The sequence below is a fragment of the Bradyrhizobium lablabi genome (assembly GCF_001440475.1).
GTDB classification, from domain to species: Bacteria; Pseudomonadota; Alphaproteobacteria; order Rhizobiales; family Xanthobacteraceae; genus Bradyrhizobium; species Bradyrhizobium lablabi.
The window spans coordinates 1-44,975 of record NZ_LLYB01000039.1; the positions used below are offsets into that span (position 1 = coordinate 1).

Annotated in this window: 40 protein-coding genes and 1 pseudogene; 24 read left to right on the top strand and 17 right to left on the bottom strand. The window is 63.8% G+C overall.

What is annotated here, in order from left to right:
• Window positions 1-85: 85 nt before the first annotated feature.
• Window positions 86-730, bottom strand: coding sequence for a tetratricopeptide repeat protein (locus CQ14_RS47505; protein WP_347337112.1), 645 nt, complete (start codon window positions 728-730; stop codon window positions 86-88).
• 31 nt (window positions 731-761) lie between these two features.
• Window positions 762-3,440 (bottom strand): ATP-binding protein, encoded by a 2,679-nt coding sequence (locus tag CQ14_RS03815; RefSeq protein WP_057856611.1) that lies wholly within the window; start codon window positions 3,438-3,440, stop codon window positions 762-764.
• 210 nt (window positions 3,441-3,650) lie between these two features.
• Between CQ14_RS03815 and CQ14_RS03820 the strand changes: the two genes are divergently transcribed.
• A complete protein-coding gene (locus tag CQ14_RS03820) occupies window positions 3,651-4,487 on the top strand; it encodes a PhzF family phenazine biosynthesis protein (protein ID WP_057856644.1) in 837 nt (278 codons plus the stop codon).
• Between the two features lie 188 nt (window positions 4,488-4,675).
• Here CQ14_RS03820 and CQ14_RS03825 read toward each other — a convergent pair whose 3' ends face one another.
• The 6 genes and pseudogenes from CQ14_RS03825 to CQ14_RS45650 all read right to left on the bottom strand — a co-directional run.
• Window positions 4,676-5,230, bottom strand: a complete 555-nt coding sequence (locus tag CQ14_RS03825; RefSeq protein WP_057856612.1) for a GNAT family N-acetyltransferase — start codon at window positions 5,228-5,230, stop codon at window positions 4,676-4,678.
• Window positions 5,218-5,427 carry a hypothetical protein gene (locus CQ14_RS03830; protein WP_057856613.1) on the bottom strand — a complete coding sequence of 70 codons (210 nt, stop codon included), beginning with the start codon at window positions 5,425-5,427 and terminating at the stop codon, window positions 5,218-5,220. Before CQ14_RS03830 ends, CQ14_RS03825 begins: the two co-directional genes overlap by 13 nt.
• Complete coding sequence (locus CQ14_RS03835) at window positions 5,424-7,115, bottom strand: FAD-dependent monooxygenase (RefSeq protein ID WP_057856614.1); 1,692 nt, start codon at window positions 7,113-7,115, stop codon at window positions 5,424-5,426. The genes CQ14_RS03830 and CQ14_RS03835 overlap by 4 nt, the downstream gene beginning before the upstream one ends.
• Before the next feature lie 12 nt (window positions 7,116-7,127).
• Entirely contained in the window at window positions 7,128-7,898 is a 771-nt protein-coding gene (locus tag CQ14_RS03840; RefSeq protein WP_057856615.1) for an enoyl-CoA hydratase, read from the bottom strand.
• Between the two features lie 102 nt (window positions 7,899-8,000).
• On the bottom strand, window positions 8,001-9,166 hold a 1,166-nt coding region (locus tag CQ14_RS45645; RefSeq protein WP_245320179.1), incomplete at its 5' end, for a molybdopterin dinucleotide binding domain-containing protein.
• 1 nt (window position 9,167) lies between these two features.
• Window positions 9,168-10,328, bottom strand: a pseudogene (locus CQ14_RS45650) (molybdopterin-dependent oxidoreductase); the annotation flags it as partial.
• Window positions 10,329-10,406: 78 nt separating this feature from the next.
• Here CQ14_RS45650 and CQ14_RS03850 point away from each other — a divergent pair.
• Both CQ14_RS03850 and CQ14_RS03855 read left to right on the top strand, forming a co-directional pair.
• Window positions 10,407-10,961 carry a PaaI family thioesterase gene (locus tag CQ14_RS03850; RefSeq protein ID WP_057856616.1) on the top strand — a complete coding sequence of 185 codons (555 nt, stop codon included), beginning with the start codon at window positions 10,407-10,409 and terminating at the stop codon, window positions 10,959-10,961.
• Between the two features lie 62 nt (window positions 10,962-11,023).
• A complete protein-coding gene (locus CQ14_RS03855) occupies window positions 11,024-11,644 on the top strand; it encodes a TetR/AcrR family transcriptional regulator (protein WP_057856617.1) in 621 nt (206 codons plus the stop codon).
• A gap of 147 nt (window positions 11,645-11,791) precedes the next feature.
• On the opposite strand, the gene CQ14_RS03860 is transcribed toward CQ14_RS03855, so the two are convergent.
• On the bottom strand, window positions 11,792-12,706 hold the full coding sequence (locus CQ14_RS03860; protein WP_057856618.1) for a LysR family transcriptional regulator: 915 nt from the start codon (window positions 12,704-12,706) through the stop codon (window positions 11,792-11,794).
• A gap of 103 nt (window positions 12,707-12,809) precedes the next feature.
• Here CQ14_RS03860 and CQ14_RS03865 point away from each other — a divergent pair, with 103 nt between their 5' ends.
• The 9 genes from CQ14_RS03865 to CQ14_RS03905 all read left to right on the top strand — a co-directional run bounded on the left by CQ14_RS03865 (window position 12,810) and on the right by CQ14_RS03905 (window position 22,961).
• Window positions 12,810-14,306, top strand: a complete 1,497-nt coding sequence (locus CQ14_RS03865; protein ID WP_057856619.1) for a CoA-acylating methylmalonate-semialdehyde dehydrogenase — start codon at window positions 12,810-12,812, stop codon at window positions 14,304-14,306.
• Between the two features lie 155 nt (window positions 14,307-14,461).
• The gene (locus CQ14_RS03870) at window positions 14,462-15,607 is read left to right on the top strand and encodes an acyl-CoA dehydrogenase family protein (protein ID WP_057856620.1); all 1,146 of its coding nucleotides are present in this window, start codon (window positions 14,462-14,464) and stop codon (window positions 15,605-15,607) included.
• Window positions 15,604-16,677, top strand: a complete 1,074-nt coding sequence (locus CQ14_RS03875) for an enoyl-CoA hydratase/isomerase family protein (RefSeq protein ID WP_057856621.1) — start codon at window positions 15,604-15,606, stop codon at window positions 16,675-16,677. The genes CQ14_RS03870 and CQ14_RS03875 overlap by 4 nt, the downstream gene beginning before the upstream one ends.
• A gap of 32 nt (window positions 16,678-16,709) precedes the next feature.
• A complete protein-coding gene (gene mmsB / locus CQ14_RS03880) occupies window positions 16,710-17,597 on the top strand; it encodes a 3-hydroxyisobutyrate dehydrogenase (RefSeq protein WP_057856622.1) in 888 nt (295 codons plus the stop codon).
• 11 nt (window positions 17,598-17,608) lie between these two features.
• A complete protein-coding gene (locus CQ14_RS03885; RefSeq protein WP_057856623.1) occupies window positions 17,609-19,339 on the top strand; it encodes an AMP-binding protein in 1,731 nt (576 codons plus the stop codon).
• 3 nt (window positions 19,340-19,342) lie between these two features.
• The gene (locus CQ14_RS03890) at window positions 19,343-19,822 is read left to right on the top strand and encodes a MaoC family dehydratase (RefSeq protein WP_057856624.1); all 480 of its coding nucleotides are present in this window, start codon (window positions 19,343-19,345) and stop codon (window positions 19,820-19,822) included.
• A 308-nt stretch (window positions 19,823-20,130) separates the two neighbouring features.
• On the top strand, window positions 20,131-21,048 hold the full coding sequence (locus CQ14_RS03895; RefSeq protein ID WP_057856625.1) for an SDR family NAD(P)-dependent oxidoreductase: 918 nt from the start codon (window positions 20,131-20,133) through the stop codon (window positions 21,046-21,048).
• Window positions 21,049-21,182: 134 nt separating this feature from the next.
• Complete coding sequence (locus tag CQ14_RS03900; protein WP_082649696.1) at window positions 21,183-22,412, top strand: TIGR03862 family flavoprotein; 1,230 nt, start codon at window positions 21,183-21,185, stop codon at window positions 22,410-22,412.
• 150 nt (window positions 22,413-22,562) lie between these two features.
• Window positions 22,563-22,961, top strand: coding sequence for a hypothetical protein (locus tag CQ14_RS03905; RefSeq protein ID WP_156434666.1), 399 nt, complete (start codon window positions 22,563-22,565; stop codon window positions 22,959-22,961).
• A gap of 136 nt (window positions 22,962-23,097) precedes the next feature.
• Here CQ14_RS03905 and CQ14_RS03910 read toward each other — a convergent pair whose 3' ends face one another.
• From CQ14_RS03910 to CQ14_RS03920, 3 genes are all read right to left on the bottom strand, one after another.
• Window positions 23,098-24,180 carry a D-TA family PLP-dependent enzyme gene (locus CQ14_RS03910; protein WP_057856647.1) on the bottom strand — a complete coding sequence of 361 codons (1,083 nt, stop codon included), beginning with the start codon at window positions 24,178-24,180 and terminating at the stop codon, window positions 23,098-23,100.
• Between the two features lie 116 nt (window positions 24,181-24,296).
• Entirely contained in the window at window positions 24,297-26,108 is a 1,812-nt protein-coding gene (locus tag CQ14_RS03915; RefSeq protein WP_057856627.1) for an ABC-F family ATP-binding cassette domain-containing protein, read from the bottom strand.
• 3 nt (window positions 26,109-26,111) lie between these two features.
• Window positions 26,112-26,600: a YaiI/YqxD family protein gene (locus CQ14_RS03920; protein WP_057856628.1), complete on the bottom strand. Its 489-nt coding sequence runs from the start codon at window positions 26,598-26,600 to the stop codon at window positions 26,112-26,114.
• Between the two features lie 148 nt (window positions 26,601-26,748).
• Here CQ14_RS03920 and CQ14_RS03925 point away from each other — a divergent pair, with 148 nt between their 5' ends.
• From CQ14_RS03925 to CQ14_RS03935, 3 genes are all read left to right on the top strand, one after another.
• A complete protein-coding gene (locus CQ14_RS03925; protein WP_057856629.1) occupies window positions 26,749-27,543 on the top strand; it encodes a hypothetical protein in 795 nt (264 codons plus the stop codon).
• 2 nt (window positions 27,544-27,545) lie between these two features.
• On the top strand, window positions 27,546-28,154 hold the full coding sequence (locus tag CQ14_RS03930) for a 2-hydroxychromene-2-carboxylate isomerase (protein WP_057856630.1): 609 nt from the start codon (window positions 27,546-27,548) through the stop codon (window positions 28,152-28,154).
• 108 nt (window positions 28,155-28,262) lie between these two features.
• Window positions 28,263-28,643 (top strand): rhodanese-like domain-containing protein, encoded by a 381-nt coding sequence (locus CQ14_RS03935; RefSeq protein WP_057856631.1) that lies wholly within the window; start codon window positions 28,263-28,265, stop codon window positions 28,641-28,643.
• A 154-nt stretch (window positions 28,644-28,797) separates the two neighbouring features.
• Here CQ14_RS03935 and CQ14_RS03940 read toward each other — a convergent pair whose 3' ends face one another.
• Window positions 28,798-31,173 carry a xanthine dehydrogenase family protein molybdopterin-binding subunit gene (locus CQ14_RS03940; RefSeq protein WP_057856632.1) on the bottom strand — a complete coding sequence of 792 codons (2,376 nt, stop codon included), beginning with the start codon at window positions 31,171-31,173 and terminating at the stop codon, window positions 28,798-28,800.
• A 201-nt stretch (window positions 31,174-31,374) separates the two neighbouring features.
• Between CQ14_RS03940 and CQ14_RS03945 the strand changes: the two genes are divergently transcribed.
• The 4 genes from CQ14_RS03945 (at window position 31,375) to CQ14_RS43225 (ending at window position 34,514) form a co-directional block, all read left to right on the top strand.
• Complete coding sequence (locus CQ14_RS03945; protein ID WP_057856633.1) at window positions 31,375-32,418, top strand: Ppx/GppA phosphatase family protein; 1,044 nt, start codon at window positions 31,375-31,377, stop codon at window positions 32,416-32,418.
• Window positions 32,419-32,455: 37 nt separating this feature from the next.
• On the top strand, window positions 32,456-33,145 hold the full coding sequence (locus tag CQ14_RS03950) for an RlmE family RNA methyltransferase (RefSeq protein WP_057856634.1): 690 nt from the start codon (window positions 32,456-32,458) through the stop codon (window positions 33,143-33,145).
• A gap of 281 nt (window positions 33,146-33,426) precedes the next feature.
• Window positions 33,427-34,164, top strand: a complete 738-nt coding sequence (locus tag CQ14_RS03955; RefSeq protein WP_347337113.1) for a Crp/Fnr family transcriptional regulator — start codon at window positions 33,427-33,429, stop codon at window positions 34,162-34,164.
• Window positions 34,165-34,373: 209 nt separating this feature from the next.
• Complete coding sequence (locus CQ14_RS43225; RefSeq protein WP_156434668.1) at window positions 34,374-34,514, top strand: hypothetical protein; 141 nt, start codon at window positions 34,374-34,376, stop codon at window positions 34,512-34,514.
• Here the strand turns inward: CQ14_RS43225 and CQ14_RS03965 are convergent.
• Window positions 34,511-35,041, bottom strand: a complete 531-nt coding sequence (locus CQ14_RS03965; protein WP_156434669.1) for a phasin family protein — start codon at window positions 35,039-35,041, stop codon at window positions 34,511-34,513. The genes CQ14_RS43225 and CQ14_RS03965 overlap by 4 nt on opposite strands.
• Window positions 35,042-35,240: 199 nt before the next feature.
• Window positions 35,241-36,716 (bottom strand): DHA2 family efflux MFS transporter permease subunit, encoded by a 1,476-nt coding sequence (locus CQ14_RS03970; RefSeq protein WP_057856637.1) that lies wholly within the window; start codon window positions 36,714-36,716, stop codon window positions 35,241-35,243.
• 141 nt (window positions 36,717-36,857) lie between these two features.
• Here CQ14_RS03970 and CQ14_RS03975 point away from each other — a divergent pair, with 141 nt between their 5' ends.
• Together CQ14_RS03975 and guaB are read left to right on the top strand one after the other, a co-directional pair.
• On the top strand, window positions 36,858-37,106 hold the full coding sequence (locus CQ14_RS03975) for a hypothetical protein (RefSeq protein ID WP_028346604.1): 249 nt from the start codon (window positions 36,858-36,860) through the stop codon (window positions 37,104-37,106).
• Between the two features lie 224 nt (window positions 37,107-37,330).
• Entirely contained in the window at window positions 37,331-38,821 is a 1,491-nt protein-coding gene (guaB, locus tag CQ14_RS03980) for an IMP dehydrogenase (protein ID WP_057856638.1), read from the top strand.
• Window positions 38,822-38,900: 79 nt separating this feature from the next.
• On the opposite strand, the gene CQ14_RS03985 is transcribed toward guaB, so the two are convergent.
• Window positions 38,901-40,919, bottom strand: a complete 2,019-nt coding sequence (locus CQ14_RS03985; RefSeq protein ID WP_245320180.1) for a methyl-accepting chemotaxis protein — start codon at window positions 40,917-40,919, stop codon at window positions 38,901-38,903.
• 505 nt (window positions 40,920-41,424) lie between these two features.
• Here CQ14_RS03985 and CQ14_RS03990 point away from each other — a divergent pair.
• The 3 genes from CQ14_RS03990 (at window position 41,425) to CQ14_RS04000 (ending at window position 43,752) form a co-directional block, all read left to right on the top strand.
• Window positions 41,425-42,447, top strand: coding sequence for an NADP-dependent oxidoreductase (locus CQ14_RS03990; RefSeq protein WP_057856640.1), 1,023 nt, complete (start codon window positions 41,425-41,427; stop codon window positions 42,445-42,447).
• Between the two features lie 30 nt (window positions 42,448-42,477).
• On the top strand, window positions 42,478-43,248 hold the full coding sequence (locus tag CQ14_RS03995) for an SDR family NAD(P)-dependent oxidoreductase (RefSeq protein ID WP_057856641.1): 771 nt from the start codon (window positions 42,478-42,480) through the stop codon (window positions 43,246-43,248).
• 171 nt (window positions 43,249-43,419) lie between these two features.
• Window positions 43,420-43,752: a hypothetical protein gene (locus tag CQ14_RS04000; RefSeq protein ID WP_057856642.1), complete on the top strand. Its 333-nt coding sequence runs from the start codon at window positions 43,420-43,422 to the stop codon at window positions 43,750-43,752.
• A 104-nt stretch (window positions 43,753-43,856) separates the two neighbouring features.
• On the opposite strand, the gene CQ14_RS04005 is transcribed toward CQ14_RS04000, so the two are convergent.
• Window positions 43,857-44,693 (bottom strand): metallophosphoesterase family protein, encoded by an 837-nt coding sequence (locus CQ14_RS04005; RefSeq protein ID WP_057856643.1) that lies wholly within the window; start codon window positions 44,691-44,693, stop codon window positions 43,857-43,859.
• Window positions 44,694-44,975 lie beyond the last annotated feature (282 nt).

Below are 44,975 nucleotides of genomic sequence, written 5' to 3' on the forward strand. Positions count from 1 at the left end.
GAATCACCGTTCGAGGTCTTACTCAACCGACTTTTGCAACAAAATCGGCCCACGAGCCGATATTCCATGACAATAATGTGCGCCATCATGCCGCCAGTTCGTCGAGCAGGGCCTTCGCCTGCTTCAGGTCCACCGTGTCAAAGCCCTCGGTGAACCAGCTGTAGATCGGAGCGAGAAGTTCTCGGGCCTCGTCCCGCTTTCCTTGCTCGCGCCACAGCCGCGCCATGCTGATAGCCGCCCGCAGCTCCCAGGATTTCGCCTGCTGTTGACGCGCGACCGCGAGCGCCTGTTCGAAACAGGCTTCGGCTTTTGTCAAATCCCGCTCTGGCGATATCAGGGCGATTTCGCCGGCGGTGCGATGAACCTCGGCCTCGCACCATTTTTCCTTTGTCGTTTCGACCGCCGTGATTGCTTCGCCAATGTGGCTCCAGGCCTCTTCGAACTGGCCGAGCTCCCCACACGCCCTTGCCAAATGGCATAGATGCCAAGGCAATCTTATTGTTGTTCCCATTGAGTGGCATGCGGGCAGCGTCGAGGTAAAGATGCTGACTGCGTCCGAAGCGTTGCCAGTTGAGGCCAAAAGACTGGCCCGCCTTAACAATCCTTGTGTCTTCCAGTAGATGGCGCCTTTTTCCTCGGCCAACGCGATAAGCTCATCCGATAACGCCTTCGTTGTCGCGTAGTTTGCGCTGATAAGTTGGCAATCGCATGCCAGATCTATCACGGGCATCAATGAGGCGGCATGACCAGTCTCACGCGCCTCATTGAGCGCGTGTTCTGTGCTTGCGAGCCCGGCTTCTGGATAGCCAAGGAACCACAGCGCCAGCGACCGAAGATCGTTGGCAAACCGCGTCGCCAGCAGCCGATGTTCGACAGGATCGTAAAGCGCAATCGCCCGATCGTAGTGCGCGAGGGCTTCCGCGAAGTTGCCCGTGAGCACCAATACAAAGGCCACGCAGCGCTGCCATCATGAGCATGACCTTGTCACTCTGTTTCTCGGCAAGCGCCAGGATCTGCGCAGCGCTCTCGCGCGCCAGGTCGCCGTTGAATGCGGTCGTGTTCGTTACCCATATACTGCGGAGAGCCCGAAACAGAGGCAGTGGATCCTTGGGAGGCTCCCCTAGCGCTTCAGCCTGTTCGATCAGCAAAAGTGCCCGCTCCGTAGCCGCCTTGGTTTCCGGCGCCGCGAGCCCTTTGACGTGCATGAGTGGGGGCAGCAGTGCAACTTGAAACCTGATTTCTTCGTCTCGGAGCGCCGGAGTGCCGGGCAAGGTCGCGATCAATCCGAGTGCCCGCCTGAGCTGCTCGATGGCCTCAACCGGCGCCGAGCGCTTCAGTGACCGCAATCCTGCTTTGCCCCACAGCGCCGCCGCCTTGTCGATCAGCCCGGCCTCGGTGCAATGCCGCGCCAGCTGATCCGGCTGGCCTTCGGCGATGTCAGCAAACTGCCTTTCGAAAGCATCTGCAATACGAGCGTGGAGTGCGCGTCGCGGCTTCCGCAGCAACGTGCCATAGGCCGCGTCCTGCACCAGGGTGTGCTTGAACAAATAGGTCGCATGCGGCGGCACGCCCCTGCGGAACAGCAAACCGGCTCCGATAAGACGGTCGAGTGATGCGCGGAGTTCTGCCTCTGGCTTGCGCATCACCGCGGCCAACAGCGCATGTGAAAACTCACGACCGATTGCCGCCCCGACTTGGGCCAACTCCCTGGCCGAACCGAGCCGGTCAAGCCGCGCCATCAGGGAGGCATGCAAACTCGCGGGCACCGCCAGCACCGAAGAGGGAATGGCGGCCGCAATCGGTATCACTTCCGGCTCGCTGCCGGCCTCCAACACCGCCTTTGTCATCTCCTCGACAAATAGTGGGATGCCGTCGGTCCGCTCGATAATGTCTTGTCTGATGTTTGCTGGCAGCAGCTTGTTGCCGATGACGTGGTCAATCAAACTGCAGGCGTCGCGATGTCCCAGCCGGTTGAGCGCAAGCGCTGTTACGTGCGGTTGTCCGACCCAGAGCGCCTCGAACTCCGGCCGAAACGTCACGATCAGTAGCGCCGGAAGGGTTGCGATCTGGTCCACCGTGCGACCGAACGCTTCCAGGCTCGTGGGGTCGCCCCAGTGTGCATCCTCGACGATCATCAGCACGGGGCTGGAGTGCGCCAGGGTCTCCAATTGCAGGTCAAGTGCCTCCAGCGTCTTCTGGCGGCGCTGTTCGGGAGCAAGCTCCAACGCGGGGTAGCGTCCGTCATCTGGAAGCGACAACAGCTCGGCAAAAAGCGTAGCGTCCTGCCTGGACGTCGCGCTCTGCGCCAGTAGCGCGTCGAGCTTGTCGAGCCTTGTTTGCGGTGTGTCGCCATATGCAAATCCGGCGGCACGTTCGAACTGCCCGATAATCGGATGAAAGGCGCTGTCCGTGTGCTGTGGCGAGCAGAAATAACGAAGCCGCGTGTGTGGCTCGGCCGCGATTTCCTCCATGAGTGCGGCGGCAAGCCTGGATTTGCCGATGCCGGCCTCACCGGATAGCAGCACCACCTGGCCTTCGCCGGTCTTCGCTTTCGCCCAGCGCCGCAACAGCAGTTGAAGCTCTTCTTCGCGTCCGACCAGTGCAGTCAGGATGCCGGGGTGCATTGCCTCGAAGCGGCTCTCGACGGAACTTGCCCGCAGCACTGCGAAGGTCTTCACCGGCCCGGCGATCCCCTTGAGGTCCTTTGGCCCGAGGTCTCGCAGCTCGAAGAGATTGCCCAGCAGCCTGCGCGTTGCCTCGGCAATGATGACCGTGTGCGGCTCGGCGATGGCCTGAAGGCGTGCCGCGAGGTTCGGCGTCTCGCCGACAATATCGTGCTCCTGCGCTTCGCCGGACCCCACAAGATCCCCGACCACTACCAATCCGGTGGCAGCCGCTATCCGTACTTGCAGGGGCTCAGGAGCCGGCAGCATGGCCACCGCATCGATCAGCGCGAGCCCGGACCGAACGGCACGCTCGGCGTCATCCTCATGCGCTGCCGGATAGCCGAAGTAAATCAGCACACCATCGCCCAAATATCTGGCGACGAAGCCCCCGAAGCGGCGCACGGTCTCGGCGACGCACCTCTGGTAGGCCGAAATGACCTCGCGAAGGTCTTCCGGGTCCAGACGAGCGGAGAGCGCCGTCGAACCGACAAGGTCCGAGAACATCACGGTAACCTGGCGACGCTCGGCGGTGTCCTTGGCGGGCTCGTCGGCTTCCAGAGCAGCGTCGGACGGCGGAGTTGGTGCGCTCGCTTCAGCGCGCAAGGCGGCGATGGCGTCGAGCAGCTTGCGGCGATGCCCGACAAGTCCAACACCAAGCTCTTTCAAGTCCTCCGCGGTCAAATTCGGCAGGACCGTGTCGTCGATTTCATTGTCGCGGAAAGCAGCCCCATATTGTTCGAGGCCAAGCCTCCGCAGCCAACCTCCGACGTCCATGGCGTCGCCCTCGTGCCGACCGCGGCATGATCCCCCAGCGGAGACTGTCTGTCTAGGGAATGCCGATGACCGGCTTGGGTCATTGGCGGATATGCCCAGTTCCGGCCTTCCGCTTTGCCCCCGAAAGGGACGTCAGACTGGCCGGCATGTCCGCCTTGTGTCAGAAAAGGACTCAGGAGCCGCAGGTGAAGAAAACGCAGGATCATGAGCATGCCAGTTCTTAGAATCGCTGCTTTTTCGGACGGCAATACAGGAGGCAATCCCGCCGGCGTTTGGATCGGCGACGATTTACCCGCCGCATCGAAGATGCAGGCGATGGCAGCGGATGTTGGGTTCTCCGAAACGGCTTTCGCGGCTCCCGAGGGTAGCGCATGGCGAGTGCGGTATTTTTCGCCACTATGTGAAGTGCCGTTTTGTGGACACGCCACCATCGCGCTAGGGGCAGCTCTTGCACTTCAACACGGCGATCGGACCTTTGAACTGAAGCTCGCTCGCGCAGATATTTCGGTCGCTGGCCGACGAGGCGGCGAGACGATTGCGGCGGCGCTACAATCGCCGCCGACGCGAAGTGCCCCCATTGATCGCTTGCTGCAAGCGGACTTGTTGCAACTTCTCGACTACTCGATCGACGATCTCGACTTGAATATCCCGCCAGCGAGGATTCACGGCGGCGCCGACCATGTCGTCTTGGCTCTGAAAACGCGTAGCGCGCTTGCTCGCATGAGCTATGACCTCAAGCTCGGGCGAGAGCTGATGGAAAAAGCAGGATTGGTTACGGTCGCGCTCGTTACGGTAGAGAGCCCGCAGTTGTTCCATGTCCGCAATGCGTTTGCGGTCGGAGGCGTCCTTGAAGACCCGGCAACGGGTGCAGCCGCCGCTGCGTTCGCGGGATATTTGCGCGATCTAGGCTGGCCGCACGGGGGTGTCATCAATATTGTTCAAGGGGAAGACATGGGAATGCGATCGCTTATCCGCGCGGAGATTGGCGAGATTTCGGGCAGTTCAATAAGGGTGTCGGGAACGGCGCGCATCATGAGCGAGGCATGATGTCCGGTTCGGTCGGTCAATAACAGACATGCCCAGTCCCGGCCTTTGAGATCCGCTTTAGCCCCAACAGCGGAAGCAGGCTATCGCGGCCAGTGGCTTACTTTTCAGTCGGCTTGATGAGTACGCGTCCTAACCCGCACCCGCCGCTGAATCTGTCACGCCTTCCGGTGATCTGTCGCATGGTGGCATCACGAGCATTGAGCCGCCCACGCGGCTCGCGTCAGCCGGCAAAGAACTTGCCGCTTCAATGAGTCAGTTTCCGCGATACGTGGGTGGTCAAAATCGTCCGCGCTATCGTGAGACATCCCGAGCCTCGCCATCACGCGTCTGGATCGAACGTTTCGGATGCTCGCATGCGCCACGACTTCGTTAAGACGAATCTGTTCGAAGCCAAATTGAAGCGACGCTCGCGCTGCCTCAACCGCAAACCCTTGTCCCCAGAACGGCCTTGCCAGTCGCCAACCGACTTCGACAGCAGGCGCGAAGTGGGCGACGAAGCCGACACACAACAGTCCGACAGCACCCATGAATATGCCGGACGCTCTCGATTCAACGGCCCACAAGCAGAAGCCGTGAGAGGATTGATGGCTAATCTGGAAGTCGACCCAGGCGTCGGATGCGTCCCGTGTTGCAAGCGGGCGCAGATATTCCATGACGTCAGCATCTTCAGACATCTCTGCAAAGGGCAGCTTATCTGAAGCCATCCATGATCGGAGGATGAGCCGTGGTGTCAAGAGCTGCATCCGGCTCCGCCTTGGTCCAGGCCCTCGAGTGCCGTCTTGATCGCCTTTCTGAAGACCGCGATGTCGCCGAGTTCGTGTCCGAGCACCAGCGCCAGTCGGGTGAGGAACAGCGCCTCACGGTCGGGCCCGGCCATATCGATCGCTGTCGCCAGCGTCTCATAGGCAGTCTCAAATTCCTCGAACGGCATCGCGCTCATGGCGTCTCGCCTCCCAGGCAAACTTCCGCGGTTTTCAGGATCTCGGAGGGGACAGCCGCCTTCCATCGCCCGGCGATATGCAGGTCCGGCCGCAGCAGATAGAGCGTGCCGGGCGCTGCGGCGAACAGGCGGGCGATTTCGCCGTCATGGTCCGCAATGATTTTTGCGCTGGATATGGAAGTCTGGGTGCCGACGACAATGGCAGCGAACCGCTTGTCGATCCGGCCGAGATGTTCGAGCGATGTAGCCTGTTCGGCGGTGGGTTGCGCCTCGCAGAACAGGATCGCCGTCAGGCCGTGGCCGGCGTAATCGAGCAGATGGCTTCCGTCGGCCAGCTTGGCGTTTGGCGCGACGCTGCCGCAGACCGGCCCGCCGGCAAAGGCGGCATCGCTGATAGCATAGGGTGTCAGCACGCTGTCCGAATAGGTGTAGGGCTGCATCTGGCGCGGATTGGCCAGTCCCCGCGGAAACTCGTGCTTCAAGCTCAGCGACAATGCCGCCTCGCGCGCGAGCCGCCAGCCCCGCGTCGGCGGCGTCATGAAGCGCGTGCTCTTGGTGGCGTTGGCGAACACATCGAGCGTGGCGCCGCGCCGCTCCGGCGAATAGCTGTCGAGCAGCCGGTCGTCGGCCTCGCCATGGAGCACAAGCGCAAGCTTCCAGCCGATGTTTTCGGCATCCGCGAGGCCGTTGTTCAGCCCGCGCACGCCGAAAATCGGCACGATATGCGCGGCGTCGCCGATGAAGAACACCCGCTCGTGCCGGTAATCATCGAGGCACAAGGTATTGGCGGAATAGACACTCCACCATTCCAACTCCCACGGTTTGATGTGGCCGATATCGGCAAGGATCGCACTGACGCGTGCGCGGATATTCTCCTCCTTCAGGGCCTCGGCCTCGCTCTCACCTTCGCGAAGCTGGTAGTCCACGCGCCAGATATCGTCCGGCTGCTTGTGGATCAGCACCGTGCCCCCGGGGTTGCCGCTCGGTTCGAAGAACGCTCGCCGCTCGGTCGGAAAGTCGTGATCCATGCGGATGTCGGCGATGACGTACCGGCCTTCGTAATTGTCGCCTTTCAGGCGAAGGCCGAGCATCGACCGGATTGGCGAACGCGCACCGTCGGCGGCGAGGAGATAGAGCGCGTCGAGAAAGTAATCCCCCTCCGGTGACGATACGCGGGCAGAAACGCCGTCTACATGGCGTTCGAGACCGGACAGTTCGCTCTGCCAGCGCATGTCGATGAGGTCGCTGGCGGCGACCGCATCGTGCAGGAATTTCTCGATGTATTGCTGCTGCAGATTGTACATCGGCAGATATTTTTCGCCCGGCGGCTGCGGCATCTCCAGCCGGAAAATCTGCTCGCCGCGGTAGTAGCTGCGGCCGTACCGCCAGCCGAGCGCCTTTTCGACGAACGGCGCGACGGCGCCGATCCGTTCCAGGATATGCATGCTGGGACGCGCGATGCAGATCGCGCGGCTGCCGTCGTTGAAAGTGTCCTTGCGATCGATCAGCACGCTTCTGATGCCGTAGCGCGCCAGCACCAGCGCGGCCGTCATGCCGATCGGGCCGGCGCCCACGATCAGGACAGGGTGCCGCGCCGTAGCGCCGTCAAGCTCGGGAACGCGCCGCGCCGCAAAGCGCGGATAGTCGAAGTAGAGCGAATCCAGCGGTCCCTTGCCGGCAGGTCTCATGCCTCCCTCCGTCTATTTCTTCCGAGCGAGAAAATCCCCCATCAGCCGCTGCGGCTCCCCGGTCAGGAACGATTGCCCGAACACGCCGACGCTCAAATTCACGGATTCGGTCAACGGCAGTTCCTCCCATTGCCGCAGCAGCGCCTTCTGGATGCGCAGCGCCTCAGGGCCGCATTCGAGCAGCGCCTTCACCGTGTGCTCGACCGCGGCATCGAGCCCGCCTTCCTTGGCCACCACGTCGACCAGGCCCCAGGCGAGCGCGGTGGGCGCGTCGATATTTTCGGCCGTCATCACCAGCCAGCGGGCGCGGCCCCAGCCGATCAGCCGTGGCAATAGCGCAGCATGGATCACCGAGGGGATGCCGACGCGCACTTCCGGCATGCCGAATTTGGCGTCGTGGGCCGCGATCCGGAAATCGCAGGCGGCGGCGACTTCGAGGCCACCGCCGAGGCACCAGCCCGGCAGCCGCGCGATGACAGGCGCCGGAAACTGGCGCACGGCCTCGCAGAGGTCGCGCAAGCGCGTGATGAAGGCTTCCGCGGATTTCTGATCGAGCTTCGCCATCTCCTTGATGTCGGCGCCGCCGATCATGCTCTTCTCGCTCTGGCCGGCCAGGATTACCGCGCGAATGTCCTTGTCGCCGGCGAGCTTCTCGAAGCCCTCGCGGACGCCGTCGGTTACAGCCGAGCTGAGGATGTTGAGCGAACCTGCATTGCAGACTGCAAGACGCACGACGCCTCTGGTATCGCGGGTGATGCCGCAATGGGGATTGAGCATTTCCATGGTTTTTGTTGTGGCTCCCTTGGGCGCGCATGCGCCGAGAGTGCCACTTCCTTGGCAAGGGCTGGTCTTGTCAAGGGTCGCGGGCGCGGAGCGGCCTGTTCCTCAAGCCGGCGCGGGATGGATGCGCCGGGAGGCCGCCTCATAGGCCGCGGCTTCCGCTGCCGCCAGCCGCTCCAGCCGCACCGGAACATGCTTGTGGTAGGGCGTGCCGGCGATGGGATCGCGGTTGCCGCTCTCCGTCAGCACGTTGACGCGAGGGCCGTTGTTCAGCCGCTCGCCGTCGGCGGCCGGATAGTCCTGGCCATAGCCGTGCGGCAGCGCAAGCTGGCCGCTGCGCATGCTGTCGTCGCGCTTGCAGCGCGCGACCACGCGGCCAGCTGCAGATTGCACCGCGATCCATTCGCCATCCTCCGCGCCGAGCGATGCCAGATCGGCGGCGCTGATGAGCAGTGCGCCATCGGGATCGTCGCGGCGCCAGGCGGGATCGCGAAAGATCTGGTTGGCGTTGAACATGCGCCGCTGTCCGGCGGCGAGCACGAAGGGATAGTCGCCGCGAGGCGCGGCGTTCGCCGGATCGAGCTTGCCGAGCCATTCCCGCAGCGGCGCGATCGCAAGGCGGACCTTGCGGTCGGAATGCGAGACCAGCGACCATGCCTCGTCGTAATCGTGCTCGGTGAAGGCTGCGCCGTTGCGCGATCCGACGATGGCGTCGAACAGCGCTTCGCCGAGCATCTCGTCCGGAACGTCGCGGCCCGCATTGAGCGCGCGGCGCACAGCCTGCGGCGAGCGTTTTGCGCAGAGATGCGCGGCCTGCCACAGGGGTGCGGCGGCAGCCGTGCCGTCGGGCAGGGTGGCGCCCAGCGTGTTGTAGAGCACGAGCGCGCCGAGCGCCGCCAGCTGTGGGTTGGCGCCCATAAAGGCGCGCAGTTCCGCGGCGAAGGCGGGCCGGGAACGCAACGCGGCGTCGCGCAACGGCGCCAGCGCGTTGTCGCCGGGCAGGAGGCCCAGCGCGCGGCTGAGCCGCGTATAGATTTCCGGCTCGGGTAGGGTGCCCGCCAGAGGCGCCACCACGCCCGCGCGCACATGGAAATAGTTTCTGGGGAATTCGAAGTTGAAGAGCGTGAATTCCGTCTTCTCATATTGCGAAGAGGCCGGCAGCACGTAATGCGCTAGCTGCGCGGTCTCGGTCATGGCTACGTCGACCACGACGACGAGGTCGAGTGCGCGTAACGCCTTCTCGACCTGCACAGTATTCGAGGCGGGATTGGNACTGTCGATCCATACCGCGTGAAGGCGGTCGGGGTGATCGGACAGCACCGCATCAGGAAACAGATTGGGCGGCAATAGTCCGCCGATCACCTCGATATCGGCAGCGGCAAAGCGCTGGTTCGGCGAGTTACCCCATAGCGGCACCAGCCAGCTGTGCAACTGGTTGGTGCCTTTGCGGCCAAAACTGCCGGTCAGCATGATCAGCAGTTTTTCGAGATACGAATTGAGCGTCGAGTTGACGCCTTGCTGGATGCCGAGCTCGACGCGGACGGTCATCGCGTTCGCCGCAACAATCATGTCGACGCACTGCTCGATCTGCTCGAGCGGGATGTCGGCGGCCTCAGCCCATTGTTCGACCGGAATCCGCTTTAGCGCGTCCCTGACCTCGGCATAGCCTGTGGTGTGCTGCTCGATGAATGCCTGGTCCACCGCGTCGCGCTGGATCAGCCGCGCGAGGATCGCGCCCAGCAAAAAGGCGTCGGCGCCGGGACGGACCGCGAGATGCAGATCGGCGCGCTCGGCGGTCTCGGAGCGGCGGGGATCAATCACGATCATCTTGCGGCCGGGATCCTTGCGGATGTCGTTGAGATGGTCGCGCGCATTGGGAAAGCCGTGGGCGATCCAGGGATTGGCGCCGATCACGAACAGCAAGTCGCAATGGTGCACGTCCTCGGCGGTGTGGCAGGTCTGGCTGCCGAACATATGGCCGTTGACCCAGAAATCACCGGTCTTCTCCTGCGACAGCGCGTTGAAGACATGGCGCGAGCCGAGCGCGCGCAGCAGCGCCGTGGCATAGGCGCCGCCGGCATGATTGCCCTGACCACCGCCGCCATAGAGCGCGAGGCTCTTGCCGCCATGGCGATCGACGACGTCGCGCAATCTTGCGGCGATCTCGGTAATCGCGGTGTCCCAGTCGATCGCGTCAAAACCGCCATCGGCGCGCCGGCGCAGCGGCGTGGTCAGGCGATCGCGGTGATGCGCATAGAAGGGAATGCGCGCGGCCTTGTTGCAGAGATAACCTTTGGATTTGGGGTTGTCGCGGTCGCCGCGCACTTTTGTGATGCGGTCATTGTCGACCAGCAGCTCGAGGCCGCAATTGACATAGCAGAGATTGCAGGCGGTCTTCCGCCAGTCGGGGCTCGGCATGGCCATCTCTTCCATTGTTGAACCAGGTCAGTATATATGATGATCGTAATTCAATCAATCGGCCCTCGCTGGCCGTCATCAAGGAGAGCGATCATGACCGCGGGTAGCGCCCAACGAGCCCTGGAAATTCCCGACCTGTTCGCACCGCAATTGCGACGGGAGCGGGTGGTGGACTGGCAGGCGCCCGGACCGGTGGCGAAGGCAGCCTCGGGCATGTCCGGGCTGGAGACGATGCGCGCGATTCGCGACGGCATCCTGCCACCGCCGCCGATGGCCCGGCTGATCGGCTTCCGGATGGCCGTCGTAGAAGGCGGCCGTATCGTGATGGAACTCGATCCGCACGAGAGCCTCGAAAATACCATTGGGCTGCTCCATGGCGCGACCGCGGCGGCGTTACTGGATACCACCATGGGTTGTGTCATTGCCACTATGCAGCCGGCCGGGCAGACTTCGGTCACGCTGGACCTCAAGCTGACCTTTCTGCGGCCGCTGTCGGTGCGATCGGGCACGATCGCGGCGGAAGGCAAGGTGGTAAAACTCGGCCGTCAGACCAGCTATGCCGAAGGCTTCGTCCGCGACGGCGCGGGCAATCTTGCAGTGCACGCGACCGCGACCTTCTCGATGATAACAGGTGGAAACGCGAAATAGATGCAGCATTTCGCGCGCGCAACTGCTATTATATGACTGCAGACATTTAATGGGACGCGTCAATGCGCTATTCGAAAGAGCACAAGCAGGAGACCCACGCCCGGATCGTGAAGAAGGCCTCGGTGCGGCTTCGCGAGAAGGGCGCGCATGGTATCGGCGTTGCCGACCTCATGAAGGAGGCGGGCCTGACCCATGGCGGTTTCTATGCGCATTTCGATTCCCGCGAGGCGCTGGTGATCGAGGCCTTTGCTTACGCGATGGACCGCTCGGTCGAGCATTGGCGCAAGATCGCCGCTGAAACGCCGGTCGAGAAACGGCTGTCGACCATCGTCGATTCCTACATCTCCACTGTGCATCGCGACGATCCCGGTCGCGGTTGCGCGGTGCCCACGCTCGGCGCCGAGATCGCCCGCGAAAGCGCAAAGACCCGAAAAGCCTTTTCCGCCAAGCTGGAACAGTTGATCGACGTGATGGCCGACCAGATTCTGGACGTGCCGCGCAAGACGGCGCGCAAGCAGGCGATGGGTACGCTGGCGACCATGATGGGCGCGCTGGTGATGTCGCGCGTCGCCGGCAGCGGCGAGCTTTCCGACGAGATCCTTCTCGCCGGCCGCGAGGCGGCGGTCGGACGGAAGGCTGCGACGAAGCCGCCTGCGAAGAAGGCGCGGGTGAAGGCGAATTAGACTAGTGCGCGATTGCGCATCAGGCGCCGGGACTCATACGCCGCGGCCCATGGAAGGGCACAAGGGGAGATAGCTTTTGTCGCCATTCAAATCGGTGATTATGGGTCCCGGCGTTCGCCGGGACGACGATGGATTTGTGCCAGGTCATTACCTTCCGCCAAACAGCGCCCGCTCGCGCTCCACCGTCTCGCAGATGTAATCGGCCACCGCGCGAATCCGCGCTAGGTCCTTGCTGTCGGCATGCATCAGCATCCAGAACGTGCGCGAGATCCTGACTTCGTCAGGCAATACCGGCCGCAATTCCGGATGCGCTGTCGCCATGAAGTGCGGCAGCACCGCGATCCCAAACCCTGCGATGGTCGCGTTGAGCTGCGCGATCAGATTGGCGCTGCGGAATTTGGCTGAGATTTTCGGCGAGACCTGCGGCAGGTAATCGAGTTCCGGCGTGAACAGCAGTTCCTCGATATAGCCGACGAAGCGATGCCCCGGCAGGTCGCTGCGCGAGACGATTTTCGGCGTGCGGTCGAGATAGGCGGGAGCGGCGTAGAGGCCGAGGCTGTAGTCGAGCAGCTTGCGCCCGACGATCCGGCCTTCCTTGGGCATGGTCAGGCTGATCGCGATATCGGCCTCGCGCTTCGACAGGCTGAACAGCCGCGCGGTGGCGACGAGCTGCAGATCGAGATCGGGATACCGCTCGGTGAATTTCAAAAGCCGCGCGGCCAGGAAGTGGCTGCCGAACCCGTCGGGGGCGCCGATCCGCACCGTGCCGGTGAGCTGGGCGCGCGAGCCGCCGACGGCCTCCTGGTTGGCGACGATGGTGGATTCCATCGCCTCCGCGCTGTCGGCGACACGCTGGCCGGCTTCGGTCAGCAGGTAGCCGGTCTTGCGGCGATCAAACAGTTTGGCGGAGAGGTGCCGCTCCAGCCGGTCGACGCGGCGGATCACCGTGGCATGGTCAACCGATAGCTGCTTGGCGGCAGCGGAAACCGAGCCGCCGCGCACGATGGCGAGGACGAAACGGAAGTCATCCCAGTCGATAGTCCCGGAGCCTTGATCCAGCATTTCCGCACATCTATGGTGCAATATATCGGACTTGTATCCCAAGAAATGCAGGTCAAAAAGGGGTTCGAAAACGATCCCACGCGGGACCCTAGGGAGATCATTCATGCGCTCAATCGGACATTTCATCGGCGGCAAAGAGGTCAAGGGAACGTCCGGTCGGACGGCCGACGTTTTCGAGCCGATGACCGGCGACGTTCAGGCCAAGGTGGCACTGGCTTCCAAGGCGGAGGTTCGCGCCGCCGTCGAGAACGCCGCACTCGCCCAGCCTGAATGGGCCAACACCAATCCGCAGCGTCGCGCGCGCGTGATGATGAAGTTTGTCGAGCTGGTGCAGCGCGACTACGACAAGCTCGCCGAACTCCTCGCGCGCGAGCACGGCAAGACCGTCCCCGACGCCAAGGGCGACATCCAGCGCGGCCTCGAAGTCGCGGAATTCGCCTGCGGCATTCCGCACCTGATGAAGGGCGAATACACCGAAGGCGCCGGCCCCGGCATCGACATCTACTCGCTGCGGCAACCACTCGGCGTCGTCGCCGGCATCACGCCGTTCAACTTTCCGGCGATGATCCCGATGTGGAAGTTCGCGCCGGCGATCGCCTGCGGCAACGCCTTTATCCTGAAACCCTCCGAGCGCGATCCCGGCGTGCCGATGCTGCTGGCCGAACTGATGATGGAGGCGGGGCTGCCGCCCGGCATCCTCAACGTCGTCAACGGCGACAAGGAAGCCGTCGATGCGATCCTCGACGATCCCGATATCAAGGCGATTGGCTTCGTCGGCTCGACGCCGATTGCGCAATATATCTATGAGCGCGCCGCGCAGACCGGCAAGCGCTGCCAGTGTTTTGGCGGCGCGAAGAACCACGCCATCGTGATGCCCGACGCCGACATGGACCAGGCCGTCGACGCGCTGATCGGCGCCGGCTACGGCTCGGCCGGCGAGCGCTGCATGGCGGTGTCGGTTGCGGTCCCCGTCGGCAAGACCACCGCCGACCGGCTGATGGAAAAGCTGATCCCGCGCGTGGAGAGCTTGAAGATCGGCACCTCGGTCGATCCGTCCGCCGATTACGGTCCGCTGGTGACCCGCGAGGCGGTCGAGAAGGTGAAGAACTACATCGATATCGGCATCAAGGAAGGTGCCACGCTTGCCGTCGACGGCCGCGGCTTCAAGATGCAGGGCTATGAGAAGGGTTTTTATCTCGGCGGTTCGCTGTTCGACAACGTCACCAAGGATATGCGGATCTACAAGGAAGAAATCTTTGGGCCCGTGCTCTCGGTGGTTCGCGCCCATGACTACAAGGAAGCGCTGGCGCTGCCGTCCGAGCATGACTATGGCAACGGCGTCGCGATCTTCACCCGCGACGGCGACGCGGCGCGCGATTTCGCGGCACGCGTCAATGTCGGCATGGTCGGCATCAACGTGCCGATCCCGGTGCCGATCGCCTATTACACCTTCGGCGGCTGGAAGAAGTCCGGCTTCGGCGATCTCAACCAGCACGGTCCGGACTCGGTCCGCTTCTACACCAAGACCAAGACGGTGACCTCGCGCTGGCCGTCCGGCGTCAAGGAAGGCGCGGAGTTCTCGATCCCGTTGATGAAGTGATGGTGTAGCCCAGGCCGTCATTGCGAGCCAACGGGTCGGGCGAATGCCCGCCCGATGACAGGCTCCACGAAGCAATCCATCTTGCCGCGAAAAGGAAGAATGGATTGCTTCGTCGCCTCGCTCCTCGCAATGACGACAAGAATGAGCAGCCCAACATGCAGTTCGCTCTCAACGAGGATCAGATCGCGGTTCGCGACATGGCACGGGCGTTTGCGGCCGAGAAAATCGCGCCGCATGCGCTGCGCTGGGACGAGGAGAAGCATTTCCCCGTCGACGTGATGCGCGAGGCCGCGGGCCTCGGCATGGGCGGCATCTACATCAAGGAGGACGTCGGCGGCTCCGCGATGACCCGCTTCGATGCCGCGCTGATCTTCGAGGCGTTGGCGACGGGCTGCCCAACCGTGTCGGCTTTCATCTCGATCCACAACATGGCGTCCTGGATGATCGATGCCTATGGCAACGATGCCCAGCGGCGGAAGTGGCTGCCAAAACTTTGTACGATGGAGCTGATCGCAAGCTACTGCCTCACCGAGCCGGGCGCCGGCTCGGATGCCGCGGCGCTGCGGGCTCGCGCGGTACGCGAGGGCGATCATTACGTCCTGAACGGGCAGAAGCAGTTCATTTCAGGGGCCGGCGGCACTGATCTCCTGGTGGCGATGGTGCGAACCGGCGGCGATGGTCCCGGCGGGGTCTCGACGCTCGTTATCGACGGCAAGATGCCGGGCGTGTCGTTCGGCGCCAACGAGCGCAAGATGGGGTGGAATGCGCAGCCGACCCGCGCCGTGATCTTCGAGAATGCCCGCGTGCCGGTCGAGAACCGTTTGGGTGAAGAGGGCATCGGCTTCAAGATCGCGATGGCCGGCCTCGACGGCGGCCGCCTCAACATCGCGGCGTGCTCGCTCGGCGGCGCGCAGAGCGCGCTCGACAAATCGCTGGCCTACATGAAGGAGCGAAAAGCCTTTGGAAAGCGCCTCGACGAATTCCAGGCGCTGCAATTCCGCCTCGCCGACATGGCGACCGAACTCGAGGCAGCGCGGACGTTCCTGTGGCGCGCGGCGGCGGCGCTCGACCGCAAGGATCCCGACGCCACCATGCTCTGCGCGATGGCCAAACGCTTCGGCACCGATGTCGGATTCGAGGTCGCCAATCAGGCGCTGCAGCTCCATGGCGGCTACGGCTACCTCAGCGAATACGGCATCGAGAAGATCGTCCGCGACCTGCGCGTGCACCAGATCCTGGAAGGGACCAACGAAATCATGCGGCTGATCGTGTCGCGCAAGATGATCGAGGGCGCTCGATGACGGATGCGGCTGTGGAAGAGGGCGACCTGATCGCGCGCAGAGAAGGTTCTGCCGGCATCATCCGCCTGAACCGGCCCAAGGCGATCAATGCCGTGACGCTGGAGATGTTCCACGATGTCGACAAGGCGCTCGATGTCTTCGAGGCCGATCCCGAAGTCGCGGTGATCGTGCTGGAAGGCGCGGGCGAGCGCGGGCTGTGTGCCGGCGGCGATATCCGCGCGCTCTGGGAAAGCTCCAAGGTCAAGGGCGACCTCGGCAAGATCCTGTGGCGCGACGAATACATCCTCAACGCGCGCATCAAGAAATTCCCAAAGCCCTATGTCGCCTTCATGGACGGCATCGTGATGGGCGGCGGCGTCGGGCTGTCAGCGCATTCCAGCCACCGCGTCGTGACCGAGAAGACGAAGCTGGCGATGCCTGAAGTCGGCCTCGGGTTCTTTCCCGATGTCGGCGGCACCTGGCTGCTGTCGCATTCGCCCGGCGAGATCGGCACCTATTTTGGCCTAACCGGGCAGACCATGAACGGCCCCGATGCTATCAACGCCAAATTCGCCGATGCGGTGGTGCTGTCGGCAAAATTGCCGGCCTTGCGCGAGGCGCTGACGAAGGTGCAGCCCGGCACGACGTCGGCTGATGTGAGAACGCTGATCGATAGCTTTTCGACCGGCGAGACGGTCGGGCCGGTCGCCGCGCAGCAGGCGAAGATCGATGCGCTGTTTGCCTATGATCGCATGGAAGACATCGTCGCGGCGCTGCAGCGCGACGGATCGGACTTCGCGCAGGCGACGCTGAAGACGCTTGGCGAAAAGTCGCCGCGCGGCATGGTGGTGACGCTGAAACTGCTGCGGCTGGCGCGCAAATCGAACTCGCTGGAAGAATGCCTGGTGCGGGAGTATCGCGCCGCGCTGCAAGTGTTCGCCAGCGACGATTTCCGCGAAGGCGTGCGCGCTGCCGTCATCGACAAGGACCGCAATCCGAAATGGTCGCCGCCGCGCATTGAAGACGTGACGCCCGATATGGTCGCGCCTTACTTCGCCGAGATCGGCGCGGACGAACTGAAATTTCCATAAGTCAGACAGAAACGCCCCAGCGGAGGAATATCATGGCAAATATCGCATTCATTGGCCTCGGCAACATGGGCGGGCCGATGGCGGCCAATCTGGTCAAGGCCGGCCACAAGGTCACCGCGTTCGATCTGGTCGCGGCCTCGCGCGATCAGGCCAAGGCGGACGGCGCCGCCATCGCCGAGAGTTCGGTGGCCTCCGTCAAGGGCGCCGACGTCGTCGTCACCATGCTGCCGGCCGGCAAGCATGTGCTGTCGGTCTGGAACGAAGTCATTCCCGTGATGGCCAAGGGCACGCTGATCATCGACTGCTCCACCATCGACGTCGAAAGCGCCAAGCAGGCGCATGCGCTGGCGGCCAAGCACGGCGCGCTCTCGGTTGACGCGCCGGTGTCGGGCGGTACTGGCGGCGCCAAGGGCGCGACACTCACCTTCATGTGCGGCGGTGAAGACAAGGCCTTTGCGGCGGCCAAGCCTGCACTGGAAAACATGGGGAAGAAGATCGTCCATTGCGGCGGCGCCGGCGCGGGGCAGGCGGCCAAGATCTGCAACAACATGATTTTGGGCATTTCCATGATTGGCGTCGGCGAGGCCTTTGCGCTGGCGGAGAAGCTGGGCCTGTCGCATCAGGCGCTGTTCGACGTCGCCTCGACCTCCTCGGGCCAATGCTGGGCGCTGACGTCCTATTGTCCGGTGCCGGGCCCGGTGCCGGCTTCGCCCGCCAACAATGGCTACAAGCCGGGTTTTGCCTCTAACCTGATGGTGAAGGACCTGACGCTGGCGCAGGATGCGGCCAACGCCGCCGGCGCCGTGACGCCGCTCGGCAAGCATGCGCAGGAGATCTACAAGGCGTTCGACGCCGCCGGCCATGGCGGGGTGGATTTTTCCGGTATTATCCAGCACGTTAGGAGCCTCGCTGGGAAATAACGGAGACCTGAGTGACGAGTTTTCAGGAAGCGCGCGCCTTTCTGCTCAAAAACCGCACGGATTATGATGCGGCCGTGAAAGGGTTCCGCTGGCCCGACCCGGTTCCCTTCAACTGGGCCCTGGACTGGTTCGATGCGGAACTCGCCGGCCAAGCCGATAGCCGGGACCGCACCGCGCTCTGGATCGTCGATCCCGGCGACAAGGAGACGAAACTCTCCTTCGCCACGCTGTCGCGCCGCTCCAACCAGGTCGCGAACTTCCTGCGCGCGCAGGGCCTGAGGCGTGGCGATCATTTGTTGCTGCTGCTCGGCAATGTCGTGCCGCTGTGGGAGACCATGCTGGCGGCGATGAAGCTTGGCGTCGTCGTGATCCCGGCGACGACGCTGCTCACCCCCGATGAGCTCCGCGACCGGCTGGATCGCGGCAAGGCGAGGGTGGTCGTGGCCACGCAGGATCAGGTCGCCAAGTTTGCAAATCTCGGCGGCGACAAGCTGGTGCGGATCGTAGTCGGCGCGACGTCGCAGCATGACGGCTGGTTGCCGTTCGAAGGGGCCGCAAGCGCCTCGGAAGAATTTACGCCTGACGGTCCGACCAATGCCGACGACCCGATGCTGCTCTATTTCACCTCGGGCACCACGGCAAAGCCAAAGCTGGTGCGGCACAGCCAGCGCAGCTATCCGGTGGGCGCGCTGTCGACGATGTTCTGGCTCGGCCTGCAGCCGGGCGACGTCCATCTGAATATCTCTTCGCCCGGCTGGGCCAAGCATGCCTGGAGCTGCTTCTTCGCGCCGTGGAATGCGGGGGCCACCGTGTTCGTGGTCAACCAGCCGCGCTTCGACGCGAAAGCCTTGCTGGCGATCGTCGGCCGCTGCGGCGTCACGACGCTGTGCGCGCCGCCGACGGTGTGGCGGCTGTTCATTCAGGAAAAGCTCGCCGACTTCAAGGTGAGCCTGCGCGAGGTCTGCGGCGCCGGCGAGCCGCTCAACCCGGAAGTGATCGACCAGGTGAAGGCGGCGTGGGGCCTCGTCATCCGCGACGGCTATGGCCAGACCGAAACCACGGCGCTGGCCGGCAATTCGCCGGGCCAGAAGGTCAAGGTCGGCTCGATGGGCCGCCCGCTGCCGGGCTACCGCGTGCGGATCACCGACAGCGACGGCAACATCACCAGGGAGGGCGAGGTGACGCTCGTGCTCGGCGCCGACCGCCCGGCGGGCCTCATGCAGGGCTATCAGGGTGAAGACGGCAAGCTGAGCGGCGCGGACGGCGATCTCTATCGTTCAGGCGACGTCGTGTTTGCCGATGACGAGGGCTACCTCACCTTTGTCGGCCGCTCCGACGACGTCTTCAAATCGTCCGACTATCGCATCAGCCCGTTCGAGCTGGAGAGCGTGCTGTTGGAACATGATCAGGTCGCCGAAGCCGCCGTCGTGCCGAGTCCCGATCCTATCAGGTTGGCGATCCCCAAGGCCTATGTGCTGCTGGTCTCGGGCGCGGAGCGTACGCCGGAGACGGCGCTGTCCATCTTCAAACACCTGCACACGCGGCTGGCGCCGTTCAAGCGCATCCGCAAGATCGAACTGGTGACGGAATTGCCGAAGACGATTTCCGGCAAAATTCGCCGCGTGCAGTTGCGCCGCCTCGAACATGATAATAACCGCAACGATGCGCTGCGCGGCGCCGAGTTCCGCGAGGATGAATTCCCGGAGCTGCAGAAGGTGCGGACCGCCGGGCTGGAGAGCTGATCAATGAATGAAGTCTGGAAGAAGCCGCCGGTCTCGTTTGAGGCCTACCAAGCCATGGTCGGCAAGGAGATCGGCGTGTCGTCGTGGCACCTGATCGACCAGAACAGGATCAACGTCTATGCCGACGTGATCGAGGACCATCAGTTCATCCATGTCGATCCTGAACGGGCGAAGAAGGAAACCGCGTTCGGCAACACCATCGCGCACGGCTTCCTCACGATGTCCTTGATGAGCATCATGTCCTACGAGGTGATGCCGGTCATCGAAGGCACGGCGATGGGCGTCAATTACGGTTTCGACAAGCTGCGCTTCCTGTCGCCGGTCCGCGCGGGTTCGCGGGTCCGCGGCCGGTTCACGCTTGTCGAAGCCAAGCTGCGCAAGCCGAAGGAACTGCAGTCGCGCACCAATGTCACCGTCGAGATCGAGGGCGAAGACAAGCCCGCGCTGGTCGCCGACTGGATCGGGTTGATTAATTTCAATTAGATTTTCGCCGTCATTGCCGGGAAAAGGCGCTAAACGCGTCTTCAAACCAGTTGACCCGGCCATCCATCGCTGCTCAAAAACGGCCAGTCGCATGCTTACCCTCTCCCCTTGTGGGAGAGGGTGGCTTCGCGAAGCGAAAACGGGTGAGGGGTTCTCTCCACGAGCTCGTCTCTTGGAGACAACCCCTCATCCGGCGCCGTAGCCGACGCTACGCGTCGGCGTTGTACTAAAGAACGGCGGCCGTAGGCCGCCTATGGCCACCTTCTCCCACAAGGGGAGAAGGAAGAAGAATCAGGGAATCGTAACTCATGGCAATCAGGTTTGACGGACGCGTCGCCATCGTCACCGGCGCGGGGAATGGTCTGGGGCGGGCGCATGCGCTGGGGTTGGCGAGCCGCGGCGCCAAGGTGGTGGTCAACGATTTCGGCGGCGCGCGCGACGGCACCGGCGGCTCGCTGTCGCCGGCCGAAGCCGTGGTCGAGGAAATCCGCAAAGCCGGCGGCACCGCGATGGCCGACGGCGCCGATGTCTCCAAGTTCGGACAGGTCACAGCAATGGTCGAGCGCGCCACCAAGGAGTGGGGCAGCGTCGATCTGCTCTGCGCCAATGCCGGCATTCTGCGCGACAAGTCGTTTGGAAAAATGGACGTCGCCGACTTTGCCAAGGTGCTCGACGTCCATCTCGTCGGCACGTTCTACTGCTGCAAGGCGGTGTGGGACGGCATGCGGGAGCGCAACTACGGCCGCATCGTGCTGACCACCTCGTCGTCCGGCCTGTTCGGCAATTTCGGCCAGGCCAATTACGGCGCGGCCAAAGCCGGCATGGTCGGCCTGATGAACGTGCTGGCCGAGGAAGGCCGCAAGAACAACATCCGCGTCAACACGATTTCGCCGACGGCGGCGACGCGCATGACGGAAGAGCTGCTGCCGCCGCAGGCGCTGGAGCTTATGAAGCCTGAGGCAATCACGCCTGCGGTTGAATATCTGCTTAGCGAGGACGCCCCGACCCGCACTATCATGGGCGCCGGCGCCGGCTCGTTCGCGGTGATCAAGATCATCGAGACCGAGGGCATCAACCTGCCGCAGTCCGATTGGACGCCCGATGCGATCGCGGCGCATTTTGCCGAGATCGACGATGTGTCGAAGGCGAAGGCGTTGCAGGGCGCGTTCGAGCAGACGCAGAAGTATGTGGCGCAGGCTGCAGCAAGGGCGGGGATCAAGCTGTAGCTTTACGTCGGTGCGTAGTGTGGGCAAAGGCGCAAAGCGCCGTGCCCACCATGCATCCCCGATGCCGATGAATTTTGGTGGGCAGCTTCGCTTTGCCCACTCTACGGGACCATCGATCCGGCTACACTCCCGCCATGCCTACGACCTCACAACCCGTCGCTGTTATCGGCGCCGGACCCACCGGCCTGATGGCGGCCGAAGTGCTCGCGCAGGGCGGTGCCGCGGTCACCGTCTATGACGCGATGCCGTCGGTTGGCCGCAAGTTCCTGATGGCAGGCCGAGGCGGGCTGAACCTCACGCATAGCGAGCCGCTCCCGCAATTCCTCGCGCGCTACCGCGAAGCAACGCCGCACCTGAAAGCTGCCATCGAAGCGTTTCCGCCGCAGGCGCTGCGCGACTGGAGCGAAGCGCTGGGGCAGGAAACCTTTATCGGGTCCAGTGGGCGGGTGTTCCCGAAAGCCTTCAAGGCTTCGCCTTTGCTGCGGGCTTGGCTGCGGCAGCTGGACTCGCAGGGCGTGAAGCTGGCGCTACGTCACCGCTGGACGGGCTGGGACGAGCAGGACCGCCTGCGCTTTCAAACGCCTGACGGTCCGCGCGCTATTGAAGCGAGCGCCACCGTGCTGGCGCTCGGCGGCGCAAGCTGGCTGCGGCTGGGCTCCGATGGCGCATGGGCGGAGATACTCGCCGCAAAAGGCGTGGGTGTATCCCCGCTCAGGCCGGCCAATTGCGGCTTCACCGTAAGCTGGTCGGATATATTTCGAGACCGGTTCGAAGGCCAGCCGCTCAAGGGCATCGAGTTGAGCTTTGGTTCGCACAGCGTTCGCGGCGAAGCCATCGTGACGCGCTCGGGCATCGAAGGCGGCGCGGTCTATGCGCTATCTGCCGAATTGCGCGAAGCCATCCTGCGCGATGGACAGGCTACGCTGAACATCGCCTTACGACCCGACGCAAATGTCGGCGAACTCACCGCGAAATTATCGGCCGCGAAGGGCAAGCAGTCGCTCTCGAATTTCCTCCGCAAGGCGGCCAATCTCTCGCCCGTCGCCATCGGCCTGTTGCAGGAGGCTGCCAAAGCATCCGGGATGTCGCTGGCCGGGCTTTCTCCCGCCGATCTGGCCGGTTTGATCCAGGCGGTGCCCGTGCAGCTCAACGGCATCGCGCCGATCGAGCGCGCGATCTCGACGGCAGGCGGCATCGCCCTCGACCAACTCGATGACGATTTCATGCTCCAGCGCTTGCCGGGCGTGTTTGTCGCTGGCGAGATGCTGGATTGGGAGGCGCCGACCGGCGGCTATTTGTTGCAGGCATCGTTTGCGACGGGAGCCGCCGCGGGGCGTGGTGTGCTGAAGTGGCTAAAGACGTAGGATGGGTAGAGCGAAGCGAAACTCATCATCCAGCAGCTCGGCAAGTCTCGATGGGTTTCGCTACGCTCTACCTATCCTACGAACTGCTCGCAATGACGGTGGTGGGCGGAAGAATTACTACACCTAACCAGCAATTGCAGGATGAGGACGGTGAACAGAAAGCAGGCACTCGTCGATGCGCTAAAAGAGGGCTTAAGCTCATCGTGGCAGCGCGCCGCCTTATCGGCGCTTGATGACGCGGAAGTCGTTTACGACGGCAGTGGTTCGCTGAACGACGGGCCCGTGGACGAATGGCTGAGCATTTACAGGATCAGACTAAAGCACTGCCAAGAGAACGGCATTCAAGCGATTGGTCTAGCTGAGTTCGTGCAGAACCTGGAGCAGCGCATGCCCAACGATATGGTTAGAGGTGAGCCATTTGACGGTCCTACGACTCATATTGCAGCTTTCTGGGATGCGGCCGGAAATCTCGTAGGCTGTGTAACGATTCTTGGCTGGAGCCCCGAGCGCGGGCAGGAGAACCTTGATCGGGCTCTGGGAAAGCGCTGAAAAATTGGACAGTGAGCAAGCCGACTTCGTTCCGCCGTAGCTCAACGAGCGAAGGCAGAAGCGTGGCCACCCAACGGCGTTGCTCTTGATGGTGGGCACGCTTCGCTTTGCCCACCCTACGGAGCAACGCGAGCGCCTACCGCAACTTCCCCCGTGCCGCTACCGGCAGCACGCCGACGATCTCGTCGCCGCGCACCATCACCACCTCGTCCATCATGTTGACGACGACGCAGACATGGTTGGGCACGATCCGCACGACATCGCCGACGACAGGCCGCGTGTTGCTGCGGGCGAGGTCGAGGAAGCCGTGCTCTTCCGCAAAGCGCGCGATCTTGGCTTCCGGGTGCTCCAGGATGAGGCCGTAACCGTCGAGCCCGCCGCCGGGATCCGAGGTCAGCGTTTTGGAGCCGGCGTCGAGGATGCCGCGGTCCGGGCCGGCGCGGCTGACCACGGTGGAATAGATGTTGAGCGCGCAATCATCCCACTCGGCGACGCCGGCCGCGACCTGCATGCGGTCGTTGTAGATATAGGTGCCGGGCCGGTGCTCGGTCGCGCCCTTGAGCTTGCCGAGGTTTTTGAGGTTCGGCGAGCCGCCGGTCGAGACCATCGCCGCATCGAGCCCGTGCGCGCGCACGCCGGCCAGCGCCTCGTCGAAAAATTTCTGCGCCTCGGTCCAGCCGGTTTCGGTCGGGTACAGCATGAAGCCTGCGAACTGCAGGCCCTTCAGCCCCGCAATCTCGCGCGCCAGCGCAATCGCCTCAGCCGGCGTCTCGACACCCGCCCGCTTGCGCCCGGTATCGCATTCGACCACCACCGACAACGGGCGGCCGGAAGCAGCCGCCGCCTGTGGCAGGCCTGCGATCACAGTCGAGTTGTCGGCGGCGACCGTCATGTTGGCCTTGGCCTGCAGCGCGGCGAGGCGGGCCATCTTCTCCTCGCCGATCAGATTGTAGCTGATCAGGATGTCGTCGATCCCGGCCTCCGCCATCACCTCGGCCTCGCCGATCTTCTGGCAGGTGATGCCCCTGGCACCGGCCGCGACCTGCATCTGCGCCAGCAAAGGGCTCTTATGGGTCTTGATGTGCGGCCGGTTGGCGACGCCGGCGGTATCGCAGGCGACCTGGATGCGGGCGATGTTGCGCTCGACACGGTCCATGTCGATCACGGCGCAGGGCGTGCCGTATTCGCGGGCGATCTTGGCGGCGAGGGGGGTGGTCATGACGTGAACTCCGGTTGTTCCTTTCGTCATTGCGAGCGAAGCGAAGCAATCCATCTTGCGGCATAACGGATGGATGGATTGCTTCGTCGCTTCGCTCCTCGCAATGACNAAAATGCCTAGGCCTGCTCGATCTCTTCCCGCAAAACCTCAAGCTCCAGCCACCGGTCTTCGGCGGCCGACAGCTCTTCCTGCGCTTTCGAAATCGCAGCCGAAGCCGCATCGAACTTCTTGCGATCCTTGGCGTAGAGATCGGGATCGTCAAGCAGCTTCTGCTGCTTCGCGATCTCGGCCTGCAGTTTTGCCATGGTCTTCGGCAGGGTTTCCAGCGCGTGCTTCTCGTTGAAGTTCAACCGGCGTTTGGGCGCGGCGGAAGGAGCAGCCGTCTTTGCTTCCTTCTTTTCCTCCGGCGCAGCCGCCTTGGGCGCTTCGCGCGATAAATCCTCGCCGCGCTGCGCCAGCATGTCGGTGTAGCCGCCGGCATATTCGATCCAGCGGCCGCTACCTTCGGGCACGATGACCGACGTCACCACGCGGTCGAGGAAGTCGCGGTCGTGGCTGATCAGGATCACGGTGCCTTCGTAGTCGCCGAGCATCTCTTCCAGCACATCCAGCGTCTCGAGATCGAGGTCGTTGGTCGGCTCGTCCAGCACCAAAAGGTTCGACGGCTTGGCCAGCGCGCGCGCCAGCATCAGCCGGCCGCGCTCGCCGCCGGACAGCGCCTCCAGCGGCGTGCCGCGCTGCTCCTGCGCGAACAGGAAATCCTTCATGTAGCCGATGACGTGTTTTGGCTTGCCGCCGACCATCACGTGATCGCCGCGGCCGCCGGTCAGGGCTTTGGCGAGCGTCGATTTCGGATCGAGGCTTTCGCGGTGCTGGTCGAGCGTTGCCATCTCGATATTGGCGCCGAGCCGGATCGTGCCGGAGTCGGGCGGATCGTTGCCGATCAAGAGATGAACCAGCGTGGTCTTGCCGGCGCCGTTCGGACCGACGATGCCGATCCGGTCGCCGCGCTGGACGCGGGTCGAAAAGCCCTCGACGATTTTGCGTTCGCCATAGGCTTTTGCGATGTTCTTCGCCTCGATGACGAGCCGTCCGGATTTCTCGGCTTCCGCAGCGGCAAGGTTGGCATTGCCAGTCGCACCGCGATAATTGCGCCGCTGGTCGCGCAGGGCATGCAGATTGCCGAGCCGCTTGACGTTGCGCTTGCGGCGGCCGGAGACGCCATAGCGCAGCCAGTGCTCCTCGTTGACGATCTTGCGGTCGAGCTTGTGCTGGTCGCGCTCTTCCTCCGCCAGCACCTCGTCGCGCCACGCTTCGAACGCCGAAAAGCCGCGGTCGATCTGCCGGATCTGGCCGCGATCAAGCCAGGCGGTGGAGCGCGACAGATTGGAGAGGAAGCGGCGGTCGTGGCTGATGATGACGAGCGCGCATTTGCGGCTCGCCAGTTCGCCTTCCAGCCATTCGATGGTCGGCAGATCGAGATGGTTGGTCGGCTCGTCCAAGAGCAGGATGTCGGGCGAGGGCGCCAGCACCCGCGCCAGCGCCGCGCGGCGGGCCTCGCCGCCGGAGACATGCGCGGGGTCTTCGTCGCCGGAGAGCCCGAGCTGCTCGACGAGATAGCGGGCCTGGTAATGATCGTCGCCGGGGCCGAGACCGGCCTCGACATAGGCCAACGTGGTCTTGTGGTCGCCGAAATCAGGCTCCTGCGGCAGATAGCGGATGGTGGCGCCGGGCTGCACGAAGCGGCTGCCGCCGTCGGGCTCGACGAGACCAGCGGCGATTTTCAGCAGCGTGGATTTGCCGGAGCCGTTGCGGCCGATCAGGCAGACCCGCTCGCCCGATGACACCGACAGCTCGACATCAGACAGCAGCGGCGTGCCGCCAAAGGTCAGGTGAATGCCTTTCAATTGAATCAGCGGCGGCGCCATCGTTCAACCCTGGTTTGGCGCAGGCTGCTGCGCGCGCTGGCGCTGGATCCGGCGGATGGTCTGGTCGAGCGCCGACAGGAACGCCGAGCGGTCGCGCGGCGCGAACGATTTCGGCCCGCCGGTGACTTCGCCGGACGAGCGCAAATCGGTCATCAGATTGCGCACCGCCAGTGTCATGCCGATCGATTCTTCCGTGAACGGCTTGCCGTTCGGCGCGATCACTTCTGCTCCTGATTTGACGCAGCGGCTCGCGAGCGGGATGTCTGATGTGATGACGATATCGCCCTTGCCGGCGCGCTCCGCGATCCAGTCGTCAGCAGCATCCATGCCGGAACCGGCGGCGATGCGCTCGATCAGCGGGTCCTGCGGCACGCGGATGAAATTGCCTGCGACCACGCTGACCGGCAGGCCGTGCCTGACAGCAACGCGATAGATCTCGTCCTTCACCGGGCAGGCGTCGGCATAGATGCGGGTTGGGTTCACGTCAGGCATACGGATTCGACAGGGTTTTCTTGCCCGCGGGTGGTAGCCTATTCGATGCCGGAATGCGAGGAAAACAGGGGCGGGAACACGCTTGCCACGGCACATTCTTTGCGTACCATAACCGGTGGAAAAACAACCAAAAACAAGAGGAAATGGCATGCCGATCGAGCCGTATCGCGTCGAGGCCTACAACACCGCCAGACAATCCGAAAACAAGATGCATGACGACACCGTGGCACAGCGGTTCGGCTTCTCCGGCGGGCTGGTCCCCGGCGTCGACGTGATGGCCTACATGATGCACCAGCCGGTCGCGAAATGGGGCCGCGCCTTCCTCGAACGCGGCCTGATCGAGGCGCGCTTCGTCAAGCCGGTCTATGACGGTGAGATGGCCGAGCTCACGGCGGAGGAAGACAACGGCGTGCTTTCGATCGAGGTGCAGAGCCGCGGCGAGCCTTGCGCCACCGGCACCGCGTCACTCCCGGCATCCGCGCCGGCTGTTTCCATTTCGGACTACCAGGAGGTCGCGGCCGTGGCGGAGCGCAAGCCAGTCAACGCTTCATCCTATGAAGTCGGCACATGGCTCGGCACCGCGCCGCGCGACTGGGCGGGCGAGGCGGCCCGCGAATACCTCCAGGATATCAGGGAAGCCGATCCGATCTACGCGAAGGAGGGCCTGGGCCATCCCGGCCTGCTGCAACGGGTGATGAACCGGCTGCTGGTCGACAACGCCATTCTGGGCCCGTGGATTCACGTCGGCAGCCGCATGCAATTGCTTTCGGCAAAGAAGGCCGGCGATGTCATCACGGCCCGCGCCAAGGTGGTCGGCAATTACGACAAGAAGGGCCACCGCTTCGTCGAGCTCGACGCGCTGGTCGTCGCCAACGGCAAAACGCCGCTGGCGCATTGCCACCACGTCGCGATCTACCAGCCGCGCGAACAGGCGGTGGCGTAATCATGCCCGTCACCATCGACTATTATCTGTCGCTCAACTCGCCCTGGACCTACATGGGCAGCGGACCATTTGCCGAGATCGCACGCCGATATGGCGCGACCGTCAACGTCAAGCCCTGCAAGTTCGGCCCGATCTTCGAGCAGACCGGCGGCCTGCCGTTGCCAAAACGCTCGCCGCAGCGGCGCGCCTACCGGCTGGTGGAGCTCAAGCGCTGGCGCGAGGTGAGGGGCATTCCGATCAATCTCGAGCCCAGATATTTTCCGAGCGATGACCTCGCGGCGGTCCGCCTTGTGATCGCGGCCAAGCTGCAGGGCAAGGATGCGCATCTTCTGTCGCTGGAGTTCGGCCGCGCGATCTGGGAACGCGAGGAATCCCTCGCCGACGCCGCTGTCATGTCGGCAGCGGCGCAGCGCGCCGGTCTGGACGCGGCGGCCTTGCGCGCCGGCGGTCCCTCGGATGCTGAGCTCGATGGGCTGTATGAAGAGTTCACACGGGACGCGCTGAAGGCCGGTGTCTTCGGCGCGCCGAGCTACGTGCTTCCATCGGGCGAGATATTCTGGGGGCAGGACCGGCTGGAGCTTCTGGAGCGCGCGTTGAAGATGCAGGTTTGATTGGTCCGCGGCAACGCGCGTAAAAAAGTCGGGCCGAATGGACGCAACGCGGCTGCAAAAATACGCTATGATCCGGGTCTAACGAGAAACGAAAAGCGGGAGTGCACGATGCCCAGTTCAGTGAAGGACTTACTCGCGGCGGCGAACAGTTCGGTTCCAACCATCACCCCACAGGATGCAAAAAACTTGATCGAGGGTGGCAAGGTTCTTGTGGTCGATGTGCGCGACGGCACCGAACTGCAAAGTACCGGCAAGGTTCAGGGGGCGAAGCACGTCTCGCGCGGCATGCTCGAGTTTCGCGCGGATCCCGACAGCCCATATTACGACAATGCGTTCGATCGGGAAAAGACCGTGATCGTGTACTGCGCCTCCGGCGGGCGATCTGCGCTTGCTGGCAAGACGCTGCAGGATCTCGGCTACAAGGACGTGCGTAACCTTGGCGGCTTCAAGGGATGGGCCGAAAGCGGCGGCGCGGTCGAGAAGGTGTGAGGCGCACTTCCAAGCCTCAAAGCTCAACTCGTCATGCCCGCGAAGGCGGGCATCCAGTACGCCGCGGCCTCTCGGTTCAATCCACACGTCTCTGGAATACTGGGTCGCCCGGTCAAGCCGGGCGATGACAGCCTTGACGTGGTAGCAGGCGAACCTACGCCGCCTGCTTTGCTTTCGCATCCTGAATCGCGCGCCACACCCGTTCCGGCGTCAGCGGCATGTCGATATGCGTGATGCCGTATTCCGACAGCGCGTCCACCACCGCGTTGACGATGCAGACGAGGCTACCGGCGCAGCCGGCTTCGCCGCAGCCCTTGGTGCCGAGCGGATTGGATTTTGCCGGCGAGGGATGGTCGCCGATCTCCATCGGCGGGATATCTTCCGCGCGCGGCAAGGCGTAGTCCATGAACGAGCCGGTGATCGGCTGGCCGCTGGCGTCGTAGCTGACCTGCTCCATCAGCGCCTGGCCGATGCCCTGCGCCACGCCGCCATGCAACTGGCCGGCGACGATCATCGGATTGACCACGGTACCGAAATCATTGACGGCGAAATAGCGCACGATGGCCACGACGCCGGTCTCGGGATCAATCTCGACTTCCGCGACATGACAGCCATTGGGGAAGGTGGATGGCGTGTCCTTGGTGGCGTGGTCGACGTCGAGCGACAGCGGCACGCCTTCCGGCATCTTGCCTTCGCGCAGGCGCTGCGCCAGCTCCATGATGCCGATCGAGCGGTCGGTGCCGGCGATGGTGAAGCGGCCATTGCCGAATTCGATATCGCCCTCGGACGCTTCCATCAGATGCGCGGCGGCCTGCTTGCCTTTTTCGACCACGAGCGCGGAGGCCTCCACGATCGCCTGTCCGGTCGCGGTGATCGAGCGCGAGCCGCCGGTGCCGTTGCCGAAGCGGACGAGATCGCTGTCGTTCTGCTCGATCGTGATCTTCTCAAAGGGCACCCCGAGCTGCGCCGACAGCACCTGCGCGAACGGCGTGGCATGGCCCTGGCCGTAATCGAGCGTGCCGGTGGTCAGCTTTACCGAACCATCCGGCTCGAAGGTGATCTTGCCGAGTTCGCCGCTGGGAGGAGCGGTGACTTCCAGATAGGAGCCGACGGCGATGCCGCGCAGCTTGCCGCTCTTCTTGCTCTCCTTCTTGCGCCTGGCAAAATTGGCGTGGTCGGAAATCTCCAGCGCCTTGTTGAAGACCCCTGCGAAATCGCCGCTGTCATAGGTGACGCCGCTTGCTGCCGCGAAGGGCAGCTGCGCCGGCTTGATGAAGTTGCGCTTGCGCAAGGTCAGGCGATTGATGCCCATCTCGTCGGCGGCGCGGTCGATCAGCCGCTCCATGTAGTAGTTGGCTTCGGGCCGGCCGGCGCCGCGATAGGCGCCCATCAGCGTGGTGTTGGTCAACACCGTCTTGATGTCGACGCCGAGCAGCGGCGTGCGATAGACGCTCGCCAGGTTCTTGCCGGTGTTGAGCGACAGCGGCCCGGGCGCGACGCCGGTAATGTAGGCGCCGAGATTGCCGTAACCTTCGAGGCGCACCGCGAGGAATTTGCCCTCGGCGTCGAGTGCCAGTTCGGCGTGGATCAGCTGCGCGCGGCCGTGGCTGTCGGAGAGAAAACTGGTCGAGCGTTCGTCGGTCCACTTCACCGGACGGCCCAGCGCCTTCGCCGCATGCAGGATGCAGGTGTATTCGGGATAGCTGACGTTCTTCATGCCGAAGGAGCCGCCGACATCGGCGGTGAGGATGCGAACCTTGTCGTTCGGCACGTTGAGGATCTTTGCCAGCGTCACCTTGTTGCCGGAGACGCCCTGCGTCGGCACCTGCAGCGTGAAGCGCTCACTTGCCTTGTCGTAGGCCGCCAGCGCCACGCGCGGCTCCATCGACACCACAGCCACGCGGGTATTGACGATATCGAGCTTGGTCACATGCGCGGCGGCAGCGAACGCCGCATCGATCTTGGCGGCATCGCCATAGTGATAGTCGAGCGCGACATTGTTCGGGATGTGATCGTAGAGCTGCGGCGCGCCGGGCTTTGCCGCTTCCGCCGCGTCGGTCACGGCCGGCAGCGGCTCGATGTCGAGTTCGACGGCTTCCGCCGCATCGCGCGCCTGCGCCAGCGTTTCGGCGACCACGAAGGCGATGGGGTCGCCGACAAAGCGCACCTTGTCGGTTGCAAGCGCCGGACGGTTGGTCTGCAACAGCGGCGAGCCGTCGCGGCTCTTCAGCGGCAGGCCGCAGGTGAAGGGGGCGTAGCCGGCGGCTTCGAGGTCCTTGCCGGTCCAGACGCCGAGGACGCCGGGCATCGCCTTGGCGGCGGCCGTATCGATCCCCTTGATGATTCCGTGGGCATGGCTGGAACGCACCATCCAGCAATAGGCCTGGCCCGGCAGGGTGAAATCGTCGGTGTATTTGCCGCGCCCACGCACCAGCGTGTCGTCTTCCTTGCGGCGCACAGGCTGCCCCACGCCGTATTTTTGCAGTGCGATAGCGTTGTCCAGGGAAGAGGCCGACGTGTGATCTTGCATCGAAAAACACCTGAAATGCTTGGGATTTTCTTGGATTTCGTGGGTTCCCGTTCAGATAACGCACTGCACCGTCAGCGACAACGCCTGATTGGGCATAGTCCTATGTGATGGGTTGTTGCGTACCCCCTTGGCGCTGCTAAAGTTTCCGTGAACGGTAATTTTTCTCGGCGGCCGGAAGCGGCCCGCGGAAAGACAGTTTTGATGAATGAGGATACGCGGCTGCGCGAAGGCCTTCAGGCCGACGCCAGCCCGTCAGGGTCGGTTGCGGCGGCAACGGCAAACGGTGTCTATGCCGCGCTTGATCTTGGCACGAACAATTGCCGGCTTTTGATCGCCAGCCCGGTCGGCGACGGTTTTCGCGTGGTGGATTCGTTTTCGCGGATCATCCGGCTCGGCGAGGGCATTTCCGCAACCGGTTCCATCAGCGAGGCGGCGATCGAGCGCGCCATCGCGGCGCTCAGCATCTGCAGCGACAAGATCCGCTACCGCAAGGCCAAGCGGTTGCGGCTGATCGCAACCGAGGCCTGCCGTGCGGCCGCCAATGCCGAGAGCTTTCGCGCCCGCGTCGCCAGCGAGACCGGTATCCGCCTCGAGGTGATCGATCGCGAGACCGAGGCGACGCTGGCCGTGATCGGCTGTTCGCCGCTGCTCGATCCAAGGGGACGGGGCGCGATCCTGTTCGACATCGGCGGCGGCTCGACCGAACTGGTTCGGATCGAGCGCGATCCGGACCAGCAGAACGCGCCACCGCGGATCAAGGCGTGGATGTCGGTCCCGCTCGGCGTCGTCACGCTGGCCGAGCATTTCGGCGGGCGCGACGTGACCGAGGATACCTACGCGCAGATGGTGCGCGAGGTCGCGCGATATGTGGCGCCGTTCGCGGCCGAGCACGGCAGGGATTTGCGCGACATGCATATGCTGGGCACCTCGGGCACCGTGACGACGCTGGCCGGCGTCCACCTCAATCTGGCGCGTTATGACCGCCGCCGCATCGACGGCATCTGGATGAACGGTTCCGATGTCACGGGCGTAATCCAGCGGCTGCTCGGCATGAGCTATCAGCAGCGCGCCGACAACAATTGCATCAGCGTCGAGCGCGCCGATCTGGTGCTGGCCGGCTGCGCCATTCTCGACGCGATCCGCGATGCCTTCCCGCTGCCGCGGCTGCGCGTCGCCGACCGGGGTCTGCGGGAGGGCATGCTGGTCGAAATGATGCGCGAGGACGGCGCGCTGCGGCCGTGCTAACAATCCCGCCCGTCTGATCAATCAAGCAAGCACCGACATGGCAAAAGACACCACCGGACGCCTCCACGTCACGGTCAAGACCGGCGGCAAGCGCAAGCTGTCGTCAAAGCTCTGGCTGGAGCGGCAGCTCAACGATCCCTATGTGGCGAAAGCCAAGCGGGACGGCTATCGCTCGCGCGCGGCCTACAAGCTGATCGAGATCGACGACAAGTACCGCCTGCTCAAGCCGGGCCTGGCGGTGGTCGACCTCGGCGCCGCGCCCGGCGGCTGGAGCCAGATCGCGGCCAGGCGCGTCGGCGCCGTCAACGGCAAGGGCAAGGTGATTGCAATCGATCTCCTTGAGATGCCGGAAATCCCCGGCGTCGAGTTCGCGCAACTCGATTTCCTGGCCGAGGACGCACCTGAAAAGCTGATCGCGATGATGGGCGGCCGCGCCGATGTGGTGATGTCCGATATGGCCGCCAACACCACCGGCCATCGCAAGACGGATCAATTGCGCATCATCGGCCTCGTCGAGACGGCGGCCGCCTTTGCCGCCGACGTGCTCAATCCCGGCGGTTCGTTCCTGGCAAAGGTGTTTCAGAGCGGCGCCGATGCCGAACTGGTCGCGCAATTGAAGCGCGATTTTTCCAGCGTGCGTCACGTCAAGCCGGCGTCGAGCCGGCAGGATTCATCCGAGCGCTACGTGCTGGCGATGGGATTTCGCGGGCAGCGCAATCAGCCGTAAGCGCAGCCCTCGCGGCGGCACGACTGCTTGCGGCGTGCGGCCGGCGGGCGCCGGGCCGTCCACGAATCCTGTTGGAACTTTCGCCGGAAGGGCGTATTCCTTTAGTCAGGCGCGGTCTGTTCATCCGCATGCAGCCCTGACGCCACGGGAATTTCTGCTGCGCGCCGCGCCTCCGTCTGGGAAGGAGTATTCCCGTGATGGAGCAGAGGACCAGAGTTGGTAATCGACTGTTAGCTGCGTTGCCGACAGCAGACCTCGATTTGCTTGTACGTCATTTCCGGATGGTTTCGCTTGAACGGGACACCGTGCTGGTGCGGTCGGGCGATCCGATTGAACGCCTTTACTTCCCGCTTACCGGCCTGATCGCCTTCGTCATGGACATGCCGAACGGACAAACAGTCGCGACCGCCGTCGTCGGCAATGAGGGGGCCGTGGGCGTTCTTACGGCGCTCGGGCCGACCCGCTCTCCGATGACGGCGGTGGTGCGGGTGGCGGGAACGGCGCTGCAGATTTCGCCGACGCAATTTCAGGCCGCGCTTGGACGCAGCAGCGCCTTGAGGGGAGCGGTTCAAACCCACACCAGGGCGCTGATGGCGCAATTCCAGCACGTCGCAGCCTGCAACGCGCTGCACTCGGTAACGGCCCGGCTGGCGAACTGGTTGCTGCAGGTCCACGATCGGGCCGGGGGCGATACCCTGCCGCTGACGCAAGATACGCTTGCGGAATTGCTCGGCGTGCGCCGCCCCACGGTGACGCATATCGTTGGCAAGCTGCGCGACGCGGGTGGAATCCGGTCGAATCGGCGGGGCTTGATCGAGATCAACAGGCCGCGGCTCGAGATGGCGACATGCGAATGCTACCAGCTCATGCGCCGTCGAATCGATCGTATCGTTCAGACCGAGGAGGCGCAGCCGCCGCCGTCCGGGGCTGATGTGGCGGCCATGCTTGCCAACGCGGACGAGGTACGGCGGCAGGCGCCGCCGCGGAGGGTGTCCGGCCAGCGGCCGCGGCATCATTGACGGGATTGAAAGCCCCGCAGCAGCCTTATGCTGACATGCGCCATTCCTCTTCCGGCTCGTGAACCCAGGCTTCCCGGGCAAACCATTCGTGACTGGTCTGGCAGATCGAGCAGAAGGTGCGCGCGAAAAACACCGGGCTGGATCGAAACCTGTCCCGCTCCGATTTCATCCCCGTCGGGATAGCGCGCCCCGTCCCGGGGCATTTGATCATGACCACGCCCATCCTGTTCCTCCGTTTGGATTTTTGTGTCGACGGCAAGTTGCCGCGCCATCGGCTGGAACGCGCCCTTCTCACAGGGGCGCTTATTCCAGCCGATTCCGGCGGGCCGAAAAGTTCGATGATGATTTAGGCTGCCTGCTGCAGCGCGCTGGCAAAGCTCTTCTTGAGCGGATCGGCCGTTTCGGTCGCGATCTTGCGCGTAAGCTGCCAGAGTTCCCGGCTCTGCGCGGTCGTGGCTTCGAAGTTCTTGCAGCCCTGCGCGGCCGAGAGTTGCAGGATTTCCGAGGGCGATTTCAAACCCAGCAGATGGCTGAGAAAGTCAAAGGCGGAGCTGGTATTGGCACTGGAAAACTCGATGAGTTTGGCGGCGTAGTCGGCCGTGCCCTTTGCGTTGGCTGAATAGGCTTCCCGGAGTGCGTCATTGACCGCTCCCGAGGCCACCTTCACCTTCTCGATGTTCTCCTTTGCCCGGATGACGTTCTGCTCGGCTAGCCCGTTAAAAATGCCGGGCATTCCAAGGAACGACGTGGCAGAGAGCTTCTCGTCGGCTCCGGCTTTCGTATCGATGTTCGTTTCCTTCGTATTGGCTTGATTCACGCGTCTTCGTCCTTTCACTCGAAACTGAACTAAGAATTCCCCGTTGGCGGGTCCCGACACGGAACAGTCCCGCGCGGCGACGCGCCAGATATGGCTGATGATGGCGGAAGCTTCCGTTCGCTTTCTGACGCTCAGGTCAGAATTCTTCCTTGCGGCTCAGCATGTTCGGGGCGGTGGGGATTGGGCGGCTTAACCACCGTCATTGCCGTGGATGGAGCGGTGCGCTCCGCGAGGGCCGATACGTTGTGCGCCTGGAGGCCTAGCCCAGCCGCTGATCGCGTGCGTCCTCGGTGCCTTCGCTGGCGGCCTTGGTCGCCGCTTTGGCCGCGCCCTTGCGGCTGGAAATCTCGGTCACCTTGCGGCCCGAGATTTCGTGACCCGCGTCGTCGGGCATCTGCCAGAAGAACCAGGCCGACACCGCCGAGATGATCGCGACCACGAGGAATGCCGGCGGGAATACGTCGGCGCTCAGCTCGGTGACGTGCCGGTACAGCATGGTCGATTCCACCGAGAACGCGCCGACGGCGACGCCGGCCGAAATCGCCAGTTGCTGGTTGACGCTGACGAGCGTGGTGGCGCGGCTCATCTGCGGCGGTTCGACCTCGGCATAAGCGACCGTATTGATCGCGGTGAATTGCAGCGAGCGGAAGAAGCCGCCGACGACGAGGATGATGAAGATCAGCAATAGCGGCGTCGTCACCGTGAACAGCGCGCAGGCGGCGAGGAAGACCGCGCTGATGACGGCGTTGACCGTCATCAGGTTGCGGAAGCCGAAGGCGCGGATGATGCGGGCAGCCAGCGTCTTCATCCCCATCGCGCCGACCGCCGAGGCAAACGTGACGAGGCCGGACTGGAATGGCGTCAGACCAAAGCCTTCCTGCATCAAGAGCGGCAGCAGGAACGGCAGCGCGCCGATGCCGAGCCGGAACAGGAAGCCGCCGATGATGCTGGCGCGCATGGTCGAGAGCCGCAGCAGCGAGAAATCCAGTACCGGCGAGCCGGTGCGCCGCGCGTGCATGACATAGACCGTCATCGAGATCGTGCCGACCGCGACCAGGCCGGCGACGACCGGCCAGGGCAGCAAATTGAGGCTGGCGACCGATAGGCCGAAGGCGATGCCGGCAAGTCCGATGCCGGCCAGCACCAGCCCGTAGAGATCGAAGCGCTCGGGGTCCTCGCTCTTGATCGGGTCGATGTATTTCATCGCCATGAAGATGCCGAGCAGCCCGATCGGGATGTTGATCAAAAAGATCCAGTGCCAGGAGAAATAGGTGGTGATGAAGCCACCGAGCGGCGGGCCGATCACCGGACCTATGAGCGCCGGCACCGTCACCCATGTCATCGCGTTGACCAGCGCGCTCTTGTCGATCGAGCGTAAGAGCACCAGCCGCCCGACCGGCGTCATCATCGCCCCGCCCATGCCCTGCAGGATGCGGGCGATGACGAAATGGGTCACGTTCTGCGACAGCGCGCAGCCGATCGAGCCGATCATGAACACGCCGATCGCGATCGAGAATACCATGCGCGCGCCGAAGCGGTCGGCGGTCCAGCCACTCGCCGGAATGAAGACGGCAAGCGACAGCAGATAGGAGGTGATGGCGAGCTTCAGGGTCAGCGGGCTGGTGCCGATGTCAGCCGCGATCGCCGGCAGCGAGGTCGCAATAACCGTCGAGTCCATGTTCTCCATGAACAGGGCGGTAGCGACGATCAGCGGGATCAGGCGTTGCTTGTCCATCGTATCAGGGGGATTCGGAAAAGAGAGGCAGGCGAGGGCGCTGTATCATCCCCCCGCCACACAAGCCATTGCAGAACCGGGCAAACCACCTAAATCCTGCGTGACGCTGGTATGCACGCGCCAGACGCCGGAGGTCCTTGAATGATCTACGTTCTCGCCGCCTTGTTGCCGCCGCTCGGGCTGCTCCTGAACGGGCAGCCGTTTTCGGCGATCTTCAACCTGGTCCTGATCGTGTTCTGCCTGGTTTTCGGGCTGATTTTCCACGTCCTGCTGCTGGTGCCCTCGGCGCATGCCCTGATCGCGGTCCACATGAAGCGGGAGGACCGCCGGCATCGCGAGGTGGTGGAGGCGATCCGCCAGCACGGCCCGCCGCCGGGCTATCGGCCTTAAAAGGCTTGCCCTAAACCCTTGCGCTAAGCCCTTGGGATTGCGGCATTTCCCGAAAAGCCTGTGCATAGCAGTCAAACGCTTTGATTCGGCGTGCTGCCATGCTATCGACCACCGTCAACCCCACCGATGGGCTCCGATTCGACGGCGATGCCGGTAGCATCGCCGAGGGCGGCGTTCATCCATAAGAACTGATCGCGGCGACGAGCCGCCGAAAGGAGTTGGCAATGGCGCAGGGACTTCAGGCTATCCGTGAAGCCTTCACGTTCGACGATGTGCTTCTCAAGCCCGGTCTCTCGGATATCCTGCCCTCCGAGGCCGATATTCGCTCCCACGTCACCCGCGCGATTCCGCTGAACATTCCGATCATCGCGTCCGCCATGGACACGGTCACCGAAGCGCGCATGGCGATCGCGATGGCGCAGGCCGGCGGCATCGGCGTCATCCACCGCAATTTCGATCCCGAAGGGCAGGCCGCCCAGGTGCGGCAGGTCAAGAAGTACGAATCCGGCATGGTGGTCAATCCGCTGACCATCGGGCCCGACGCGATGCTGTCGGACGCGCTGGCGCTGATGAAGGATCACGGCTTCTCCGGCATTCCCGTCGTTACCGGCGCCAGCAAGAACTCGCCAGGCAAGCTGATCGGCATTCTCACCAACCGCGACGTCCGCTTTGCGACCGACCCCAAGCAGAAGGTGTCGGAGCTGATGACGCATGAAAACCTCGTCACCGTGCGCGAGGGCGTCAGCCAGGACGAGGCGAAGCGGATGCTGCACAAGCATCGCATCGAAAAGCTTTTGGTCGTCGACGAACAGTATCGCTGCGTCGGCCTGATCACCGTCAAGGACATGGAAAAGGCGGTCGCGCATCCGCTCGCCTGCAAGGACGAGCATGGCCGCCTGCGCGTCGCCGCGGCGACCACGGTCGGCGAGGGGGGCTTCGAGCGCACCGAGCGGCTGATCGATGCCGGCGTCGACCTGGTCGTGGTCGACACCGCGCACGGCCATTCCTCCCGCGTGCTGGAGGCGGTCAACCGCATCAAGCGGCTCTCCAACGCCGTGCAGGTGATCGCCGGCAATATCGCCACGAAAGAGGGTGCGCAGGCGCTGATCGATGCGGGCGCGGATGCGATCAAGGTCGGCATCGGTCCGGGCTCGATCTGCACCACGCGCATCGTCGCCGGCGTCGGCGTGCCGCAGCTCACCGCGATCATGGATGCGGTTGAAGCCGCCAAGAAAGCAAACGTCTCCGTCATCGCCGACGGCGGCATCAAATATTCAGGCGATCTGGCCAAGGCGCTGGCCGCCGGCGCCGATATCGCCATGGTCGGTTCGCTGCTCGCCGGCACCGACGAGACGCCGGGCGAAGTGTTCCTGTGGCAGGGCCGTTCCTACAAGGCCTATCGCGGCATGGGCTCGGTCGGCGCGATGGCGCGGGGCTCGGCCGACCGCTACTTCCAGCAGGACATCAAGGACACGCTCAAGCTGGTGCCCGAGGGCATCGAGGGCCAGGTGCCGTATAAAGGCCCGGTCGGTAACGTCATGCACCAGCTCGCCGGCGGCCTGCGCGCTGCAATGGGCTATGTCGGCGCCCGCAACCTCGCTGAATTCCACGAGAAGGCCCAGTTCGTCCGCATCACAGGCGCAGGCCTGCGCGAAAGCCACGTCCACGACGTGACGATCACACGCGAAAGCCCGAACTATCCGGGCGGGGTGTAGTCGCGCGCAATCATCCCCGGACGATGCGAAGCATCGAAGTGGCCTGATCCTCGCAATCGTCTTCTCGCAATCGTCGCGCTTATGCCGCGCGCACGGCTTCCAGAAACCTGCTGACCTCGAGCCTGAGACGGCTCGAGTCAGTGGCGAGCAATTGGGCCGCGGATAGCACCTGCGACGAGGCCGAGCCGGTCTCACTCGCGCCTTGCTGCACGTCGCTGATGTTGGCGGAGACTCGCTGGGTGCCGTGCGCCGCCAGCTGCACGTTTCGCGCAATCTCCTGCGTGGCTGCGCCCTGTTCCTCGACGGCAGCGGCAATCGTCGAGGAGATTTCCGACAGCTTCCCGATTGTATCTCCGATCTCCCTGATAGCGCCGACGGACTCCTGCGTCGCTGCCTGGACGCCCATAATCTGCTGATGAATTTCCTCGGTTGCCTTCGCTGTCTGCTGCGCCAGCGCTTTCACCTCCGAGGCGACCACCGCGAAGCCGCGGCCGGCGTCGCCGGCGCGTGCGGCTTCGATGGTCGCGTTCAATGCCAGCAGATTGGTCTGGCTTGCGATCGAGTTGATGAGCTCGACGACATCGCCGATCCGGCTTGCTGCCTGCGACAACGCGCTTACGCGTTCATTGGTGCGGCGCGCTTGCTCCACCGCGTCGCCGGCGACCCGTGCGGACTCCTGAACCTGCCGGCTGATCTCGTTGACCGAAGATGTCAGCTCTTCAGTCGCGGAAGCCACCGATTGCACATTGGTTGATGCTTCGTCGGACGCAGCCACGACCGCCGTCGTCAGCGTCTGCGAGCGGTCCGCTGTCGTATTCAAAGTGCTGGCGGAACCTTCAAGCTTGGTCGCTGCGGACGACACCGTACTCACGATGTCGCCGATCACGGCCTCGAAATCGCGCGTGATGCCGTTCACGCGGCGGCCGCGCTCGAGCTGCGCTTCGGCATTACGCGCAGCTTCCTCGTCCGCGCGCTTTTTCGCAATCAGCGCATCCTTGAAGACCTGCAGCGCATTCGCCATTGTGCCGATCTCGTCCTTGCGATCGCCGTCGGGGATTGCGACGTCGAGTTCGCGGTCGGCAAGCCGCAGCGTCACTCCGGTCAGCCGCACCAGCGGACCGATCACCTGACGCATCACGGCGACCACGACGACGAACGAAGCCACAAGCACGACCAACAGCGCCGCAAGAGCCCAGGTCAGCCGCATCTGCGCCTGTGCAATCGCGGCGTCGTTGGCGTTGTGGGCAAAGACCAGCGCGGCGTCGCGCAGACCGAGCACGCTGTTCAGGACGCGACTGACCCAGGTGGGCCATTCGGCCTCGCTGACCGGGCAGGGACCGCCCTCGCGTGCGGCGGCGACCACCTGTCGAAACCGCGGCTCTGCTTCGGTCATCAGTGTCGTGCGCACCTGGTCGAGGACGCCCGCAAGCGCCGGCGCATCGCCGGTATTGTGGACTCCCTGCTCGATTTGCTTCCAGAGCAGCGCAACCTGACCGGTCAATTCGGTCACTTCGACGCGTTGAGCTGCCGACAAGGGCTGGTTGCGGGCAAAAAGGCCGAGTACGGCGGCGCGCGCACCATTGATGGCGCGCATGCTTTGTGCGCTTTGCGCCAGCTCCGCCGCAGGCAGGAGATTCTCGATGTCGCTGCCGGTGCGCGACAGGTTGACCAGGCCGTCGCTCGTCGCCGTCGTGAGGGCGTCGACCGCGCGCGCAAGTCCATCCACGATCGCCGTCTGGCTGTTGGCGGGCCGTTGCGGCTTGGGCAGGATCACTGCATGGCGTGCGGCCCCGCGTGTTTGCTGCAAAGCCTGCTCGGCCGCTTCGATCGACCTCGTCGGCAACTCCGCCGCGCGAACGGCCGCCTTGGCTGCGCCGATGGCGGCATCCGTGTTGGCGACGATCTTGTCGAGGGCCGACAGCTTCTCGGGCGAGGCTGGGTCGGCCGGGGTCATAACTGCAAACCAGGCGCTGCGTTCGGTCGGAATCAGGCTGTTGGCCTTCATCACCAGCTCGAAGGCGGTCAGCGAGCGCGCGGCAGCTTCCCGCTTGCGCAGATCGCCCCATCCACCCCAGGCGACCGCCACAGCGAAGGCCATGGCCAGGAGACACGTGATCAGATTGCCCGCCAGGATCCGCCACCGCAGACTGATGCCACCCCTTGTTCGATTCGCGGACGAAGGTTCGGGCGGCATGGAAAGCTCTGGCATCGAATGGACTCTTCGCGAGTGGGTAGGATCGCGAGCATATTTCGCAACTGCAACCAAACCCTTAATTGATCGTGGCTCTTCATTGCCGGCACTCCGCTCATTCTGATGCATGAATCCACAAATTGCGGAGATCGCGGGGATCAATCTTACCGATAGTCCGACGCGGCCAATAATGACCTCCTCGACCTTCCAACGAGCGGGAGATCGGTCCAATACGAATGGTCGGCGCTCGACGTTCGCGATCCCTGCAATTGCGCTGGTTGCTTGAGGACATGAACCGGCTGGCCTGCATCCGGAGATGCCGGGTTCGGACCGCCCGGAATGAGAGGCGGGGTTTGCTTCGCGCCCATGTGTCTCCTAAATGACAGCAACAACCTGTCAGGAGGAAGCCATCATGTCCCAAGGCAAGCGCATTGTTCTGGCTGCGCGTCCCGTTGGAGAGCCAAAGCCGTCCGATTTCCGCGTCGAGGAATTCCAGATCCCGACACCCGGCGCCGGCGAAGTCCTCCTCCGCACCATCTGGCTGTCGCTCGATCCCTACATGCGCGGGCGCATGAGCGATGGGCCGTCCTACGCGCAGCCGGTGCCGATCAACGGCGTGATGGAGGCCGGCACCGTCAGCGAGGTGATCGCTTCGAACAATCCCGCCTTCGCCAAGGGCGACATCGTGCTGTCGCGCGCCGGATGGCAGACGCACGCGATTTCCGACGGCAAGGGCCTTGCGAAGATCGATCCGAAGATTGCGCCGATCTCGACTGCGGTGGGTGTGCTCGGCATGCCCGGCATGACCGCCTATACGGGCCTGCTCGATATCGGCAAGCCGCAGGCGGGTGAGACCGTGGTGGTCGCGGCCGCTTCCGGCGCAGTCGGCTCGGCGGTCGGCCAGATCGCGAAGATCAAGGGCGCCCGCGCGATCGGCATCGCCGGCGGCAAGGACAAGTGCGCCTATGTGAAGAACGAGCTCGGCTTCGACGATTGCCTCGATCACCGCGAAACCGATTTTCCCGCGAAGCTGAAGTTTGCCTGCCCGAAGGGCATCGACGTCTATTTCGAAAATGTCGGCGGCGCGGTGTTCGAAGCGGTGTTCCCGCTGCTCAATGCCTTCGCACGCGTTCCCGTCTGCGGCCTGATCGCGCATTACAACGATACGCAGGCGGTGGCGCCGAAATGGGCGCCGGCGATGATGCGCGCCGTGCTGACCAAGCGGCTCACCATCCGCGGCTTCATCGTCAGCGATTTCGCCGCCCGTCACGCCGACTTCCTCCGCGACATGTCGGGCTGGGTGCGCGAGGGCAAGGTCAAGCACAAGGAGTTCGTCACCGAAGGCCTCGACAGCGCGCCGGCCGCGTTCATGGGTCTTCTGAAGGGCGCCAACTTCGGCAAGCAGCTCGTGCGCGTCGGGCCCGACAAGGCGTAAGCTGGTCCGACATCTTGGAGGAGAGGCCGCATGACGGGTATCCTTGAAGGCAAGGTCGCGCTGGTCACCGGTGGAGCTTCCGGGATCGGGCAGGCGACCGCGGTGGTGATGGCGCGAGAAGGTGCGCGGGTGGCGGTGGCCGATCGTGCCGAGGCCGACGCCGCGGCGACAGTCGCGCTGATCAATGCGGCCGGCGGCCAGGCGATCGCCATCGGCGGCGACGTGACGCGTGAAGCCGACGTGGCCGCGATGGTGGCCCGCACGGTCTCGGCGTTCGGCCGGATCGATTGCGCATTCAACAATGCGGGAATCGCCGGACGCGCCGTCGGCCCGGCGGGCCAGCGCACGCATGAACTCAGCCAGGCAGCGTTTGACACCATGCTGGCGGTGAACTTGAGGGGCGTCTTCCTCTGCCTCAAATACGAGGTAATGCAGATGCTGTCGCAGGGCGGTGGCGGAGCGATCGTCAACACTGCGTCCATCGCGGGCCTGATCGGGCTCGCGACCTCGGCCCATTACGTCGCCGCCAAGCACGGCGTGGTGGGGCTGACCAAAAGCGCGGCGATCGAATATGCCCAGGACGGCATCCGCGTGAACTGCGTCAATCCAGGCTACATCGCAACCCCGATGACCAGGGAGACGATCGAGGAGCGCGGCCAGGAAATTCTGGCCAAGGTGCCGATGCGGCGCTTCGGCGTTCCCGGCGAGATCGCGGAAGCCGTGGCCTGGATGTGTTCGGACAGGGCGTCGTTCATGACCGGCGCTGCGCACGTGGTCGACGGCGGATACTACGCGGCCTGAGGCGAAACCTCTGCAGCGGACAGGTAATCGCCCACGGCACGCACGATGTTGGTCTGGCCGGGCGCGACCGGCAAGTCTATCTCACGGTCACTTGATAGTGGGACGTCCTTCCAAAGGCGCCGTTTGGCTCTGACATTCAATGTTGGCTCTGACATCCAATGGAGAAGCCAAATGATGAACTTCAAAAAACTATCGCTCGGACTGGCTGTCACTACGATGCTGGCCACTCCTGCGATGGCTCAATATATCGAACCCGGCGCGACGGGTTTTTACTATCCGAGCCCGCGCTACGTCACGGGCGGCTACGTTGTGAGAGCGGCGCCCGGCCCTGGCTACTATCCACCTGGCTACTATGCGTCTGGCTACTATCCTCGCTACTACCACGGCAACCAGTTTTATCCGGCACCGCGCGTCGGTGCGTTCGCGACAGCACCGTGGGACGATGGTTCCCCCTCATGGGACGATGCCTATCCCTCCTTAGGCATCGTGGAACGGCAGTGGTGATGCGCTCTGACGTCTGAAGCGTGATCCGAAAATCCTTGCAGGATCATGCCCAAATCAGAGCGAAGGAGCGGGCGACGATTTGAAGAATGGTCGCGCCCGCGCCATCATTTCCTGCCAATCAGCGAATCCAGATCAACGTCGATTTGTCCCGGCGCTCGGATGTGCCGGACCTCAAAAGCGTTGGGCTGGAAACAATACTCCACCAGCCCGACTTCCTTCGTGCCGATAACAGGCTGGATGCGGTTCGGGATAATGAAGCCGGTCGACGGCGCCCAGACGTGACGGGTATGGCCGTAGGTGAAGTCGCGGCGCTGATGAACGTGGCCCGAGGCGACGAGGCGTACGTCATGCGCACCGAGCATCCTGACCAGTTGTGCGCGCACCGGCTGTGGCACGTAGCGGACAGCGGTGCTGGCCTCCTCCAGGTCTTCGGGTGTCTGCAGAAATAGCGGCTTGTGCAGGAACAGCGCGACAGGCTTGCCGTTCGCGCCGGAAAGCTGTGACTGCAGCCAATCCTCCTGCTCGATCTCGCTCGCAATTCCCGTATTCATGATCAGCGAATCGAGTCCGATGAAGCGCCAGCCCGCGGCTTCGAATTGCCAGCGGTCTTCGGCGAATATGGCGATGAACGCGTCGCGATCCTTCTCGTTTGCGGGATGCGAGGGGGCAACGCCGACCGCGGTCGGATTGTCCCCGACGTCGTGATTGCCGGGCAGATAGCGGCAGTTCACGGGCAGTGCCGCGTGCAGGTCTTTTGCGTAAATGAGATCGTCGCGGCTGGTCGGGCCATCCCACGACACGTCGCCGCTATTGATGACAAGGTCGGGCCGCGTGGCGTCGATATGCTCGCTGACGCGGTGAAAATTGTCGGTCAGGCTGGCGAAGCGGGCGGCGCGGGAAAGGTGGGTGTCGGAAATTTGCGTCAGACGAAATTCGTGCATGCAGTATTCCTTTCGGCCCGATGATAGCTGGACCTGAAGTCGGAACGATGACGCCACAACCTCAATCGTCGTACCCCGCGAAGGCGGGGTACCCAGTACGCCGCGGCCTTTCGATTCAATCACCCACGTCTCTGGAATACTGGATCACCCGCATTCGCGAGGGCTTTGCAGAAGTCGGTCGTTTTTCTGGAGACGGGATGTCAGTCGAACAGCAAGGATTTTGGGTGTTTGCGCGAGACTTGAGCACGCGTTGACCGGTTCAGGTGGTCTGCGGTGCCATTC

Coding starts and splice junctions, on each gene's coding strand:
- CQ14_RS03970 (WP_057856637.1), bottom strand. CDS start 36,716: ATGGACAAGCAACGCCTGATCCCGCTGATCGTCGCTACCGCCCTGTTC.
- CQ14_RS03895 (WP_057856625.1), top strand. CDS start 20,131: ATGGCAATCAGGTTTGACGGACGCGTCGCCATCGTCACCGGCGCGGGG.
- CQ14_RS03925 (WP_057856629.1), top strand. CDS start 26,749: ATGCCGATCGAGCCGTATCGCGTCGAGGCCTACAACACCGCCAGACAA.
- CQ14_RS03955 (WP_347337113.1), top strand. CDS start 33,427: ATGGTTTCGCTTGAACGGGACACCGTGCTGGTGCGGTCGGGCGATCCG.
- CQ14_RS03950 (WP_057856634.1), top strand. CDS start 32,456: ATGGCAAAAGACACCACCGGACGCCTCCACGTCACGGTCAAGACCGGC.
- CQ14_RS03910 (WP_057856647.1), bottom strand. CDS start 24,180: ATGACCACCCCCCTCGCCGCCAAGATCGCCCGCGAATACGGCACGCCC.
- CQ14_RS03935 (WP_057856631.1), top strand. CDS start 28,263: ATGCCCAGTTCAGTGAAGGACTTACTCGCGGCGGCGAACAGTTCGGTT.
- CQ14_RS03915 (WP_057856627.1), bottom strand. CDS start 26,108: ATGGCGCCGCCGCTGATTCAATTGAAAGGCATTCACCTGACCTTTGGC.
- CQ14_RS03945 (WP_057856633.1), top strand. CDS start 31,375: ATGAATGAGGATACGCGGCTGCGCGAAGGCCTTCAGGCCGACGCCAGC.
- CQ14_RS03940 (WP_057856632.1), bottom strand. CDS start 31,173: ATGCAAGATCACACGTCGGCCTCTTCCCTGGACAACGCTATCGCACTG.
- CQ14_RS03840 (WP_057856615.1), bottom strand. CDS start 7,898: ATGGAAATGCTCAATCCCCATTGCGGCATCACCCGCGATACCAGAGGC.
- CQ14_RS03835 (WP_057856614.1), bottom strand. CDS start 7,115: ATGAGACCTGCCGGCAAGGGACCGCTGGATTCGCTCTACTTCGACTAT.
- CQ14_RS03820 (WP_057856644.1), top strand. CDS start 3,651: ATGCCAGTTCTTAGAATCGCTGCTTTTTCGGACGGCAATACAGGAGGC.
- CQ14_RS04005 (WP_057856643.1), bottom strand. CDS start 44,693: ATGCACGAATTTCGTCTGACGCAAATTTCCGACACCCACCTTTCCCGC.
- CQ14_RS03930 (WP_057856630.1), top strand. CDS start 27,546: ATGCCCGTCACCATCGACTATTATCTGTCGCTCAACTCGCCCTGGACC.
- CQ14_RS03875 (WP_057856621.1), top strand. CDS start 15,604: ATGACGGATGCGGCTGTGGAAGAGGGCGACCTGATCGCGCGCAGAGAA.
- CQ14_RS03995 (WP_057856641.1), top strand. CDS start 42,478: ATGACGGGTATCCTTGAAGGCAAGGTCGCGCTGGTCACCGGTGGAGCT.
- CQ14_RS03890 (WP_057856624.1), top strand. CDS start 19,343: ATGAATGAAGTCTGGAAGAAGCCGCCGGTCTCGTTTGAGGCCTACCAA.
- CQ14_RS03855 (WP_057856617.1), top strand. CDS start 11,024: ATGCGCTATTCGAAAGAGCACAAGCAGGAGACCCACGCCCGGATCGTG.
- CQ14_RS47505 (WP_347337112.1), bottom strand. CDS start 730: ATGCCCGTGATAGATCTGGCATGCGATTGCCAACTTATCAGCGCAAAC.
- CQ14_RS03860 (WP_057856618.1), bottom strand. CDS start 12,706: ATGCTGGATCAAGGCTCCGGGACTATCGACTGGGATGACTTCCGTTTC.
- CQ14_RS03975 (WP_028346604.1), top strand. CDS start 36,858: ATGATCTACGTTCTCGCCGCCTTGTTGCCGCCGCTCGGGCTGCTCCTG.
- CQ14_RS04000 (WP_057856642.1), top strand. CDS start 43,420: ATGATGAACTTCAAAAAACTATCGCTCGGACTGGCTGTCACTACGATG.
- mmsB (WP_057856622.1), top strand. CDS start 16,710: ATGGCAAATATCGCATTCATTGGCCTCGGCAACATGGGCGGGCCGATG.
- CQ14_RS03920 (WP_057856628.1), bottom strand. CDS start 26,600: ATGCCTGACGTGAACCCAACCCGCATCTATGCCGACGCCTGCCCGGTG.
- CQ14_RS03985 (WP_245320180.1), bottom strand. CDS start 40,919: ATGGCCTTCGCTGTGGCGGTCGCCTGGGGTGGATGGGGCGATCTGCGC.
- CQ14_RS43225 (WP_156434668.1), top strand. CDS start 34,374: ATGACCACGCCCATCCTGTTCCTCCGTTTGGATTTTTGTGTCGACGGC.
- CQ14_RS03850 (WP_057856616.1), top strand. CDS start 10,407: ATGACCGCGGGTAGCGCCCAACGAGCCCTGGAAATTCCCGACCTGTTC.
- guaB (WP_057856638.1), top strand. CDS start 37,331: ATGGCGCAGGGACTTCAGGCTATCCGTGAAGCCTTCACGTTCGACGAT.
- CQ14_RS03870 (WP_057856620.1), top strand. CDS start 14,462: ATGCAGTTCGCTCTCAACGAGGATCAGATCGCGGTTCGCGACATGGCA.
- CQ14_RS03830 (WP_057856613.1), bottom strand. CDS start 5,427: ATGAGCGCGATGCCGTTCGAGGAATTTGAGACTGCCTATGAGACGCTG.
- CQ14_RS03865 (WP_057856619.1), top strand. CDS start 12,810: ATGCGCTCAATCGGACATTTCATCGGCGGCAAAGAGGTCAAGGGAACG.
- CQ14_RS03815 (WP_057856611.1), bottom strand. CDS start 3,440: ATGGACGTCGGAGGTTGGCTGCGGAGGCTTGGCCTCGAACAATATGGG.
- CQ14_RS03900 (WP_082649696.1), top strand. CDS start 21,183: ATGCCTACGACCTCACAACCCGTCGCTGTTATCGGCGCCGGACCCACC.
- CQ14_RS03825 (WP_057856612.1), bottom strand. CDS start 5,230: ATGCAGCTCTTGACACCACGGCTCATCCTCCGATCATGGATGGCTTCA.
- CQ14_RS03990 (WP_057856640.1), top strand. CDS start 41,425: ATGTCCCAAGGCAAGCGCATTGTTCTGGCTGCGCGTCCCGTTGGAGAG.